The 50,061-nt window shown below is 62.5% G+C and carries 56 protein-coding genes and 1 tRNA gene (1 of these 57 running past the window's edge); 27 read left to right on the top strand and 30 right to left on the bottom strand.

Features of this window, described 5'->3' with window-relative positions:
- Nucleotides 1-116 precede the first annotated feature (116 nt).
- Complete coding sequence (locus NGM28_RS16960) at nt 117-965, bottom strand: LysR substrate-binding domain-containing protein (protein WP_252090838.1); 849 nt, start codon at nt 963-965, stop codon at nt 117-119.
- Between the two features lie 134 nt (nt 966-1,099).
- On the opposite strand from NGM28_RS16960, the gene NGM28_RS16955 reads away from it, so the two are divergent.
- Genes NGM28_RS16955 through NGM28_RS16940 form a run of 4 tightly spaced genes read left to right on the top strand, consistent with a single transcriptional unit; the run spans nt 1,100 to nt 5,269 of the window.
- Nucleotides 1,100-2,149, top strand: a complete 1,050-nt coding sequence (locus NGM28_RS16955; protein ID WP_252090837.1) for an agmatine deiminase family protein — start codon at nt 1,100-1,102, stop codon at nt 2,147-2,149.
- A complete protein-coding gene (aguB, locus tag NGM28_RS16950) occupies nt 2,146-3,042 on the top strand; it encodes an N-carbamoylputrescine amidase (protein ID WP_240064546.1) in 897 nt (298 codons plus the stop codon). The genes NGM28_RS16955 and aguB overlap by 4 nt, the downstream gene beginning before the upstream one ends.
- Before the next feature lie 3 nt (nt 3,043-3,045).
- Nucleotides 3,046-4,140: an extracellular solute-binding protein gene (locus NGM28_RS16945; protein WP_252090836.1), complete on the top strand. Its 1,095-nt coding sequence runs from the start codon at nt 3,046-3,048 to the stop codon at nt 4,138-4,140.
- Nucleotides 4,141-4,144: 4 nt separating this feature from the next.
- Nucleotides 4,145-5,269, top strand: a complete 1,125-nt coding sequence (locus tag NGM28_RS16940) for an agmatine deiminase family protein (protein ID WP_252090835.1) — start codon at nt 4,145-4,147, stop codon at nt 5,267-5,269.
- Nucleotides 5,270-5,353: 84 nt separating this feature from the next.
- Here the strand turns inward: NGM28_RS16940 and NGM28_RS16935 are convergent, their stop codons facing one another.
- Both NGM28_RS16935 and NGM28_RS16930 read right to left on the bottom strand, forming a co-directional pair.
- Nucleotides 5,354-5,887 carry a cytochrome b/b6 domain-containing protein gene (locus NGM28_RS16935; RefSeq protein ID WP_252090834.1) on the bottom strand — a complete coding sequence of 178 codons (534 nt, stop codon included), beginning with the start codon at nt 5,885-5,887 and terminating at the stop codon, nt 5,354-5,356.
- Entirely contained in the window at nt 5,884-6,156 is a 273-nt protein-coding gene (locus NGM28_RS16930) for a PepSY domain-containing protein (RefSeq protein ID WP_240064550.1), read from the bottom strand. Before NGM28_RS16930 ends, NGM28_RS16935 begins: the two co-directional genes overlap by 4 nt.
- A 244-nt stretch (nt 6,157-6,400) precedes the next feature.
- Between NGM28_RS16930 and NGM28_RS16925 the strand changes: the two genes are divergently transcribed.
- Nucleotides 6,401-7,582: an acetyl-CoA C-acetyltransferase gene (locus NGM28_RS16925; RefSeq protein WP_252090833.1), complete on the top strand. Its 1,182-nt coding sequence runs from the start codon at nt 6,401-6,403 to the stop codon at nt 7,580-7,582.
- A gap of 96 nt (nt 7,583-7,678) precedes the next feature.
- Here the strand turns inward: NGM28_RS16925 and NGM28_RS16920 are convergent, their stop codons facing one another.
- Complete coding sequence (locus NGM28_RS16920; RefSeq protein ID WP_252090832.1) at nt 7,679-8,386, bottom strand: SDR family oxidoreductase; 708 nt, start codon at nt 8,384-8,386, stop codon at nt 7,679-7,681.
- Nucleotides 8,387-8,462: 76 nt separating this feature from the next.
- Here NGM28_RS16920 and NGM28_RS16915 point away from each other — a divergent pair, with 76 nt between their 5' ends.
- Nucleotides 8,463-9,431, top strand: coding sequence for an arsenic resistance protein (locus tag NGM28_RS16915; RefSeq protein ID WP_252090831.1), 969 nt, complete (start codon nt 8,463-8,465; stop codon nt 9,429-9,431).
- 70 nt (nt 9,432-9,501) lie between these two features.
- On the opposite strand, the gene NGM28_RS16910 is transcribed toward NGM28_RS16915, so the two are convergent.
- A complete protein-coding gene (locus NGM28_RS16910) occupies nt 9,502-10,038 on the bottom strand; it encodes a histidine phosphatase family protein (RefSeq protein ID WP_252090830.1) in 537 nt (178 codons plus the stop codon).
- A 162-nt stretch (nt 10,039-10,200) separates the two neighbouring features.
- Nucleotides 10,201-12,489 (bottom strand): 5-methyltetrahydropteroyltriglutamate--homocysteine S-methyltransferase, encoded by a 2,289-nt coding sequence (metE, locus tag NGM28_RS16905; protein ID WP_252090829.1) that lies wholly within the window; start codon nt 12,487-12,489, stop codon nt 10,201-10,203.
- A gap of 361 nt (nt 12,490-12,850) precedes the next feature.
- On the opposite strand from metE, the gene NGM28_RS16900 reads away from it, so the two are divergent.
- From NGM28_RS16900 to NGM28_RS16890, 3 genes are all read left to right on the top strand, one after another.
- Nucleotides 12,851-14,338: a methylenetetrahydrofolate reductase C-terminal domain-containing protein gene (locus NGM28_RS16900; RefSeq protein WP_252090828.1), complete on the top strand. Its 1,488-nt coding sequence runs from the start codon at nt 12,851-12,853 to the stop codon at nt 14,336-14,338.
- 91 nt (nt 14,339-14,429) lie between these two features.
- Nucleotides 14,430-14,669, top strand: coding sequence for a type II toxin-antitoxin system RelB/DinJ family antitoxin (locus NGM28_RS16895; RefSeq protein WP_203648016.1), 240 nt, complete (start codon nt 14,430-14,432; stop codon nt 14,667-14,669).
- Entirely contained in the window at nt 14,659-14,949 is a 291-nt protein-coding gene (locus NGM28_RS16890; protein ID WP_252090827.1) for a type II toxin-antitoxin system RelE family toxin, read from the top strand. Before NGM28_RS16895 ends, NGM28_RS16890 begins: the two co-directional genes overlap by 11 nt.
- 2 nt (nt 14,950-14,951) lie before the next feature.
- Here the strand turns inward: NGM28_RS16890 and NGM28_RS16885 are convergent, their stop codons facing one another.
- The gene (locus tag NGM28_RS16885; protein WP_252090826.1) at nt 14,952-15,725 is read right to left on the bottom strand and encodes a carbon-nitrogen hydrolase family protein; all 774 of its coding nucleotides are present in this window, start codon (nt 15,723-15,725) and stop codon (nt 14,952-14,954) included.
- A gap of 198 nt (nt 15,726-15,923) precedes the next feature.
- On the opposite strand from NGM28_RS16885, the gene NGM28_RS16880 reads away from it, so the two are divergent.
- The 5 genes from NGM28_RS16880 to NGM28_RS16860 all read left to right on the top strand — a co-directional run bounded on the left by NGM28_RS16880 (nt 15,924) and on the right by NGM28_RS16860 (nt 20,315).
- Entirely contained in the window at nt 15,924-16,964 is a 1,041-nt protein-coding gene (locus NGM28_RS16880; protein ID WP_252090825.1) for a DMT family transporter, read from the top strand.
- A 161-nt stretch (nt 16,965-17,125) separates the two neighbouring features.
- A complete protein-coding gene (locus NGM28_RS16875) occupies nt 17,126-18,145 on the top strand; it encodes a hypothetical protein (RefSeq protein WP_240064560.1) in 1,020 nt (339 codons plus the stop codon).
- Nucleotides 18,124-18,903 (top strand): hypothetical protein, encoded by a 780-nt coding sequence (locus NGM28_RS16870; protein ID WP_252090824.1) that lies wholly within the window; start codon nt 18,124-18,126, stop codon nt 18,901-18,903. Before NGM28_RS16875 ends, NGM28_RS16870 begins: the two co-directional genes overlap by 22 nt.
- A 13-nt stretch (nt 18,904-18,916) precedes the next feature.
- Nucleotides 18,917-19,204 (top strand): type II toxin-antitoxin system Phd/YefM family antitoxin, encoded by a 288-nt coding sequence (locus tag NGM28_RS16865; RefSeq protein WP_252090823.1) that lies wholly within the window; start codon nt 18,917-18,919, stop codon nt 19,202-19,204.
- Nucleotides 19,205-19,718: 514 nt separating this feature from the next.
- Nucleotides 19,719-20,315, top strand: a complete 597-nt coding sequence (locus NGM28_RS16860; protein ID WP_236179642.1) for a transglycosylase SLT domain-containing protein — start codon at nt 19,719-19,721, stop codon at nt 20,313-20,315.
- A gap of 268 nt (nt 20,316-20,583) precedes the next feature.
- Here the strand turns inward: NGM28_RS16860 and NGM28_RS16855 are convergent, their stop codons facing one another.
- The 4 genes from NGM28_RS16855 to NGM28_RS16840 all read right to left on the bottom strand — a co-directional run bounded on the left by NGM28_RS16855 (nt 20,584) and on the right by NGM28_RS16840 (nt 23,438).
- Nucleotides 20,584-21,597: an alpha/beta hydrolase gene (locus NGM28_RS16855; protein WP_252090822.1), complete on the bottom strand. Its 1,014-nt coding sequence runs from the start codon at nt 21,595-21,597 to the stop codon at nt 20,584-20,586.
- Between the two features lie 32 nt (nt 21,598-21,629).
- Nucleotides 21,630-22,049 (bottom strand): organic hydroperoxide resistance protein, encoded by a 420-nt coding sequence (locus NGM28_RS16850; protein WP_186714190.1) that lies wholly within the window; start codon nt 22,047-22,049, stop codon nt 21,630-21,632.
- Between the two features lie 158 nt (nt 22,050-22,207).
- Nucleotides 22,208-22,591, bottom strand: coding sequence for a helix-turn-helix domain-containing protein (locus tag NGM28_RS16845; protein ID WP_252090821.1), 384 nt, complete (start codon nt 22,589-22,591; stop codon nt 22,208-22,210).
- 163 nt (nt 22,592-22,754) lie between these two features.
- Nucleotides 22,755-23,438 (bottom strand): hydrolase, encoded by a 684-nt coding sequence (locus NGM28_RS16840; RefSeq protein ID WP_186714192.1) that lies wholly within the window; start codon nt 23,436-23,438, stop codon nt 22,755-22,757.
- Nucleotides 23,439-23,697: 259 nt separating this feature from the next.
- Here NGM28_RS16840 and NGM28_RS16835 point away from each other — a divergent pair, with 259 nt between their 5' ends.
- Complete coding sequence (locus NGM28_RS16835) at nt 23,698-24,159, top strand: Rid family hydrolase (protein ID WP_252090820.1); 462 nt, start codon at nt 23,698-23,700, stop codon at nt 24,157-24,159.
- Nucleotides 24,160-24,178: 19 nt separating this feature from the next.
- Here the strand turns inward: NGM28_RS16835 and NGM28_RS16830 are convergent, their stop codons facing one another.
- From NGM28_RS16830 to NGM28_RS16820, 3 genes are all read right to left on the bottom strand, one after another.
- Nucleotides 24,179-25,147, bottom strand: a complete 969-nt coding sequence (locus tag NGM28_RS16830; RefSeq protein ID WP_252090819.1) for a LysR family transcriptional regulator — start codon at nt 25,145-25,147, stop codon at nt 24,179-24,181.
- Nucleotides 25,148-25,307: 160 nt separating this feature from the next.
- Nucleotides 25,308-25,538: a hypothetical protein gene (locus NGM28_RS16825; RefSeq protein WP_247284022.1), complete on the bottom strand. Its 231-nt coding sequence runs from the start codon at nt 25,536-25,538 to the stop codon at nt 25,308-25,310.
- A 737-nt stretch (nt 25,539-26,275) separates the two neighbouring features.
- On the bottom strand, nt 26,276-26,506 hold the full coding sequence (locus NGM28_RS16820; protein WP_247284021.1) for a hypothetical protein: 231 nt from the start codon (nt 26,504-26,506) through the stop codon (nt 26,276-26,278).
- A gap of 765 nt (nt 26,507-27,271) precedes the next feature.
- Here NGM28_RS16820 and NGM28_RS16815 point away from each other — a divergent pair.
- The gene (locus NGM28_RS16815) at nt 27,272-27,898 is read left to right on the top strand and encodes a hypothetical protein (RefSeq protein WP_252090818.1); all 627 of its coding nucleotides are present in this window, start codon (nt 27,272-27,274) and stop codon (nt 27,896-27,898) included.
- Between the two features lie 513 nt (nt 27,899-28,411).
- On the opposite strand, the gene NGM28_RS16810 is transcribed toward NGM28_RS16815, so the two are convergent.
- The 3 genes from NGM28_RS16810 to NGM28_RS16800 all read right to left on the bottom strand — a co-directional run bounded on the left by NGM28_RS16810 (nt 28,412) and on the right by NGM28_RS16800 (nt 30,322).
- The gene (locus NGM28_RS16810) at nt 28,412-28,972 is read right to left on the bottom strand and encodes a fasciclin domain-containing protein (protein ID WP_502943866.1); all 561 of its coding nucleotides are present in this window, start codon (nt 28,970-28,972) and stop codon (nt 28,412-28,414) included.
- Nucleotides 28,973-29,045: 73 nt separating this feature from the next.
- Nucleotides 29,046-29,750 (bottom strand): anti-sigma factor, encoded by a 705-nt coding sequence (locus NGM28_RS16805; RefSeq protein ID WP_252090817.1) that lies wholly within the window; start codon nt 29,748-29,750, stop codon nt 29,046-29,048.
- Nucleotides 29,747-30,322: a sigma-70 family RNA polymerase sigma factor gene (locus tag NGM28_RS16800; RefSeq protein ID WP_252090816.1), complete on the bottom strand. Its 576-nt coding sequence runs from the start codon at nt 30,320-30,322 to the stop codon at nt 29,747-29,749. Before NGM28_RS16800 ends, NGM28_RS16805 begins: the two co-directional genes overlap by 4 nt.
- A 173-nt stretch (nt 30,323-30,495) precedes the next feature.
- Between NGM28_RS16800 and NGM28_RS16795 the strand changes: the two genes are divergently transcribed.
- The 3 genes from NGM28_RS16795 to NGM28_RS16785 all read left to right on the top strand — a co-directional run bounded on the left by NGM28_RS16795 (nt 30,496) and on the right by NGM28_RS16785 (nt 32,370).
- Nucleotides 30,496-31,023, top strand: a complete 528-nt coding sequence (locus tag NGM28_RS16795; RefSeq protein WP_027917244.1) for a DUF3455 domain-containing protein — start codon at nt 30,496-30,498, stop codon at nt 31,021-31,023.
- 103 nt (nt 31,024-31,126) lie between these two features.
- Nucleotides 31,127-31,675: a sigma-70 family RNA polymerase sigma factor gene (locus tag NGM28_RS16790; protein ID WP_252090815.1), complete on the top strand. Its 549-nt coding sequence runs from the start codon at nt 31,127-31,129 to the stop codon at nt 31,673-31,675.
- Entirely contained in the window at nt 31,672-32,370 is a 699-nt protein-coding gene (locus NGM28_RS16785; protein ID WP_252090814.1) for an anti-sigma factor, read from the top strand. Before NGM28_RS16790 ends, NGM28_RS16785 begins: the two co-directional genes overlap by 4 nt.
- Before the next feature lie 131 nt (nt 32,371-32,501).
- Here NGM28_RS16785 and NGM28_RS16780 read toward each other — a convergent pair whose 3' ends face one another.
- From NGM28_RS16780 to NGM28_RS16725, 12 genes are all read right to left on the bottom strand, one after another.
- Nucleotides 32,502-33,578 (bottom strand): RES family NAD+ phosphorylase, encoded by a 1,077-nt coding sequence (locus NGM28_RS16780; protein ID WP_252090813.1) that lies wholly within the window; start codon nt 33,576-33,578, stop codon nt 32,502-32,504.
- Between the two features lie 214 nt (nt 33,579-33,792).
- Complete coding sequence (locus NGM28_RS16775) at nt 33,793-34,002, bottom strand: hypothetical protein (RefSeq protein ID WP_252090812.1); 210 nt, start codon at nt 34,000-34,002, stop codon at nt 33,793-33,795.
- A gap of 577 nt (nt 34,003-34,579) precedes the next feature.
- On the bottom strand, nt 34,580-35,434 hold the full coding sequence (locus NGM28_RS16770; protein WP_252090811.1) for a coiled-coil domain-containing protein: 855 nt from the start codon (nt 35,432-35,434) through the stop codon (nt 34,580-34,582).
- Between the two features lie 89 nt (nt 35,435-35,523).
- Entirely contained in the window at nt 35,524-38,418 is a 2,895-nt protein-coding gene (locus NGM28_RS16765; RefSeq protein ID WP_252090810.1) for a DUF927 domain-containing protein, read from the bottom strand.
- Nucleotides 38,411-38,698, bottom strand: coding sequence for a DUF3077 domain-containing protein (locus tag NGM28_RS16760; RefSeq protein ID WP_252090809.1), 288 nt, complete (start codon nt 38,696-38,698; stop codon nt 38,411-38,413). Before NGM28_RS16760 ends, NGM28_RS16765 begins: the two co-directional genes overlap by 8 nt.
- Entirely contained in the window at nt 38,695-38,982 is a 288-nt protein-coding gene (locus NGM28_RS16755) for a hypothetical protein (RefSeq protein ID WP_252090808.1), read from the bottom strand. The genes NGM28_RS16760 and NGM28_RS16755 overlap by 4 nt, the downstream gene beginning before the upstream one ends.
- 540 nt (nt 38,983-39,522) lie before the next feature.
- The gene (locus tag NGM28_RS16750; RefSeq protein WP_252090807.1) at nt 39,523-39,855 is read right to left on the bottom strand and encodes a hypothetical protein; all 333 of its coding nucleotides are present in this window, start codon (nt 39,853-39,855) and stop codon (nt 39,523-39,525) included.
- On the bottom strand, nt 39,852-40,112 hold the full coding sequence (locus NGM28_RS16745; RefSeq protein ID WP_154211779.1) for a helix-turn-helix transcriptional regulator: 261 nt from the start codon (nt 40,110-40,112) through the stop codon (nt 39,852-39,854). The genes NGM28_RS16750 and NGM28_RS16745 overlap by 4 nt, the downstream gene beginning before the upstream one ends.
- 98 nt (nt 40,113-40,210) lie before the next feature.
- Nucleotides 40,211-40,960 (bottom strand): hypothetical protein, encoded by a 750-nt coding sequence (locus NGM28_RS16740; protein ID WP_252090806.1) that lies wholly within the window; start codon nt 40,958-40,960, stop codon nt 40,211-40,213.
- A gap of 277 nt (nt 40,961-41,237) precedes the next feature.
- The gene (locus NGM28_RS16735) at nt 41,238-42,527 is read right to left on the bottom strand and encodes a tyrosine-type recombinase/integrase (RefSeq protein ID WP_252090805.1); all 1,290 of its coding nucleotides are present in this window, start codon (nt 42,525-42,527) and stop codon (nt 41,238-41,240) included.
- A gap of 161 nt (nt 42,528-42,688) precedes the next feature.
- Nucleotides 42,689-42,764 (bottom strand) — tRNA-Thr (locus NGM28_RS16730).
- A gap of 58 nt (nt 42,765-42,822) precedes the next feature.
- Nucleotides 42,823-43,233 (bottom strand): pilin, encoded by a 411-nt coding sequence (locus tag NGM28_RS16725; RefSeq protein ID WP_062575174.1) that lies wholly within the window; start codon nt 43,231-43,233, stop codon nt 42,823-42,825.
- A gap of 227 nt (nt 43,234-43,460) precedes the next feature.
- Here NGM28_RS16725 and NGM28_RS16720 point away from each other — a divergent pair, with 227 nt between their 5' ends.
- The 4 genes from NGM28_RS16720 to yacG are packed head-to-tail and all read left to right on the top strand — an operon-like array spanning nt 43,461 to nt 46,358.
- On the top strand, nt 43,461-44,669 hold the full coding sequence (locus NGM28_RS16720; RefSeq protein ID WP_252090804.1) for a type II secretion system F family protein: 1,209 nt from the start codon (nt 43,461-43,463) through the stop codon (nt 44,667-44,669).
- Nucleotides 44,670-44,671: 2 nt separating this feature from the next.
- Nucleotides 44,672-45,538, top strand: a complete 867-nt coding sequence (locus tag NGM28_RS16715) for a prepilin peptidase (protein WP_252090803.1) — start codon at nt 44,672-44,674, stop codon at nt 45,536-45,538.
- Complete coding sequence (coaE, locus tag NGM28_RS16710) at nt 45,538-46,161, top strand: dephospho-CoA kinase (RefSeq protein ID WP_011535704.1); 624 nt, start codon at nt 45,538-45,540, stop codon at nt 46,159-46,161. Before NGM28_RS16715 ends, coaE begins: the two co-directional genes overlap by 1 nt.
- A complete protein-coding gene (gene yacG / locus NGM28_RS16705; RefSeq protein ID WP_011535705.1) occupies nt 46,158-46,358 on the top strand; it encodes a DNA gyrase inhibitor YacG in 201 nt (66 codons plus the stop codon). The genes coaE and yacG overlap by 4 nt, the downstream gene beginning before the upstream one ends.
- Before the next feature lie 151 nt (nt 46,359-46,509).
- On the opposite strand, the gene NGM28_RS16700 is transcribed toward yacG, so the two are convergent.
- Entirely contained in the window at nt 46,510-47,217 is a 708-nt protein-coding gene (locus NGM28_RS16700) for an energy-coupling factor ABC transporter permease (RefSeq protein ID WP_252090802.1), read from the bottom strand.
- An 86-nt stretch (nt 47,218-47,303) separates the two neighbouring features.
- Between NGM28_RS16700 and NGM28_RS16695 the strand changes: the two genes are divergently transcribed.
- From NGM28_RS16695 to NGM28_RS16680, 4 genes are all read left to right on the top strand, one after another.
- Nucleotides 47,304-47,735 carry a hypothetical protein gene (locus NGM28_RS16695; protein WP_252090801.1) on the top strand — a complete coding sequence of 144 codons (432 nt, stop codon included), beginning with the start codon at nt 47,304-47,306 and terminating at the stop codon, nt 47,733-47,735.
- A gap of 55 nt (nt 47,736-47,790) precedes the next feature.
- Complete coding sequence (locus tag NGM28_RS16690; RefSeq protein WP_028689889.1) at nt 47,791-48,420, top strand: DUF1780 domain-containing protein; 630 nt, start codon at nt 47,791-47,793, stop codon at nt 48,418-48,420.
- Nucleotides 48,421-48,552: 132 nt separating this feature from the next.
- Entirely contained in the window at nt 48,553-48,726 is a 174-nt protein-coding gene (locus NGM28_RS16685) for a DUF3094 family protein (protein WP_110991747.1), read from the top strand.
- Nucleotides 48,727-48,810: 84 nt separating this feature from the next.
- Nucleotides 48,811-50,061: the 5' portion of an NAD(P)/FAD-dependent oxidoreductase gene (locus tag NGM28_RS16680; protein ID WP_050703671.1), read on the top strand. The gene runs 45 nt beyond the window's last position; only the first 1,251 of its 1,296 coding nucleotides appear in the window; the start codon lies at nt 48,811-48,813; its stop codon lies beyond the right edge, outside the window.

The following is a 50,061-nucleotide window of genomic DNA, read 5'->3' as shown; positions in this document are numbered from 1 at the left end:
GGCCGGCTCCTACAGGTACGGCATCGATCTTGAGGCTGGCGCGGTCATTGTAGGAGCCGGCTTTGCCGGCGAACACGGGCTCAGCCCGTGCCATGCTCCCACAGGGAATCGCACCCTCAGCGCAGCAGGGCTTCACGCAACCACGCCAGGAACTGCCGCGCCAGCGGATCTTCCTGGCTTTCCCAATGCACCAGGCAACTCCACACCGGCCCGCGCACACGCTGTTCAGACAAGGGCCGCAAGCGCCCCTCATCGACCATCCGCCGCGCCAGCAGCTGGCTGACCAAAGCAATTCCCAGCCCCTCGCCCGCCGCCTCCAGCAGCAGCCCCGGGTCGGAGAAGTTCAGCCCTTTGCCCTGCTGCCCCACCTCCTCGCCGCCCTCCAGTTGCCAATGGCTCCAGTCCATCTCCCGCTCACCGTGCAAGGTGGTGCGCCCTGTCTCGGGCAACGCGGGGTGACCAGCCGGATACAGCTGGTCCTGATGCAGCACGGTGAAGCTGCATTCGGCCTGCGGGCCGATATCGTCGCGAATGGCCAGGTCGATGGTCTCGGTGGCCATGTCCGGCACCTCGAAGCTGGTGAACAGCCACAAATCGACGTCCGGGTGACGCTGGTGGAAATCCGCCAGGCGCGGCAACAGCCAATGGCGGGCAAAGGCCGGGGTGGTGTTGACCACCAGTTGGTTGGGCTTGCGGTATTGATCGAGGCGACGGATCCCCACCGCCAGTTGCTGCAACAGGGCTTGAGTGGTGCTGAGCAAGTCATGCCCGGCATCGGTCAGGCTGACGCTGCGCCCGCTACGGTGGAACAACGGCTGTTCCAGGTAGCTCTCCAGGCTGCGGATCTGCTGGCTGATCGCCGACTGGGTGAGGTTCAGGGCCTCGGCGGCCTTGTGGAAGCTGCCCAGGCGGGCGGCGGCTTCGAAGCCACGCAGGGCGTTTAGCGGGGGCCAGTGTTTGAGCATGCTGATAAGCCTGACTGATCAGTAATCCGCTAAATCTATCGTTTGTCGGCCCAGCTTCCTAGCCATAACATTGACACCAACACCCGCGACGGCGGGCTTCGTTGATAAAAATCCCTAATAGATCGGAGTTCACTATGACCCTGTCCCTCGACAGCGGCTGGCGCATGCCCGCCGAATGGGCCCGCCACGCCGCCACCTGGATGATCTGGCCACACAACCAAGCGCTGTGGGAATCGGGCTGGGGCGTGACCCTGGCCGACGTGCAGCGCGACTACGCCCGTGTCGCGGCCACCATCGCCCGCTTCGAGCCGGTGAAGATGGTGGTCGATCCCTCGGCCATCGCCATCGCTCGCGAACTGTGCGGCCCCGGTATCGAGCTGATCGAACTGGCCGTGGACGACAGCTGGTGCCGTGACAGCGGCCCGACCTTCCTGACCCACCCGCAACATGGCGTGGCCGGCCTGAGCTGGCGCTTCAACGCCTGGGGCGGCAAGTCCGAGCACGGCAAGGACCGCAGCCTGGCCCGGCGCATCCTCGACCAACTCGGTTTCGAAGGCCTGAGCACCCCGCTGTGCAACGAAGGCGGCGCCATCCATGTGGACGGCGAAGGCACGCTGATCACCACCGAATCGGTGCTGCTCAACCCCAACCGCAACCCGGGCCTGAGCAAGGCCGAGTTCGAGGACTGTTTCGCCCGCCTGCTGGGCATCCGCAAGACCATCTGGCTGCCGGGCGACCCGCAGTACGTCACCGGTGACATGACCGACGGCCATGTCGATGGCGTGTGCGCCTTCGCTCGCCCCGGCGTGCTGCTGGTGGACGCCACCCACGACCAGGGTTCGGTGTACGCCGAAGTGGCCCGTGAGAACCGCCGCGCCCTGGAACTGGCCACCGATGCCCAGGGCCGCGCGTTCGAGCTGCTCGACCTGTATGAAGCCAGCGCCGCCGTCGACCCGGACGCGGAAGTGTTCTGCGCCTCCTACACCAACTTCTACCTGGCCAACGGTGCGGTGATCATGCCGGCCTACGGCATCGACGCCGACCAGGCCGCCGCGCAGCAACTGGCCCTGGCTTTCCCCGGCCGCGAGGTCGTGCCGGTGCGCATCGACCACATCGCCCACGGTGGCGGCGGTATCCACTGCATCACCCAGCAGCAGCCGGCCTGGCAGGGAGCGCGCCCATGAGCACCCTGCGCATCGCCACCACGCAGATGGCCTGCAGCTGGGACCTGGCCGCCAACCTCGAGCGCGCCGAGCAACTGGTGCGCCGTGCCGCCGCCCAGGGCGCCCAGGTGATCCTGCTGCAGGAGCTGTTCGCCACCCCGTACTTCTGCATCGAGCAGTGCCACAGCCACCAGGCCCTGGCCCAGGACTATAACGACAGCCCGCTGCTCAAGCGCTTCGCCGCCCTGGCCAAGGAGCTGGGCGTGGTGCTGCCGCTGAGCTGGTACGAGCGCGCCGGCAACGCCTTCTTCAACTCGCTGACCGTGGCCGACGCCGACGGCCGCCTGCTGGGGGTGTACCGCAAGACCCACATCCCCAATGCCATCGGCTACCAGGAGAAGGAATACTTCAGCCCCGGCGACACCGGCTTCAAGGTCTGGGACACCGCCTTCGGCCGCCTGGGCATCGGCATCTGCTGGGACCAGTGGTTCCCCGAGACCGCCCGCTGCCTGGCCCTGATGGGCGCCGAGGTGCTGCTGTTCCCCACCGCCATCGGCTCCGAGCCGGGTGCCGCCGAACTGGATTCGCGCGACCATTGGCAGATGGCCATGCGCGGCCACGCCGCCGCCAACCTGCTGCCGGTGGTCGCGGCCAACCGCGTTGGTCATGAAGTGGCCCGCACTGACGGCAACCTGTCGATGCGCTTCTACGGCTCGTCGTTCATCTGCGACCACAAGGGCGCGATGCTGCAAGAGGCCGACCGCGACAGCAGCGGCGTCTGGCTGCACGACCTGGACCTGGAATGCATGCGCGAGGACCGCCTGACCTGGGGCATCTACCGCGACCGCCGCCCCAGCATGTACGCGCCGTTGCTCAGCCTGGACGGCCGCACCCCACAGACCGCGAGGGCCTGAACCATGCCAAGCCGACCATCGAAACTGCTGGCCATCGCCGCCCTGGTGGCCTGCGCCGGCGTTGCCCAGGCCGACCAGGAAGCCCTGCGCCTGTACAACTGGGCCGACTACTTTGCCGAGGACACCCTCAAGCGCTTCACCGCCGAAACCGGCATCCCGGTGATCTACGACGTCATGGACGGCAGCGAGGTGCTCGAGGCCAAGCTGATGTCCGGGCGCAGCGGCTACGACCTGGTGTTCCCTGGCGACACCGTGGCCGAACGGCTGATGCGCGCCGGCAGCCTGCAGGCCCTGGACCGCAAGCAGCTGACCGCGCTCGACGACATCGAGCCCGGCCTGCGCCAACTGCACGACCGCTACCCCAAGGCCAGCCAGGCCACCGTGCCCTACACCTGGGGCACCATCGGCCTGACCATGAACGCCGCGAAGATTCGCGAACGCATGCCCGACGCGCCGCTGGACAGCCTCGACCTGCTGTTCAAGCCGGAGCTGGCGGCCAAGTTCGCCGATTGCGGCATTTCGATCATCGACTCGCCCGACGAAGTGCTGGCCGTGGTGCTCCACTACCTGGGCCGCGAGCCGCGCAGCGCCAAGCGCGAGGACCTGGCCGCCGCCAGCGAGCTGCTCAAGGGCATCCGCCCCTATGTGCGCAAGCTGCAATCGCAGCCGGTCACCGAGCTGGTCAACGAGAATACCTGCCTGTCGCTGGGCTACAGCGGCGACGTGATCCAGGCCCAGCGCACCGCCGAAGCCGCGGGCAAAGCCATCGACTTCCAGTACCGCGTGCCCCGCGAAGGCACCACGGTGTGGATGGACACCATGGCCATCCCCGCCGACGCCAAGCACCCGGAGTACGCCTATCGTTTCATCAACTTCGTCATGCGCCCGGAGAACATGGCCGCCATCAGCAACTTCACCGGCTACCCCACCGCCAGCGCCAAGGCCCGCCCCCTGGTGGACGCGCGCCTGCGTGACAACCCGGACATCTACCTCAGCGATGCCACCTACACCCGGCTGATCCCGGGCAAGGACATCCCCCAGGCCGACATGCGTGCGCGCATGCGCGTCTGGACCCGCTTCAAGACCGCACAGGACTGACCCCATGCCTACTCGCCGCACCTTCCTCCAACAACTGAGCGTCGTCGCCGGCCTCGGCGCCGCCGTCAGCTTCGGCCTGCCCTTGGGCAGCAACAGCGCCCGCGCCGCCGAGCCGGGCCGCTGGTTCATGCCCGACGAAGGCGAGAAGCACGCGCGCGCCTACATCGCCTTCGGCGCCCAGGACGCGATCTGGGAAGACTTCACCGAAGACGTCCAGGCCGCGCTCGGGCGCATCGCCCGCGCCATCGCCGCCTACCAGCCGGTGACGGTGTTCTGCCGCGCCAGCGAGCGCGATATCGCCGAAGAAGAGTGCGGCAGCCACAACATCACCTACGTCGAAACCGAACTGGACGACATCTGGATGCGCGACATCGGCGCCAACTTCGTGGTCGACGACGATGGCGAGCTGGCGGCGGTGGACTTCAACTTCAACGGCTGGGGCGGCAAGCAGCAGCACCGCCAGGACGCCAAGCTCGCCGCCCGCGGCGCCAAGCTGGCCGGTGGTGGCTACCAGCGCAGCGAGCTGGTCGGCGAAGGCGGCGGCATCGAGGTGGATGGCCATGGCACCGGGATCATGACCGAGAGCAGCTGGATCAACAGCAACCGCAACCCCGGCTGGAGCAAGGCCCAGGTCGAGGAGGAGCTGAAGGCGCGGCTGGGGCTGCGCAAGATCATCTGGCTGCCGGGCATCAAGGGCAAGGACATCACCGACGCCCACGTGGACTTCTACGCGCGCTTCGCGGCGCCTGGCGTGGTGGTGGCGAACCTGGACAACGACCCGGACTCCTACGACCACGACGTGACCCGCGAGCACCTGGAGATCCTGCAGAACGCTACCGATGCCGATGGGCGCAAGCTGGAGATCCACACCCTGTCGCCGCCGCTGAAGCCGCGCAACAGCAAGTTCAGCAAGGGCAACCCGGACTTTGCCGCGGGGTACATCAACTACTTCGTGATCAACGGCGCGGTGATCGCGCCGCAGTTCGGCGATCGCAGTGCCGACGAGAAGGCCCGGGCGTTGCTGGAGCAGCTGTATCCGGGGCGGGACGTGGTGCAACTGGACATCGATGCGATCGCGGCGGGAGGGGGCGGGATTCACTGCGTGACCAACCAGTGCCCGGCGGTGTGACCCCTTCGCCGGCAAGCCGGCTCCTACGAGTCACACGCAACCCCGTAGGAGCCGGCTTGCCGGCGAACCTTGCAGCCCCACACATCACGGCTTTTCAGACGACCGCCGCCGCCCCGTCACCATCGACAACGGCAGGTTCTCGCGCAACCGCACACTCTCCACCAGCGCCGCCAGCAGGTGCACGCAGACCAGCGCCAGCACGCCATCGGCCAGCCAGCTGTGTAGCGTATCCAGCCACTCGGCGCCCCAGAACGCATCCACCTCCAGCATCATCCAGCCCGTCACGCCCAGGCCGGCAATACCCAGCATCATCAGCACCATCACCAGCGCGCCGATCGGGGTATGCCCCAGGCGGTGATAGCGCTCGCCACGCCACAGCGCCCGGCCATGAATCACCAGCCGCGCCGGCGTCGGCCAGAAATCCGCCCAGCGTGCGCTGCGCGGCCCGACGAAGCCCCACACCACGCGCAACAGCAGACACGCGCAGGCGTAGTAGCCCAGCCACTGGTGCCAGTCGTCACCCACCTCGTTGAAAAAGTAATCGGCGAAGAACACCCCAGCGAGCGACCAGTGGCACACCCGCAGCAACGGGTCCCACAGCCGCACGCTGGCGGTCATTTATGGACCTCGGTCTTGACCGCCTTGCCGCTCACCGGGTCGTGGTAGATCTCGACCTTGCGGCCGTCCTTGTCGAAGCCGTAGATCTCGTAGCAGTTGCCTTTGGTGACCTTGAACTTGCTGATCTTGTAGCCCTCGTCCTTGAGCTTGGCCTGGAACTGGTCGGCGTCCTGCCAGGTGGCCTTGTCGGCGGTGGTGCACTTCGGCTCGGCGGCAAAGGCAGCGGTACTGGCGAGCAGCAGGATTGGGAGGATCAGGGATTGGCGCATGATCGGGATTCCTTGCGGGTTGGGGACCCATTCGCCGGCAAGCCGGCTCCTACAGGGATAGCGCCAGGCGTTGATCATGTAGGAGCCGGCTTGCCGGCGAACAGCTGCCAGCAAGCTTAGTTGCCCCCCACCCAACTTACCCATTCATTTGAAATTCGGATCAATGGCAAAGAAAAACAAACTTCCCAAATAAGCGGCGCCCATGGATGCTGTGGCGATCACGCTCGTATCCCGGAGAACAACAATGAACGAAGTCGTCATCGTCGCCGCCACCCGCACTGCCATCGGCAGCTTCCAGGGGGCCCTGGCCAACGTGTCCGCCGTCGAGCTGGGCGCCGCCGTGATCCGCCAGCTGCTGGCCCAGACCCAGCTGGACCCGGCCCAGGTCGACGAAGTGATCCTCGGCCAGGTGCTCACCGCCGGCGCCGGCCAGAACCCCGCCCGCCAGGCCGCCGTGAAGGCCGGCCTGCCCTACGAAGTCCCGGCCCTGACCCTGAACAAGGTCTGCGGCTCGGGCCTCAAAGCCCTGCACCTGGCCGCCCAGGCCATCCGCTGCGGCGACGCCGAGGTGGTGATCGCCGGTGGCCAGGAGAGCATGAGCCTGGCGCCCTACGTGATGCCCTCGGCCCGTACCGGCCAGCGCATGGGCCACGGCCAGCTGGTCGACAGCATGATCACCGACGGCCTGTGGGATGCCTTCAACGACTACCACATGGGCATCACCGCCGAGAACCTGGTGGACACGTTCGGCCTCACCCGCGAGCAGCAGGATGCCTTCGCCGCCGAGTCGCAGCGCAAGGCCGTGGCCGCCATCGAGGCCGGGCGCTTCAAGGACGAGATCACCCCGATCCACATCCCGCAGAAGAAAGGCGAGCCGCTGGTGTTCGACACCGACGAGCAACCCCGCCCCGGCACCAGCGCCGAATCCCTCGGCAAGCTGCGCGCCGCCTTCAAGAAGGACGGCAGCGTCACCGCCGGCAACGCCTCCAGCCTCAACGACGGCGCCGCCGCCGTGCTGCTGATGAGCGCCGATAAAGCCAAGGCCCTGGGCCTGCCGGCGCTGGCCAAGGTCGCCGCCTACGCCAGCGCGGGTGTCGACCCGGCGATCATGGGCATCGGCCCGGTGTCGGCCACCCAGCGCTGCCTGGCCAAGGCCGGCTGGCAGTTGGGCGATCTGGACCTGATCGAAGCCAACGAAGCCTTCGCCGCCCAGGCACTGGCCGTGGGCAAGCAATTGGAGTGGGACGCCGCGAAGGTCAACGTCAACGGCGGCGCGATCGCCCTGGGCCACCCCATCGGCGCCTCGGGGTGCCGAGTGCTGGTGACCTTGCTGCACGAGATGATCAAGCGTGATGCGAAGAAGGGGCTGGCGACCCTGTGCATCGGCGGCGGCCAGGGCGTGGCGCTGGCGATCGAGCGCGGCTGATCCGGTTCGCCGGCAAGCCGGCTCCTACGCGATACCTGTAGGAGCCGGCCTTGCCGGCGAATGGGCCACCCGCAGCGCCACCACCGTCAGGGCATGTCAGAAGCGCTCATCCCGCAGCGCCGGCAAGGTGATGTCGCGCACGTAGCTGGCCGACGACAGGCTCAACATCATCCGGCACACCTGCACCACGTCGTGCAGCGGAATCAGCGCCCCCTCGCCCCGCTGTTCGGCCTGCGCCAGCGGCACGTCCAGCCCGTCGTCGGTATTCAGATAGCCAAGGTTCAGGCAACTCACGCCAAGGCCCTGGTCGCGGAAGCCTTCGCGCAGTGTCTCGGCGATGCCGCGCAGGCCGAACTTGCTGGCGCCGAAGGTGACTTCCGGCCGACCACTGCCTGGCAGGCCCGACGTGGAACCGGTGAGGATGATCCGTGGCCGCTCGCTCTTGAGCAGCACCGGCAGCAAACGCTTGATCAACAGCAGCGGCGCGGTGATGTTGGTGCCCACCATGCGCTCGATCTGCCCCTCATCATCGTCGAGGAAGCTGTAGCCCTCCTCGAAAGCCCGCTCTTCCCAAATCCCGACGTTGTACACCAGCACATCCAGCCCGCCTTCAGCCACTGCCTCTTGGATGACTGTCGCGGCCTGGCGCGGCTGGCTGAGGTCAGCCTCGATCCAGTGCACCGCGCCCGGCAACTGCGCCGGCCGGGTACGCGACACGCCGATCAGCGTATCGCCTGCGTCACCCAGGCCCTCGACCAGTGCCTTGCCCAATCCCTTGCTCGCACCTACCACTAGAATTCGCATCGAATTGCTCCCTATGGACTGCGCCAGATAGTACCCTGCCCCGCCTAGCAATTCAGTCGGAAAAACCGGGCCATCCGTGGACAGAGATCAACTCGAACGCAATCAGATCCCCCTTTACTTCGTCGCCGTGGCGCTCGCCGCCGCCATCGGCCTGCTCGCACCCAGCGTTGCCCAACCGCTGGAGGCGCTGGTGACACCGGCCATCGCCGTGCTGATGTACGCGATGTTCCTGCAGATCCCCTTCCTCGACCTGCGCGCGGGCCTGGGCAACCGGCGTTTCATGGGCGCGCTGCTGCTGGCGAATTTCGTGCTGGTGCCGCTGCTGGTGTGGGCCGGGACTCGCGGGCTGGTCGAGCACCCCGCCGTGCTGGTCGGCGCGTTGCTGGTGCTGCTGACGCCGTGCATCGACTACGTGGTGGTGTTCACCCACATCGGTCAAGGCGACTCGCGCCTGACCCTCGCCGCCACGCCGGTGCTGCTGCTGGTGCAACTGGCGTTGCTGCCGTTGTACCTGGCGCTGATGTTCGGGGGCGCGAGCAGCGTGGAAATCTCGGTGGCGCCCTTCGTCGAAGCCTTCGTGCTGCTGATCGTGCTGCCGCTGCTGCTGGCCGTCGCCACCAGTGCCGGCGCCCGGCGCTCGGCGCTGGTCGCGAAGTGGAACGACGCCTGGGCCTGGCTGCCGGTGCCGGCCATGGCGCTGGTGCTGATTGCGGTGATCGGCTCGCAGATTGGCGTGGTGGCCAGCCGGCTGGACGACCTGCTACCGGTGGTGCCGGTGTATGTCGGCTTCGCCCTGCTGGCGCCGGTGCTCGGTTTGCTGGCGGCGCGGCTGTTCAAGTTGTCCACAGGCGAGGCCCGGGCGGTAACCTTCAGCGCCGCCACGCGCAATTCGCTGGTGGTGCTGCCACTGGCGTTGGCGCTGCCCGAGTCGGTCCGCGCATTGGCGGCGGCGGCGGTGATTACCCAGACGCTGGTGGAGTTGGTGAGCGAGTTGATCTATGTCCGCGCCGTGCCGGCGTTGGTGCGTGCCCCCAAGCACCTGTAGGAGCCAGCCTTGCTGGCGAACCGACCCACGCTGAAATCGGCGTCTAACCCTTCGCCAGCAAGGCTGGCTCCTACAGGTCGGCGGTGGCCAACTGAAGCCGCCATTGGCCGTAATGGCTCAAGCGCACACGCGCCAGCGGCGGCACGTCGATGCGATGGAACGACGCGAAAGGCGCGGCCAGCGCATGCAGCATCGCGGCGCGGATGACGAAGGGGTGGGTGATGGCAACCCATTCACCTTCGCCCAAGGTGCCGTCCATCCAATGGGCGACACGCTGGCACAGGGCGGCAATCGATTCACCGCCATGGGGCGTGGCATGCGGGTCGGCCAGCCAAGCCTGGAGCTCGCGCTCGTCCAGTTGCTTGAGCGGCTTGCCTTTCCAGGTACCCAGGTCGCAGTCGCGCAGGCCTTGAACGATGGTCGCATTCAGGCTCTCGGCCGTCTGCCGAGCGCGTAGCTCCGGCGCAGTGAGGCAACGGGTGGTTGTGGACAGTTCGATGAGAGGGGACGGCGGATCGCGCAGTGGATCGTCGTCGAGGGCAAAGCGCCCCACCCGTTGCGCCTCGGTGCGGGCATGGCAGATGAGGGTGAGGTGGATGGGTTTCATGGCCGAGCGCTCTGGTCACAGTCGAAAGCACGATGGTGCCTGAACGATCCCGGGGCTGCCATGCAGCCCTTTCGCGGCACAAGGCCGCTCCTACAGGCGACCGCGATCCCCTGTAGGAGCGGCCTTGAGCCGCGAAAGGGGCGCAAAGCACCCCCGACGGTTTCAAGCCGTTGCACGCAACTCTCGGGCCGCCGCCACCATGTTCACCAACGCCGCCTCGGTCTCCGGCCAGGCGCGGGTCTTCAAGCCGCAATCCGGGTTGACCCACAACCGCTCGGCCGGAATACGCTGGGCCGCCTTGCGCAGCAGCTTGACCATTTCTTCCTTGGTCGGCACCCGCGGCGAGTGGATGTCGTACACGCCCGGGCCAATCTCGTTCGGGTAGGCGAACTGCTCGAACGCCTCCAACAGCTCCATGTCCGAACGCGAGGTCTCGATGGTGATCACATCGGCATCCATCGCCGCGATCGACTCGATCACGTCGTTGAATTCGCTGTAGCACATATGGGTGTGGATCTGCGTTTCGTCACGCACACCCGAGGCGCACAGGCGGAACGCCTCGGTGGCCCACTCCAGGTAATGCGGCCAGGCACTGCGGCGCAGCGGCAGGCCTTCGCGGAAGGCGGCCTCATCGATCTGCACGATCTTGATGCCCGCCGCTTCCAGGTCCACCACCTCGTCGCGGATCGCCAGCGCCAGCTGACGGGCCTGCACTTCGCGGGTCACGTCCTCGCGCGGGAAGGACCACATCAGCATGGTCACCGGCCCCGTCAGCATGCCCTTCATCACCTTGCGGGTCAGGCCCTGGGCGTACTTGATCCACGCCACGGTCATGGCCTTCGGGCGGCTCAGGTCACCGAAGATCACCGCAGGTTTGACGCAGCGCGAACCGTAGCTCTGCACCCAGCCGAAACGGGTGAACACATAGCCGTCCAGTTGCTCGGCAAAGTACTCGACCATGTCGTTGCGCTCGGCCTCGCCGTGCACCAGCACGTCCAGGCCCAGGTTTTCCTGGATCTCCACCGCATGGCGGATCTCGCTGTGCATCGCCTCGACGTAGTCCGCTTCGGTCAACTTGCCCTGCTTGAACGACTGGCGCGCCAGGCGAATCGCCGAGGTTTGCGGGAACGAACCGATGGTGGTGGTCGGAAACGCCGGCAGGTCCAGGCCGGCACGCTGCTTGGCGATGCGTTGCTCGAAAGCGGTGGCGCGCTGGCTGTCGGCTGGTTTGATGGCCGCGACACGGGCCTGCACCGCCGGTTTGTGAATGCGTGGCGAGGTGGCGCGGCTGTGTTGCACGGCGCGGCTCTGCGCCAGTGCGGCGAGCACATCGTCGGCCTCAGGCTGGTTGACCGCCTTGGCCAGCAGCGCCACTTCCTGGCATTTCTGCACGGCGAAGGCCAGCCAGCTCTTGAGCTCGTCATCGAGTTTATCTTCACGCTCCAGGTCCACCGGGCTGTGCAGCAGCGAGCACGACGGCGCCACCCACAGGCGATCGCCCAGGCGCTCGTGGGCATGGCGCAGCACCTCCAGCGCCTTCTCCAGGTCGCAACGCCAGACGTTGCGGCCGTTGACCACGCCCAACGACAGCACCTTGTAGGCCGGCAGGCGGTCGAGGATGGTCGGGTACTGGTCCGGGGCACGCACCAGGTCGATATGCAGGCCATCGACCGGCAGGTTGGCGGCCAGCCCGAGGTTGTCTTCCAGGCCGCCGAAGTAGGTGGCAATCAGCTTTTTCAGCGGTGCGCGCTGAAGGATGTTGTAGACGCGCTCGTAGGCGTTCTTCCAGTCCTGCGGCAGGTCGAGGGCGAGGATCGGCTCGTCGATCTGCACCCACTCCACGCCCTGGGCGGCCAAGCGGTTGAGGATCTGGTCATACAGCGGCAGCAGGCGGTCGAGCAGCTCCAGCTTGTCGAAGTCGGCGCCCTTGGTCTTGCCCAGCCACAGGTAGGTCAGCGGGCCGATCACCACCGGCTTGACCGCGTGGCCCAGGGCCTTGGCCTCTTCGACTTCTTCGAACAGCTGCTCCCAGCTCAGGGCGAACTGTTGGTCGGCGGTGAATTCGGGGACCAGGTAGTGGTAGTTGGTGTCGAACCACTTGGTCATTTCCTGGGCATGGGCGCCGCCGCAGCAGCTGTCACTGACGCCTCGGGCCATGGCAAACAGGGTCTGCAGGGTCGGCTTGGCACCGTCCTTGGCACGGAAGCGCTCGGGGATCACCCCGAAGGTCAGCGAGTGGGTGAGCACCTGGTCGTACCAGGCGAAGTCGCCCACCGGCAGCAGCTCGATGCCGGCGGCCTTTTGCGCCTGCCAGTGCGCGGCGCGCAGGCCACGGCCCACGGCACGCAGGCCGGCTTCGTCCAGCTCGCCCTTCCAGAAGGCTTCCTGGGCTTTCTTCAGCTCACGGTCGCGGCCGATGCGCGGAAACCCCAGGTTGTGTGCCAGTGCCATGTTGTCGTCCCTCGATCCTTAAAAGTGAATGGAGGGAATTCTGGGCGCAGGGGCAAGGTGAGACAAACTCATTAAATTTGAGATGAACTCAAGATCTGTTCATGATGCCTGCCGAAACAATGCTCCCTGTAGGAGCGGCCTTGTGCCGCGAAAGGGCTGCGTAGCAGCCCCAGGATTTCAATCCTGACGCAAAGATCGCCGGGGCCGCTTTGCGGCCCTTTCGCGGCACAAGGCCGCTCCTACAGGGATCTGGGTCACCGTGAATGTCTCAATCAACACATTCTCCCGCGCAATCAGACATGCCCAACCCACCGATCTGCCGCACACTGCCACCCTGCCCCAACCCGGTAGCCCATACCCCATGAGCCTGCTGAAAACGACCCTGGACGCCAACGCTTTCGCCTGCATCCTGGAATTCGTCCCCAAGCCCAGCGTCGAGCGTTTCGCCACCCTCGAAACCCTCATGGCCCGCACCCGGCTGTGCGGCTGGCCGCTGACCGTGGCCATCGGCGACCGCGTCGGCAGCGCCCTGGACATGTCGCCGCTGGAGGCCTTCGGCAGCCTCGCGAACCCCGTCCCGGCCCTGTTGCACTTCTCCGGCAAGGACCGCGAGCGCCGTGACCTGCTGGCCCAGTTGCAACGCATGGACGCCGCCGGCCTCGACCAGCTCCTGCTGCTCACCGGCGACCGCCTGCCCGGCCACAACCCGGGCGAACGGCCAGTGCGCTACCTGGAATCCGTCGCCGCCCTGCAGATCGTCCGCCAGGCCCGCCCCCACTGGCTGCTGGCCGCCGCGCTCAACCCGTTCAAGTACCAGGAAGCCGAAGGCGGCGCGCAGTACTGCAAAGCCGAAAAGAAGCTCACGACCGGGGCCGACCTGTTCATCCTGCAACTCGGTTTCGACTTCGCCAAACACCAGGAAGCCTTCGACTGGATGCAGCGCCAGCCCCGCCCCAAGCCACTGATGGCCTGCATCATGGCGCTGACCGAAGGCCGTGCCGGGATGCTCGATCATGTCGCCGGGGTGACTGTCACACCTTCGATGCGCGCGCTGCTCGCCGCTGAAACGGCAGTGTCCAAGGCCTACGCCAAGGCGCGCGCCAACCAACGCCTGGCTTTGCAGGTAATCGGCCTGAAGTTGATGGGTTATGCCGGCGTGCACCTGTCCGGCATCCACGAGGTGGCGCAGTTCGAAGCGCTGGAGCAGGCCATCGACGCGCTGCAGCCGCAGTTCACCTCGCTGGAAGACTGGACCCCAGCCTGGCAAGCGGCCTGGCAGGAACCTGGCCTGGCGCCGGTCATTTTCCACCCACCCGGGCACGCCTGGCGCCTCGGGCAACGGCAGATCACCGCATCGAACAAGGAAAAGGCCCGCTACCACCTCCTGTCCACGATGCACCATCAACTGTTCAGCCGTACCACAGCCTTGAGCAAGGCTTTCGGCTGGGCCGTGACCCGGCCGCTGTGGGCCAACCCCACGGCCGCGCACTGGCTGCATCAGCTGGAACGGCGCATCAAACGCCCGATGGTGGGCTGCGATACCTGCGGCAGTTGCCGGCTGGAGGACACGCTCTACACCTGCCCCGAGACCTGCCCCAAAGGCCTGGCGAACGGGCCCTGCGGCGGCACCCACCTGGACCGTTGCGAGTTTGGTGATCGGGAGTGCGTACACAGTGCCAAGTACCGGCTGGCGGTGAGCGTGGGCCGGACCGAGGTGTTGCGCGAGCGGTTGATTCCCTGTGTGCAGGTAGAGAACCGGCATCGCAGTTCATGGCCGGTGTGGTTCGAAGAGGCCGGCTCGAAATCCCCCTCCCGGCAGCCTGACATCGCTTCGGAGTTCAACGAGTAATACGCTTGTCGGTAACCTCTTTGGCCCCCTTGCCCATCAGATTGCTTTGGCTCATTGTACAGACCACTGTCATTACAAAGAGGTTGCAAGCATGGCGTCCATCAATGTGCGTATCGACGACGACCTCAAGGTGCGTGCCTACCGTGAGCTGGAAAAGCTGGGCGTGACCCCTTCCGAGCTGATGCGCCAAGCACTGCAATACGTTGCTGAGCGCGGACAGTTGCCATTCAAACCCGTGTTGCTGACCGAAGAGGACGAAGCACTGCTCGCCACGGTACGCGAACGCCTTGCCGCGCCGCAGAGGGTAAGGGTAACGCTGGATGACCTATAACCTCGATTTCGATGCGCGCGCACTCAAGGAATGGCAGAAGCTCGGCGACACCATTCGCCAACAGCTCAAGAAGAAGCTGGCAACCGTGTTGCTCAACCCGAGAGTCGAAGCTAACCGTCTGCATGGCTTCCCGGACTGCTACAAGATCAAGCTGCGCAGCAGTGGATATCGATTGATCTATCAGGTCATCGACCAGGAAGTCGTGGTGTTCGTGATCGCCGTGTATAAACCTGAGCGGGACCAGGTTTACCGCAAAGCGGCCGAGCGATTAGCCAAGTGATTTCAGGCTGACCCCGCGAGATCGAGAGACACGAACAACTCGCGCCCTTGCCATTTGCCCGACCGCCCAGTGACGACCAACAGCCGATTCCCGGTACCTGAAGCGGCCACGACACACCGCCCCTGCTCGTCCCAGAACGCGCTGCGCCCAGCCGCCACCCAGCCTCCCGTGGTGCCGCCATGATTGGCCATGAGTACCGCCATCACATGCCGCTGCGCATAACCCTGCAGCAATGCACTATCCGCCGGATACCCTCCCTCCCCGATCAGCACCCCCGTCGCATACACCTGCCCGCCACGCTGCGCCGCCAGGGCGGCATGCTCCGGATGGCTGAAATCGGCACACACCGACAAGGCCACGGACAACCCGGCGACGGACAACAACTCGCCGCCGCTCCCCGCACTGAAGAACACGTCCTCACCGGTATGCAGATGCTGCTTGGTATAGGCCGCAATCGAGCCATCCGGCTGGAGGATGCAGGCCGCAATCCGCGGCTTGTCCTGGCCCGGCACCTTGAGCGGCATGCCGATCACCGTGGTCATGCCCGCTGCCTGGGCAAACTGGCGCAGTGGCGCCAGCAGCGGCGTGTCCAGGCCCTGCGCCAGGCCGCTGGCCATGGCGGGGGCGTAGCCCGTGAGGGACAGTTCGGGGAAGAGCAACAGGTCCACACCCTGCTCATGGGCTTGGCGCATGAACGCCAGGTGCAAGGCCAGGTTGGCGGGGAGGTCGCCATCACCAATGGCGCATTGGGCGGCGGCGAAAACGGCTGGTGGCATGGGCGTCTCCTGACAAGGTAGGCAGACTCTGCTCGGCTACCGTCCGGAAGACAACCTTTGCATCAACGATGGGTCGGCGTGGGAGCGGGCTTGCCCCGCGATGGCTCTCCCACTAGCCCCACAGCTTGGCTCCAGCCCTTGTGCAGAAAGGCTATGATGCTCTCCTGCATGCAATCAGCCTGACAGGGCGGCCCCATCATGAATCCGAGTGTTCTCTACGCGTTGGTTGCAGCCGCGCTGTTTGGCGCAAGCACACCGCTCGCCAAACTGTTGGGTGTCGATACCCCGCCCATCCTGCTGGCCGGGCTGCTCTACCTGGGCAGTGGCATCGGCCTGACCCTCGTCCGTCTGGTGCGCGATCATGGCTGGCAGCGGCCCGGGCTGCCTGCCGGAGAATGGCCCTGGTTGCTGGGTGCCATCCTCTTCGGCGGCGTACTTGCACCTGTGGCGCTGATGTTCGGCCTCACTCGCACAGCGGGGGCCACTGCATCGTTGATGCTCAACCTCGAATCCGTCCTCACGGCAGTGCTGGCGTGGGTGGTGTTCAAGGAAAACGCCGACCGTCGGATCGTGATCGGCATGGTCGCCATCGTCCTGGGCGGTATCGTGCTGTCATGGCCGCAGGAGACCACGACCGCCCATGACTGGAACGGGCCGCTGGCGGTGGCATTCGCCTGCCTGTGCTGGGCGATCGACAACAACCTGACCCGTAAGGTCTCCGCCTCGGATGCGCTGTTCATCGCCGGCAGCAAAGGCCTGGCGGCGGGCGTGGTCAATGGCGGCCTGGCCTTGGCCATCGGCTCGCAACTGCCGGCCCTGGGCACGCTGGGGTCGATCCTGCTGGTTGGGTTTCTCGGCTACGGCGTCAGCCTGGTGCTGTTCGTCCTGGCCCTTCGCGGGTTGGGGAGCGCGCGAACCGGGGCTTACTTTTCCACAGCGCCGTTCCTGGGCGCGGCGGTCGCGATCCTGATGCTGGGTGAGACGGTGTCCGTGATGTTCCTGCTCGCTGCGGCGTTGATGGCCTTGGGTGTGTGGATTCACCTGATGGAGAACCATGTTCACGAGCATCAGCATGAGGCCCTTGATCACAGCCACCGGCATACGCACGATGAGCACCATCAGCATGAGCATGACTTCGAGTGGGATGGTGCCGAGCCGCACAGCCACCCGCATGTGCATGCGCCGATTCGACATAGCCATGCGCATTTTCCGGATGTTCATCATCGGCATAGGCACTGAGCCAGTCAGGGTAAGGGGACTGGTTTTCCTCATCCGTCAGCGGTAGAGAATTTCGTCCCCTTTTTCCGTTCGACGAATCACCACCTGTTAACCATTTTTTTGATTAGTTAATCACTCAGGTTTACAGTGCAAAAAATGACTTAACACGGCACACCCTCGACATGGCTAACCCACACAAGGAAACCCAGCGCTACCTTGAGTCCGTCCTCGGTGTACCCACTCACCTGAAACCGGTATCCCCCAGGCTCCCCTACCATCTTCTGGACGCCTACACCTGCTTCGAACTCACCCTCCAGTTCAAGCCGTCTCCGCTGGTGGTGTTGCTGCTCTTCCCCAGCAATCCAACCTACCCAGGCGCAGTTACCCTTACCAAACACATCGCTCAGATAAGCCAAGCTACTCACGCCACGCCCGTTTACGTCTGCTCTGCTTTGTCCGCTGCCGACCGCCGCAGCCTGATCAGTCACCAGCTCAATTTCATCCAGCCTGGTTATCAGTTGTTCATCCCCGAACTGGCCATGGACCTGCGCGAACGTGTTCGCCAGCGCCGCGAGCAGGCCGCCATCACCGCGCTGCTCCCCGCTACCCAGGCTATGTTGCTGGCCCGCCTCTATCGAGGAGAGATCAACGACACGCCATTCCCGGCCAGTGCACTCCTGGGTGATCTGAGCTACAGCCGAGTGACCCTCTCGAAGGTCGTGGAGCAACTGTTGCAGACCGGCCTGCTGATCGCCAGCCAACCCAAAGGCGCGGTGCAGGCCTATGCCTTCAGCGCCAGCGCACCCGAGCTGTTCAAACAGGCTCGGCCTTACCTACGCTCCCCGGTGAAACGCAAAGTCGCAATTTCCGCTGAACCAGCTCTCGGCCATGGTGTTTTCCTGGCCGGTGAAACAGCCCTGGCCAGCCAAACGCTTCTGGCCGCACCCGCGCAGCCCGTCTACGGCATGACCAAGCGGCGTCTTGATGCGCTGCTTGCCGATGGCTCGCTGCACCTCAGCCAATCGGTGGACGACACCCGGGCGTGGGTGGAAATCTGGGGCTACGACACCCTCGATACATCCGGCAACCGTGCCGATGCAGCTTCCCTGTTCCTGAGCCTGGACAATGGCCAGGACGAGCGCGTCCAGATGGCGCTCGATGAACTGAGGGAGCGGGTGGAATGGTTGGGGTCAGGGGACTAACGCGTTTCGGGCAACACTTCAGCCGCTATCGCGATCAGTACGTGCTGATTGGCGGGGTGGCTTCATCACTTGTGATGGATGAGGCCGGTGTCTCATTCAGGACCACCAAGGACCTCGATATCGTTCTGGTCATCGAAGCGCTGGACAGCCAGTTCGTCGCCGCGTTCTGGGCATTCGTCCACAGCGGTGGCTACCAGATCCGCCAAGCCAGCACCGCACGCCCAGTGTTCTATCGGTTCCAGAACCCCACGGACGAAACCTACCCCGCGCAGCTCGAACTGTTCTCGCGAACGCCCGATGAGCTCGACCACCCCGAGCACGCCACACTGACTCCAATCCCCACCGACGAATCCGTCTCAAGCCTCTCGGCAATCCTGCTCGATGAAGGTTATTACGCCTTTCTGCTCGAAGGTCGCCGGCAGAGCGACACGCTTTCGTACATTGGCGCAGACCGCCTGATTCCTTTCAAGGCCAAGGCTTGGCTGGACCTCTCGGCGCGCAAGTCTGCGGGGGAGCAGGTCGACTCCCGAAACATTCGTAAGCACCGCAATGACATTGTGATGCTGACAGGGCTATTGACGGGTGAGGTGGTGAGTTTGCCAACAGGGATTGCCAACGACATGGCCCGGTTTCTGAGGTGCTTGACTGAGGAAGAGTTGAACTTGAAAGCCATGGGCTTGGGGGGCACTCGGGAATCGATCATTGAACGCCTGGCAATAACGTTCGGTATTCATCCACAAATGCTGACGCCACGATGAAGGTAGCGAAACCATGAACAAACAGCTGAGGGTACTACCGGCCAGTGTGATGAAGAGAGCCTTCAAGGCACGGTTGGGCGAAGTGATCGATAACGAAGGCCGCCGCATGCTCATTCTGAGAAACACCGAACCTGCGGCAGTGCTTATGAATGCTCGGGCGTTCCAGGCCATGACCGCGGAAATCGAAGATCTGCGCGCCGATCAGCTTGCCGCCGAACGCCTACCCGGCCAGGGTGAAGTTGAAACCATAAGCCTTGAGACGATGGAAGCCCGGTTCATCTGCCCACCCCAGGCTTACTGATGTCATCGTGGGAGCGGGCTTGCCCCGCGAAGGGTCCGCAGCAGTACTCGCTGACCAAACGCCGCACCGACCAACCGACTGCTGGTCCTGATTGTCGCCATGGACGCTCTCCAGATTGCAAAACGCCCAAGGGCTCGGCACGTCCTGGATAAGGTGGACGGCTTACTGCCTTGGGCGGGATGCGCGAAAAATAGGCCGAGAGGAGGAACGCGTCAACGCGCGCTCGCCTCATCAATTGTATCCACATGCGTCTCTTCAAGGTCGGCCAGGATGTCGCCACTACTGGCCCAGTAACCCCAGTTTTGCACGCCTGATAGGGCTGCAGACCTTCATCCTCAGCAGCTCCGCCACTTTGGTCTCACCGGCAGCCCCCTCCCCTAGCGCGGTAGATCAGTTGCTGGAGCAGCCACATGGTTTTCAGCACACGACTGGCCGCTGATTCATATGCATCACCAAAGAATGTATAAAGCGCCAGCAACCTGCGCCCCCGACGTCTGCCAAAGGAAACCCCGTCATGCTTCGGCCCTTGATGCCAGCCCTGCTCCTGCTGCTTGCCGGCTGCGCCACCAAGCCCCCGGCCAACCCCGACAACCTCTGCGAGATCTTCCGCGAGAAGCCGAAATGGCATGAGGCGGCGCTGAAGATGCAGGCGCGCTGGGGTGCGCCGGTGCAGGTGCCGATGGCGATGATGTACCAGGAGTCCTCGTTCAAGCACGACGCCCTGCCGCCGCGCTACTACTTCCTCGGTTTCATCCCCTGGGGCCGGGTCAGCAGCGCCTACGGCTATGCCCAGGCCAAGGACGAGACCTGGGCCGACTACAAGCGCGATGCCGGCGGCTGGGGCGCCGCCCGCGACGACTTCGCCGACGCGATCGACTTCATGGGCTGGTACATGCAGAAGAGCCAGCAGGTCAACGGCGTGTCCAAGTGGGACGCCTATGGCCAGTACCTGAACTACCACGAAGGCTGGGGTGGCTACCGCAACCGCAGCTACGACGCCAAGCCGTGGCTGAAGAACGTGTCGCAGAAGGTCCAGGCCCGCGCCTCGGTGTTCGGGGCGCAGTACCGGAGTTGCGAGCAGGAACTCGCGCGGGGTGGGTGGTTCTGGTAGGGCCGTCTGGCGATACGTTGCCGACCCAAAAGCCCGCTGCCAGTCAGTTAAGCCCATTGGGGTCGCTCCGCGACCCTTCGCGGGTAAACCCGCTCCTACAACAGCGTTTGCGCGATCCTGTAGGAGCGGGTTTACCCGCGATGGGCTGCAAAGCAGCCCCAATAAATGCGATGAAGCGCTAACTGACTGGCATTACGCTGCCTGGCGGTTTTTTCGTTTCCCACGGTGATTGCCCGTTCACGGCCTACACCTGCGGTGTTGGGTGAGGTCACTTCAAATGCACTTTCAGCGCCTCGCCAGCCTGCAGCATTGCCGCGCGTACCGCCGGCACCTGGCTGACCACGTTCAGCAAGCCATAGTCATGGATCATGCCGTTGTAGCGCACCGCCGTGACCGGCACCCCCGCTTGGTCCAGCTTGCGAGCATAGGCTTCCCCTTCATCACGCAGCACATCGGCACTCGCGGTCTGCACCAGCGCTGGCGGCAGGCCTTGCAACTGCTCGGTGGTCGCGCGCAGCGGCGAGGCGTAGATCTCGGCACGTTGCTTGGGGTCGGTGGTGTAGTTGTCCCAGAACCACTTCATCATGTTGCGGGTGAGAAAGTGCCCCTCGGCGTACTGGTTGTACGACGCCGTCTCGAAGTTGGCGTCGGTCACCGGCCACAGCAGCACCTGGTACTTGATGGCCGGGGTGCCTTTGTCCTTGGCCATCAGGCTGACCACCGCCGCCATGTTGCCGCCGACGCTGTTGCCCACGACCGCCAGGCGCTTGCCGTCGACATTGATTGCCTGGCCGTGCTCGGCCACCCATCGGGTTGCCCCGTAGGCCTGGTTGATCGCCGTCGGGTAGTGCGCTTCAGGGGACGGGGTGTAGTTGACGAACACCGCCACCGCCCCGGACCCGACAACCAGGTCGCGCACCAGGCGCTCATGGGTCGGGAAGTCGCCGAGCACCCAGCCGCCGCCGTGGAAGTACATGAACACTGGCAAGGTCCCCTTCACACCCGCCGGGCGCACGATGGTCAAGCGAATGGCCTGGCCATCGACGGTGATGGTCTTCTCGCTGACATCCGACTTGGGCAGCGTCAGTTTCACCCCGGCCTGGGCGCCGCTCAGCACCGCACGGGCATCCTTCGGCGAAAGCTGCTCGATGGGTTTGCCACCGCCCGCGTTCAAGGCATCGAGGAATGCCTGGGTGTTGTGCTCGACGCCAGCGTCGGCGAATGCGTTACCGATCGACAAGGCAAGGAGCGAGCCCGCGAGTGCTTTGGTCAAAACGTTCATTTCAAATCCCCTGTTTCTGCTGAGGCGGTAGGTCAGACGGTGACGTGCAGACGGACATCGACGTTGCCACGGGTGGCGTTGGAGTACGGGCACACCTGGTGGGCCGCCTCCACCAACGCTTGTGCATCGGCGTGTTCCAGGCCTGGCAGGTTGATGTGCAGGTCGATATCCAGGCCAAAGCCGCCTGGGATCTGGCCAATGCCGACCTGCGCAGTGATCGAGGCGTCGGCTGGAATGCTGCGTTTGCGCTGGCCGGCGACGAACTTCAGCGCACCGATGAAGCAGGCCGAGTAACCCGCAGCGAACAGTTGCTCAGGGTTGGTGGCATCACCACCGGCTCCGCCCAATTCCTTCGGCGTGGCCAGTTTCACGTCGAGATGCTTGTCGCTGGAGATGGCTCGGCCATCACGACCACCGGTTGCGGTGGCGACTGCGGTGTAGAGAACGTTCATGGCTTTCCTCACATTTAATGTATTCGGGGCATGCTGTTGGCGACTTCACTGTTTGTACGCCAACAACTCGCAATCAGTTATTGCGCAATAATTTAGTGCGCAATGCTTTTAGAAATAATCTGCCGCTGTAACAAATTGGTTTTCAAGGGGGTTACACCTCAGGCAATGGCTTGTTGCTGCCAGGCCTTTGGTGTCATGCCTTCAGCCTTCACGAAGGTGCGGCAGAAGTGAGATTGATCGCAGAAGCCGCATGCCAGTGCGATCTCTGTGAGCAACATCGTGGAAGTCTTCAATAGCTCCCTGCTCTTCAACACCCGCTGTTCACGCAACCATTGTTGCGGCGACATCCGGGTACTTTGCTTGAACATGCGTGAGAAGTGACTGCGCGACAATGCGCACGCTTCGGCGATTTCAGTCACTGATAGGCAGGTATCCAGCCTCTCCAGCATCAGCTGTTTGGCCGTTCTCAACTGCCAGGATTTGAGCTGCCCTGTCGAAGCCAGTGTCAGCGTCGCCAGCACGGTAGAGTTGTCCTTGTTCATACACACCCATCAATCCAGGTAGCAGGATGCGAGCGCCTGACGCGAACAGCACTGGGCGCTGGAAACCCCAGAGGTTCCAGGCCAGGCTCGTTGATTCGGATCAGCCCACTGCGCACCCTTCGCACGTCAGAGAACAGCCCCCAGGACAGGGGCTGGCAATGGCTCAGACAGCAGCGACAGGCGCCAGGGTGGGGCCATGCTGAACGCGCTCAGGCGCCTTGTGCACCATGGTGTAGGCGTAGTCGACGCCCATGCCATAGGCACCGGAATGTTCCTTGACCAGCGCCATCACGGCGTCGTAGGTGTCGCGGTTCTTCCAGTCCCGCTGCCATTCCAGCAGCACCTGCTGCCAGGTCACCGGCACCACGCCGGCCTGGATCATGCGCTGCATGGCGTAATCGTGGGCTTCCTTGGTGGTGCCGCCGGAGGCGTCGGCGACCATGTAGATTTCATAGCCGGCATCGTTCATTGCCGACAGGGCGAAGGTGGCGTTGCAGACCTCGGTCCACAAGCCGGAGACGATGATCTTGTTGCGGCCATTGCGCTTGAGGGCGTCGCGCACCTTCTGGTCATCCCAGGAGTTCATCGAGGTGCGCTCCAGCAGCGGGGCGTCGGGGAACACCGCGAGCAGCTCGGGGTAGGTGTGGCCCGAGAAGCTTTGTGTCTCGACCGTGGTGAAGGTGGTGGGGATATTGAAAATCTTCGCGGCCTTGGCCAGGCCAACGGTGTTGTTCTTCAGCGTTTGCCGGTCGATGCTCTGAACGCCGAAGGCCATCTGCGGCTGCTGGTCGATGAAGATCAGTTGGCTGTTGAACGGGGTCAGGACTTCAGTCTTAGGATTGCTCATTGTTGTTTCCTTTCAATTTGATGAAGTTCGATCGCACCCGTTTCGGGGCCCGCACGTTGCAGGCATCACCGTAGCCACGAGTGCTCGCCTCAGCGTCGTTGCTTGAGGACGAGCAAAAGATAACGAAACAAAGCGCCTCTCGGTGGCGCACTTTTGCGCCTCTATCGGCTCATTTTTGCGCCACTGAATACGCGATCGCGCTGCTAGCATTCGCCGTTCCATTCGGATCAAGCCGGTCCGTCATGTGCAGGAGAATGCAATGGCAGCTTCACAACCGATCAACAAACAGACCGCCTACTGGGGCGTTTCCTGGGAGGAGGCGTATGGCTATCCGCAGGCACGGCGGGTAGGCAACGAGATCTACGTCTCAGGCCAGTTCAATCATGACGAGGCCGGTAATCTGCTGGCCCCGGCGCCGCTGAACGCCGACGGCAAGCCCAGTGATTTCTCGTCGATGGGCGAGCAGATGCAGGTCGCCTACGACAACATTGCGAATCTGCTCGCCTTGTATGGCGCGACGCTGCAAGACGTTGTCGAGGAAACGCTTTATGTGCTGGACATGGACGCCGCGTTCGCGGTGGTCGGCAAAGTGCGCAAGGCGGCCTATGGCACTGAGCGGCCTCAGTGCGCGAGCAACATCATTGGGGTGTCGAGGCTTGCCCAGCGCCCGCAATTGATCGAGATCGCCTGCAAGGCCGTGATTGGCGCCCGGGAAATCTAAGCTGCACTCCCGGTTGCGATCAGCTGACCGGGAGTACCAACTGCCCCTCGACCAAGGGCTTTTGACTGGCCACGGCAGCGGCGCAGAAGGTCATGAATGCTTTGACGCGCCACGACTTGCGAATGTCCTGGTGCGTCAGCAGCCACAACTCGTCCTGAAGCTCTGGCACCACTGGGCCTGCGCGTACCAACCCCGGGGTGATGTCGCCCAGCATGCAGGGCAGGAATCCATACCCCAGGCCCGCCGCGATGGCGACGCTTGCGGCTGCAACAGAATCGGTGCGGTAGGCAATGCGCTCAGCGGCGACCCTGCTTTCGACATAGCTTGTCGCCCTCAAACCGCAGAGCGCCGCCGAGTAGGACACCCATGCCTGCCCCTCTGCGAAAAGGGCCTCGCCAGTCACCTGCTTGGCGCTGCAGTACGGTGCCCAGGCAATGTTCGCCAGTTTACGGCCCACCAGGCTTTCCGCAGGTTTTCTTGTCGCCCGAATGGCGATATCCGATTCATCCCGGGCGAGGCTGAGGGTTTCATTGCCCACCAGCACCTCGAGGCTGATCCCCTCGTTCAGGGCCTTGAAGTCCGCGATGATGGGGGTGAAGAAGTACAGCAGCAGCGAGTCGCTGGTGGTAATGCGAAGCTTCCCCAGCGGGCCTTGGCCAGAACGTGAAACACGCCGCGTGACGCTGACGATATCCAGCTCCACGCGCTCGGCGAGTGCTCGCAATTCGGCACCCTCGGCGGTGAGCAGGTAGCCTGATTTGCGGTGGTCGAACAGCGCGATGCCGAGCGTTCGCTCGACCTGGGCAACCCGGCGCGAAACGGTGGAGACATTGATGCCAAGCTTCTTGGCCGTCGCCGCACGATTGCCGCAATCACTGAGCGTCTTGATGATGCGCAAGTCGTCCCACGAGAGCTGATTGACAGCCTCGGCGACGTCCCACTTCGGCCCATCAGCGGCAGTTGGCGCTTTTCCAGTTGGCGATTTCACACAGTTCGTTCCGGATGCGAAGGCGCTGATGATACGAGAAGGGGGTGGGTGAAGCAGCCATATTGTTCTGGGGATGGTTGAAAACCGGGCGGTGCAAGTGGCGCCCGATCAGGGTACGTCACGCAGTAGGGCCGCGACGCGGCCCCGATGATGCGCGGCATCAGTCTCTGGAAACACCTTCGTCTTTCATCGCCTCCAGCTTGCCGAACTGCTCGCTGGCCAACCGGCTGATGATCCGGATCGCCTGGTGAATCCCCGCTGTGTTGCGGAAGCTCAGTTGTGGGTTGTGCTCGCACTCCAGCACCTCGTCATGCTGGACCAGCGCCTCGCCGAGCAGTTCGAGGGTCCAGACGTAGCTCTGGAGGGTAGACAGGCGTTCATGGTCAGGCATGGGGCACCTCCCGGTTGGCGCGGGTGGCGAGGGAGTGGCTGTCGATTGGGTAGAAGGTTGGGGATGGGGTGGCCGCGGGGGTTGGGCGGCGGAGAGCGGATGCGAGGATCCTGTACAGACGTGTGATGGTCATGCATGAGACTCCAAGTTAGGTTGGAACCACCACGCACTGTCGCCAAACAATGGGTGGCAGCTGTACGCAGGTTGGCGAACCGGGAACTTGGAACCCGGCAGACCCGAAGGTCTCCCGCGCACAGCCGCCATGGCACGAGGCTGCGGACGCAAAAAAAGCGCCTGCAATCGTGTGGGGCGCTGCTGCGCCAAGTTTATCCGGGTCGCCAAACCCGGTCGCGGAATTTGCCGCGACTCGGAGGAATTTATCGCCGTGAGGCGGCAGGCGCAACCTCATGGGATGAGGTTGGGAAATTTCACGCAGGGCGTCTTCGGCTGCCGGCTGCGGAACGTCAACAATAGCGATGTGACTGACGTTCGCACATGGCGCCATGAGGTGGAGTTGGAAGCTGGCGGGCATGCTGACAATGTTCGCCAGTCAGAAACGATCTCCAACCAGCCAAACCATTATCTTTAAATTTTCTGCCTGATGGCCCATAAACACTGGGCTAGCAGCGAGAGTCGGCTAGGCATTTTCTCGAAAGCAGCGGCGGCTTAAATGGAAAACGCCCGATCAGGATGCCGGATGCGATAGGGCCGCAGAGCGGCCCCAGTGACGCGAAGTATCAGTTCCCAGGATCACCCTCCTCCTTTATCGCCTCCAGCTTGCCGAACTGCTCACTGGCCAACCGGCTAATGATCCGGATTGCCTGGTGAATCCCCGCCGTGTTGCGGAAGCTCAGTTGCGGGTTGTGCTCGCACTCCAGCACTTCGTCATGCTGCACCAGCGCCTCGCCGAGCAGTTCGAGGGTCCAGACGTAGCTCTGGAGGGTGGACAGGCGTTCATGGTCAGGCATGGGGCACCTCCCGGTTGGCGCGGGTGGCGAGGGAGTGGCTGTTGATCGGGTAGAAGGTTGGGGATGGGGTGGCCGCGGGGGTTGGGCGGCGGAGAGCGGATGCGAGGATCCTCAATATCTTGGTGGTCATGCATGAGTTCCTTTCGTTGTGGAACTGCCACCGCTCGCGGCCAAGCAAGTTTAGGTGGCAGCAGTACGCGGGTTGGCCGACCGGGACGAAAGGGGCCCGGCACACCCGAAGGTGTCCCGCGCACCACCGCCATGACGCGACATCGCGGGCACAAAAAAAGCGCCTGCGATGAAGACTGGGCGCTGTTGCGCCTTTCGATTCCGACCGGCCAAGGTCGCGTCGCCGATGCTTCGGCGACGGAGGGAATTTATTCCTTGGGGCCTGCTTATGCAAGCTTGGGATGCTCAGGAAAAGGCGATGGATGCTGCGGGAAACTGCCTACAACACAAGGGCGCTTAGATTAGCCTCCTCAGCAGGCCGGTTCGGCGCAGATGAACGAGGTTTGATCGAGGTCTACAAAGAACGGTGCGGAGACAGGAACCGAATAACTCTAGATAGACCCAATGAATACTGGGACTCCAAGAAAACCAACCCTACACGTATCCCTATTTGTATCCCTAAACCAAAATCCACCCCAGTTGCTCGCCCGCGCTAGGCCCGGACCGCACAATCGTGCCAGCCAAGATAGCAAAGTGCTACTAACCCTCAGCCACCTTTGGTATTTTTTGCTCTCTCCCAAGGATGAGCGCCAAAACATGAATGCCAACCAAGCGATAAGCAGAGCCTTACAATCTCGTTTCAAAGCCTTCAAGAACCGGAAGGACGACGATTATGAAAGTGAAGGGATTGCTAAAGGGGCAGCTGTCCTCGCCATGGACGTTGGAATTTTGACGAACGACGCGGTACTCATCTCGGAAGCACAAGAGGTGATCACCTACATCGCTGAATGGCTTAACCTGCTGGATGAACAGCATGATCAGCAGATGACGGAGTGGCATGATGAGCTGGAAAAATCCCAAGAGGCCCGTCGTCAAGCCTACCAACTGATCAAAAAACTGGTAGGTAGAGAGCTCCATGACCCGCGCTGGGGGCTCCTCGTGCAAGCCTATCAGGAGGCCTTCCCCACATTCTTGGTGAGAGACTCGGTCTATGTACGTATATCGCCAAAGGAATCAGCCAGCCGCCTCCGCCAGGCTCTGGCCGATTTAGTCAAAGAACAGCGCTTGGAGCGAGCCCCTACTATTGAGGAAATTCAGGCACTGCTGCCGACTGCCAAAGAAAATTTGGTTGAGAGCACCCTCCGCTACCTGGAGCGCGCGCTACCCGGCTATGAGTTTCGAGCCCACGGTTCGATGAGGGAAGGCGGTAGCCTGGAGCCTTAGCCTGAAGAACCTTTCTTCAACGGGGTCAATGCTCCCTCCCCTTGATCTTAAGGCTGGTCACAAGCTCATGATCTCTTCGGATCTGTTCCAGTCCATCCTGAGCGTTTAAAAAACTGCACGATTCACCACTGTTCACCAGGTTCACCGGTTCACTAAGCTGAGCAGCCAGCCGCTAACAAGATTTCGCGGGTTTCCTGCCCCGTATCTAGTCGCATCTCTCAGGGTCCCCGGCGGCGCCCAGGGTCGGGAAGTGAGGCCTTGCTTCAGCCGCTGAAGGCACGAGCAAATAGGGGGCTTGGGGTCGCTAGATAACCGCCATTCTAGGAGTCGTGTAACAGGTGTACTGGGTGTAACGACGGCACACAACCCATTGATCTTAAAGGCTTAAAAGGTGATACACCGCCATGTACTCGCTCTGCTCTGATTAGTGTAACAACAGACCTGGTGTAACCATGGCTGTCCGCTATCGACCCATAGCGGACATCACCAGAATGCCCGCCATGGCCGACAAAGTTACTTCGGCATCAATACCGTATCGACCACATGAATCACGCCATTGGCCTGCATCACATCGGCGATGGTGACTGCAGCCTTGCCGCCCTTGGCGTCCACCACCCAGAGCTGATTGCCATTGAGCATCACGGTCAGCGGTTCACCCTGGACGGTTTTCAGCATGATCTTGCCGCCGTGCGCTTTGGCCTCGGTCATCAATTGCTTGGCGGTGAGGGTGCCGGATACCACGTGGTAGGTCAGGATTTTCGTCAGGTCGGCTTTGTGCTCGGGTTGCACCAGGGAATCGACTGTGCCGGCAGGCAGCTTGGCGAAGGCTTCGTTGGTCGGTGCAAAGACGGTGAACGGCCCTTTGCTGTTGAGGGTGTCGACCAGCCCCGCCGCTTTGACCGCCGCCACCAGCGTGGTGTGGTCTTTGGAGTTCACCGCGTTCTCGACAATGGTCTTGTTGGGGTACATCGGGGCGCCGCCGACCATGGGAGGGCTGGCGGCGAAACCGGGGGATGCGGCCAGGCAGAGGGCGGCCAGGCAGGTCGCGGCAATGCGTTGAACAAAGGTAAGCATGATGCGTCTCCTCGATTCTTCGGCCTTCGGATGAAGGTGTGGAATATACGGAGCAGCAGCCCGAATGGATGCATCACAACGACGTTATTTTCCCCTGGGCGATGACGGGACCGGTCGGCAGCCCGGTCGGCGAGCCGTTCGGCGGTTCCAGTGACACCGCCAGCACCGCGCCGTCGGTCAACGCATCAGCCAGGTCCGAGGGCACGGCCAAGGCTGTGGCGGCGTTGTCCGGCAGCAGGCCAAGCGAATGCGCTGTGCCATCGCCACCGATCAGCCAGGCCTGGGCACTACGATTCTGCCAGGTGGCGGTTTGGGTGGGGACGAACAGCACGCTGGCTCCACCGGCTTGAACCGTCGCGGCAAACAGCGTGATCCCGTCGCTCTGCTCCAGGCGGGCAAGCATTGCGGGCGGCGCTGGAGGGGGCGGCTGCAGCAGCGTGATCACGCTTGCCAGCAAGCCGGCCGCCAGAGCCGCCGAGGTCCAACGCCAGAACCCGAGGCCGCCCCACCAGGCCGCTCGTTCTCTCGGCTGCTGGTTGCCAACAGGGAACAACTGCGCCTCGATCGCCTGCCAGACATGCGCTGGCGGGCTGGCCTCGGGCAGCTCATCGAGCCAGCAGGCAAAGTGAGACTGCCACGCGGCAATTGCCGCTTGAGCACTCGGGTCCTGCGCAGCCATGGCCTCGACCTGAGCGCGGTCCTCGGCGCTGAGCACGCCCAGCACGTATTCGGCAATCAACTGATCGCGTTCGTCGGATGGCACGCCTTGCTCGTTCATAGGCCCAGGCACCCACGCAAGACCAGCAGCCCGCGACGGATCCAGCTTTTCATGGTACCCAGCGGGACGCTGTGGCGTTCGGCCAGCTCGGCATACGAGCAGCCCTCGAAGAATGCCACGCGGATATAGCGTTGCTGATCCTCCGCCAGCGTTGCCAGGCAGCGATCGATCGCATTGCCCTGGCGTTCGCGCTCGACGCTGTCGATGACCGTGTCCTTGGCAACCCATTGCTTGGCGGCTTCGAGTGGCTCGTGTACACGCCGGGCGCGGCGTCGGTCGATGGCCTTGTGCCGAGTGATGGTCGCAAGCCATGTGTAGGCACTGGCGAGCCCGGGGTCGAAACTGGAAGCCTTGAGCCAGATACTGGTGTAGGCCTCCTGCAGCACTTCTTCTGCCTCGGCGCGATTGCCCAGGTAGTACAGGCAGATCCCGAACAGCCGGGCCGAAGTGGCGCGGTACAGGGTTTCGAAGGCCAGCCGGTTACCGCTGCCGCAGGCCTGCAGCAGCACATCTTGTGCCTGGGCCTCGGTTTCCCCTGCGGTGGGATCCTCGGTGTTCGGTCTGATAGGCAAAGGGGGCGGTCTCCTGCGGCGCATTCATCCACTCTAGCCTGCTTTGCAAGTGCTGCCCGGGTGGCCCTGGCGCAGTTTTTTTCAATTCGGTGCATCCAGTCCACCCGTTGGCGGGTATTGCTTATGGGCGGCCTCTGTCTGCCCAGCCAAATGACCTGTCAGGAGCACTACCCATGAGCCTCAAACCCTACGCCTGCCTGTTCGCCTGCAGCATCGCCCTGGCGCTGCAACCCGTTCACGCCCAATCCGCACTGCCAGATGCGGTCAAGGTCCCCGATGGCCATCGCGTCCTGCTCGAGACCGTAGGCGTCGGCGAGATCACCTACGAGTGCCGCGACAAGGCCAACACCCCCGGCCAGACCGAATGGACCTTCGTCGGCCCCAAGGCCGTGCTCAATGACCGTGCCGGCAAACAGGTAGGCGATTACTACGGCCCACCCGCCACCTGGCAGGCCAAGGACGGATCGAAAGTCACCGGCACCCAGCTGGCGGTGGCTCCCGCAGACAAAGGCGCCATACCCTATCAACTGGTCAAGGCCAACCCGGCCGAAGGCAATGGCGCCATGCAAGGGGTCAGCTACATCCAGCGCCTGGCCACCCGCGGCGGCGTGGCGCCGGCCAGCGACTGCACGGCGCAGAACAAAGGTGCCAAGCAGGTCGTCCAGTACCAGGCCGACTATGTGTTCTGGACAGCCAAGTAAGACGCACTTGAGCAGACACCTTGCAATCGTTCATCTACGCTCGTTGGCAAGCCCCCGGCTGGATGGCCGGGGTACCTTGCATGACACAAGGAAGCTGCACACGTTGAACTCGCCTGTCGCCCCCTTCGACTTCCACCGCTGCCTGCTGGCCTGCGCACAGGGCGACCGGCGCGCCCTGCAGGCGCTTTACGACCACGAAGGCACGCGTCTGCTGGGCGTTGCCCGGCGCATCGCGCGTGACGACGCCAGCGCAGAAGACATCGTCCACGATGCATTCATCCGTATCTGGACCCGCGCCGCCAGTTTCGACCCGACACGTGGCTCGGCGCGCGGCTGGATCTACAGCATCACCCGCCACCTGGCACTGAATTCGATCCGTGATACCCGCCGTGAAACCGTGCTGGACGAAGCCGATATGGATACTACTCCGACACTGCACGGGGGACTCGATGACATTGACCTCTGGTCAGGGTCGGCGAAGATCTACCGTTGCCTCGAAAAACTGCAGCCTGCCCCGCAGCGTTGCATCCTGCACGCCTATGTGGACGGCTGCAGCCACGCCGAAATCGCCGGGTTGCTGGGGGCGCCATTGGGCACCGTCAAAGCCTGGATCAAGCGCAGCCTCAAAGCATTGCGGGAGTGCCTGGAATGAAGCCGGATACTGCCGAGGAACTAGACGAACTCGCCGGCGAGTTCGTGCTGGGAACCCTGTCGCCACAGCAACACGCCACAGTGACCGATCGCCTGGGCAGCGATCCGGCTTTGCGAGCCGCCGTGGATGCCTGGGAGGCACGTTTGCTGGAGCTGACCGCGCTGGCTGCACCGCAGCCACCGAGCGCCCGCCTGTGGGGCCGTATCCAGCGCAGTCTGAATGAGCTGGCTGCGCCCGCCGTACAACAGCGAGTCAAATGGTGGCGACGCCTCGGCCTGTGGCAAGGGCTGAGTGCTGCGGGGCTGGCTGCAAGCGCGGTCCTGGCGTTTACCTTGCTTACTGCGCCCCCGCCCACCACTCGATTCGTGGTGGTATTGGTGGCGCCGAGCAACCAGACCGCCGGCTGGGTGGTGCAGGCCAGCGACAGCCGCATGATCGAGCTGATCCCGCTTGGCCAGGATGCGGTCCCCGAAGGCATGGCCCTTCAGTTCTGGACCAAGGGCGAACAGTGGCAAGCACCGGTTTCGCTGGGCCTGGTGAAGCCCGGAGAGCCCTATCGTGTTCCGTTACAGAGCCTGCCACCGCTAGAGGCCAACCAGTTGTTCGAACTGACATTGGAGAAATCCGGCGGTTCGCCTACCGGGCTGCCGACGGGGCCGGTGAAGTTCATTGGTCGCGCGGTAAAAGTGATTTGACCAAAAAGGTCTACAACCACTGACCGCTATGAGTCGATAGAGCTCGTCCACGACGGTCAGCTTTCGACCCAAAGCTGCCCTTCAAGGAAGGGCAGGAGCCGCCGTTGATCTGATAACATCTAACATTTCGGTCAATACTGCACGGGGCCGAAGTGTCCTCTATATCCGACCTGAGTGAGTACCAAACGATTAATGCATTGGATGCTTACCAGTTCGTTCTCAAGCGGACGTCCAAACAAGGCAAAATTTTTGATTGTGTATGCCTCTGCGTATTTTACCCGATCAGGATGACAGCGCCTTAGTGACAAACCATATGCGGTTTCAAAAGGATGGCCGCCAGTGCGAATCAAACTAAAGAACGACGGGTAAATTATGCCGTCGAAGCCCGCTTCTTTGGCCGCCAATGCAATTGCTCTGGAAATCTCATAGGAGTGAGAACGTGCCAGAAAGAGCATATGGATAGCCATATCCAAGCTTTCGAACTCCGTCACATCTTCTTCGAGTAGATGAGTAAGATCCAAAAGCCTTAAATTCCGCTTGGGCTCTAGGGTAGCAACGTAGATGTCGTCATCTGTCGATGCTCGACATTCATGAATGCAAACGTCGATGTCCTGCGATCCGTACATGATGGGAAAGCCTGGCGAGTCGAGTCGCCCCTTTCCAGCGAGTGCAATAGGTGGGCTGTCATACTCTGCCGGATCAGCTGGACGTTGTGGGCAGATTCGTAGGCGATAAAATTTCTGCCCCATTTCAAGTGTCTTCTCTGGGTATTCCTTCAATACGCGCTTGATGATTTTCGACCGCTTCAATTCGTCTTGAAGATCCTTAAGTGGCTCGACTTCGCCAACCATCCAGAGGCGTGGACCGTAGTGGAAGAAGCCAAGCTGAGCAGCCTCCTCAAGAAGCCTGATGTCATCTTTGAGCCAGATCGAGGGCGATATATCGCTCCTCCCAAAGTGATGCTCGTTGCACTGAATAACAGGCGCTGCACCGTAGTCACAACGGACGGTAGTACCACCCACAAAAAAACGCCATGCAAGAGCTTCAATAAGCTCCTTCGTCAGCTTTCGGCCTTCTTGGCTGTGGCAGTTCGGACATTCCACATGCTCCTCAATGCCGAGTTTGAATGCATCTATCCGCAGTCCTTCATCCGTGAAACATTCAGAACAAAGGAGAGTTTGATTCATCTTCGCAGTTTCTTCTGCCATAGTCATACCGAGGATATTTTGATGGTGTGGAACTCAAAATTTAGACCAAGCAGATCGCTCCGGTTTTGGCTCAATTGGGCCGGTTGCTATGGTCCGCTTCTGGCCGACTTCTGCCCTGCACAAAGGACCGCTTTGGGTCGAAGGCAGCTAAGCAGCCGCTCTTCCAAGTAACTGAAGCGCATTCGGGTATTTTCGATACAGCTCACAAAGCCCGCTAGTGACGAATAAGTGGTTGATGTCCTAGCGCATAGAGCTGATAGTCGGTTACGACTTGAAACGCTGACTCGGCAATAACACGCAGCCGCTCCACCTGTTCGGGAGTTTCGCCAGAAGCTTCGGCCTCGTGGTAGTTGCGAAGCGCGACAAGCGCCTCCTGCATCAGCGGCTCGCCGGCCTCAATCATCCCTGAGAAGGTTCTTTTCATACGTTTCTCCCTTTGTAACCTTGAAGTGTAGCCTTTTGCATGTCCGAAAAAAGCCTCAAGGCTACGTAGGAGCCAGCCTCTAAGATTAGAACCCCTTCACCACGGGCTGCTAGTGGTTGGAGGCAGGTGGTCGCGACTGACCGCAATCGACCCATAGCTGCCCTTTGTGGAGGGCAGCGAACGGCCGAGAGTGGACGGTCATCAGAGCCGATCAGTCAGCCCTATTCGCATAGGCTTCGCGAACCTTGGAGTGGCCTGAGACCACCGCTCTTAGGATCAGCAGCCCTCGATAAAGTAACTCCTCGCTCCTCTGTGGCTCAAACCAGTGGCCGTTGAATTTCCCCCCATGGAACAAGTTGTACCTAACTCTGCACACGAGGCGCAGAACGAGGTCTGCTTGGCTCTGATGGTCGGGAAGCTGCGTCGACCAACTGAGGACTCTGTCTACAAGCACTTGTTTTTTAGGGGGATGAGTAAGGTAGTACTGGATCGCGCCTGCAGTTTCCGCATTTTGATTAGATAACACGTAGGAGCACCTCAACCATAAAACAGCCCGCATCTGCGGGCTGTGTCGGGGTTACGCTTCCAGCAGGTCTGCTAGGGTGACGCCTTTAGAGCGGTCTAGCACATCATCTCGCTGGAGCTCTCTAGCTGAAGGACCGAAACCAGGAATCGATAACCTTGATAACGCCATGGCAGCACCACCGCGATGACGATTGGCGGCCAGGATCCGAGCCCCCACGACCGCGAGCTGCTCAGCCAAGTGATTCCACTCATCACCGAGAGCTATCTCGGTAGCAGCCAAAGCTGCACTCTGCGCCTCCTGCCCTTGTTTCTGAGCATGTGCGATCTGTGCGTCGAGCGAGTCAATCTCTGCCTGCAAAGCAGTCGTCAGTAGTTCTTGCCGCCTTGCGTGTTCATCCGCCTCAACGAGCTGGTTACTTGCTTTCTGCATCTCGGTGTTAGCCGCCTTTTCACCTTTGCTGTCACCAGAAGCGATACTTCGTGCATACAGGTTTGCTGCGTCCAGCTCGGCCTGTCGAGCCGCTTCAAGCGCCAACTCCATATCTTTCTGAATTGCTTGGAGGCGTCCAAAGAGGAGCCTGCGCTTCCCCTCCAAGATTGAGATCGCGCTAGTTGAATCAGACATGATCTGGCGGGCTTGTGTCTTGCTTTCCTCGGCATTTTCGAGGCGCTCACGATACTCTATCTCGTTGTCGAGCTTCTCCAGCTCCGCAGAAATGCTACGAACGCGACACTCATCAGCGGAAATCTTTTCCGCGGCTGCGGTAGCTTCAGGGCTACCTACACAATTGCCGTTGCGCCAAGCATTCGGCATGTCTCGCCAAGCTGAGAGTTGACCTGGAATACTGGCCTCAAGCGCATCACGTTCAGCAATCAGTTCATCTCGCTGTTTTTTGAGTTCATTCATAATCGATACCTAAAAATGGGATTGTGTTGTGACCGGGGCTGGCAAGACCGCTCGCTGCCATCGCTACCTCATGGATTAGAGGTGGTGGTTCAAGCGGCCTGCGCTTCGTTCTCAGCCGGTTCAGGGATCGTCACGACAACGTAGCAGCGCTGCAGTCCAAGGCCGGGCAGGCGCACGGATACGGAGGCCTTGCCATCCTTGCCAGGCTCCAGTACTCGACGCCGCAAAAGCTCTTTGTTCACTGCATTGAGGTTCATGCCGCGGAAGATCTCAGAGCGCCAAGCTTCCGGGAGTACGTAATAGGTCGTCGTCGTGTGCGCCGTGTCACCCATGCCATGCTCCATAGACTTGCGAAAGCCAAGTCGATCAAGGGTGCGTGGACCATGTTCATCGAGCTTGGCAGCAGCAGATTCCCATCGCGTAAAGCGGCTTTCTCCGAACCTCTCGATCACTTGGCGAAGGCGAGCAAGAACTGCATCACCTTCCATGTTCCCGGCGCCGCCTCGCTCAGCCAACCAGGCCCCCAGGCATACGCGAGCGGAGTCGAGAGCCAATCCATCCGGCCATCCAGTAACGCCCAGGGCGGTGGCCAGCTCTCCAGCCGCCGCTGCCAATCCGAAGCGAGTAGCAGCACGCTGAGCCTGTCCGCTCGCACTGATTGGTAGCGCCTCTGCGGTGAAACGCTCCACGGTGCTGCGGACCATAGCTACGTAGGCGCGCAGTTTGACCGGGTCGCACAGGGCCGACAGGAATGCTAAGGCAGGTGATCCGTAGGACTTGGCCACACGGGCTTTCAGAGCATCCGAAAGCGCAGCCGCATCTTCAAAACCATGCAGCTCCTCGAACAACCCCAGACCTTTTCCGGCATCAGCCGGCACGGCTAATAGCCGTACTTCCATACCTGCTTTCAAATCCTTGTTTGCTTCGGCCATGTGCTGCGCAAGAGTCTTTTCTCCCGTGGAAAGGAACAGCAATCGCCATTCTTGTATCTGGCGGCCGCTCATCCCACGGTCGTTTGCCCGGGCTTTGCCTGTGCCGTTGCCAAGCATGTAGACCGTTTCCCCGATGATCCTCGGATCGCACATCCCGATTTCATCAAGCACCAAAAGGCCGTCGGAGTGTGCCGCCGCGATACTCTCTAGCGCGTTATCTGTAGAACGCCAGGAACGCACAAGGCGTGGCCCTCCCCAAACCGAAGCGGCCACCTGTAAATGGGTGGTCTTCCCGCCCGAGCTATCGCCATAGAGGTGGAAACCGCCTGATTCATGTCCAAGCAAATGCAGCACCGCACCAGCAAAAGCTACGCACACGACGAATGTCAGGCGGTTGTTCCCCACGCACAACGTGCCGATTTGCTGTTGCCACTGCTCTAGTGTTCCAACTTGGGTAATGGGCGGGAGCTGGGCGCCGGCTTCGTAGAAGTGCAGGTATTCAGTGCTGGCACCGATCTGCCGATCCGGCACCAGGTAAGCATTCCCATGCCAGCCCAGACGAGTGACCAAGCGAGCGCGCTCGGAGCCGTCATAGCCTTGCAGGTAACTCTGCAGGTCGTTGCGCGAATTGCGAGCAGTACGTACGGGCGCCAGGCGCAGCCCCATATCGACCAGTGGCGCGAGCACCTCCTTGCCAAAGTCACCCGCCATCGCCCTGGCCGGAATGTTGAGGCGCTTGTTGGCACCATCTGGATCATCGAACTCCACCAGTAGGCCCCATCCGTGGCCTTTTTCGTCACGGGTGCGAGCCAAGATCTCTAGCCGCGAACAGACCGGTCGTGCTTCGCCATCCTCACCGGCATAGAACACCCCATCCTTTGTGACACGAAAGCCGCTCGGGGCCGGGGCGGTTTTCTTCTCGAATTGGGGCTTGGCCTGGCCAGTGGCTTTGCTCTGCTTGGTGGGATTGGGCGTGGCGGCAGGTGCGAGGGCAAACAGCTCCCCGGTGCGTTGCAACTCCGACAAGTGTTGGGCTGTCCAGCCTTTGGATTGGGCATCCGCCGCATCGTCACCTTCGCGCCACTCACCGCCTGGCGCGAAAATGGGGCGCTCACCGTCCATACCAGGGAGTTGCCTGAATACAGTCAAAGCTACCGTCTGAACCGAGGCAGCTCCAAGCTTCCGAAGGTGATCGGCCAAGGCATCCATGCACTTCAAGCCTGGAGCATCGTTATCTGGCCACAGCAATACTTCACGCCCGACTAGCGCCGCGAAATCAGCCTTCTGCCAAGAGTTCGTCCCGTTAGGCCAGCAGGTGGCAACATGCTCGGGCAACAGCTCGGCAGCGGCATCGGCGGCCTTTTCACCCTCGCACAATACGACTGGTGCCGAAGGACGTTTAGCCAGGTCATCAAGGCGCAGGAGCGGGCGTGGCTCCGACAAGCCCTGCCAGCGCCAGGCAAGCGAACCGTTAGCAGAGTGTTTACACCAGGTGAGAGGCGCGAAGACTTTGCGCGCCGTGCCGCTCTCATCCGGCCCGAGGTCAAAGCGGTACAGCACCATAAGTGGCTGACCGTTGGCGTCACGGTAAATCCAAACCTTGGAAGGTTTACCGTGCTGCCGGTGCACTTGCAGCACCTTCTGCATTGCCTGCTCAGGAATGGGCAACACGGGCACCCACTCTGGATTTTTGGCATGGCCAGTGGGTGGTGTGACATTGGTGCTATTCGTTGCCTCGACACCGAGGAAAGCCGCCAGCTTGTTGCAAGCTTCCACATCGGTGCCGCGATCAAGGTAGCGCACCAGGTCGATCAAATCGCCGCCTTTGTCACCGGTGGCGAAGTCGCACCAGGTAGCTTTGGCCAGGTTCACCTTGAGCGATCCTGAATGCTTGTCAGCTCGGGTTGGGTTGGGGGCGGTGTACTCCTTGCCGCCGTCTACACGCTTGCCATTGGGAAGCCAGTGGGCTAACACGCGATGAATCGCCGCCAGGGAGGCCGCTTTGACCTGGGCAAAGGTCGGATGCTGGGAGTTGGGGGTGGTCCTACTCATGCTGGGCCCCCTCGGCAATCTGAATCCCAGTGTTTACATCATCGACAAGTGCCTTTGCCTGCTCGCCCAGATAATGTGCCGCCCACACCAGTGCATTGTTGTCTTCGCTCACGCCAGCCAGCTGGGTCAGTTTGTTTACGCAGTTCATGAGCACCGATGCCTGCTCCAATGCTTCCTCACCGGAAACACCCGGGCACACCTTGAAGAGCGGTTGATTCAACGAGTTGTGCTTAGAGAAGGTGACCCCACCTACGGTATTGACCTGAAAGTGCCCGTTCATTTCCGGCCCCCTTCCGCGACATAGGAGGTCGAGTCATCGGCATGCACGACCAGGGTACGAATCTGTTCCAGCGTTCCGAGCACATCCCACAGGGCGCCGAGAATCACACTATTAGCCAGGCGTTGCCCGTTCTCACTCTCAAACTGATCCTCTACCAAGCACAGCACTGCTTGGGCTCGCTCAATGGCGCAGGTGAGCGCATCAATCGGGACGCCTACCGGCGCATTTGCTGTGATACATAGCAGGTCTTCTGGCTGAGAAAAGTGCTGTGTTGGATTGGTCATTGGGCACCCCCGTTTGCTTCCAGGGCGCGAGCACGGGCCATAGCAGCGTTGTAACGCGCCAAGCGGACGGAGAGGGACGAGTCGGCGTGCAGTGCCGCAATGGCACGGGCCTTCAGGGCAGCAATGTGGTTCTGGAGGGCAGACGGATTGAGGGCGTGCATGGGCGGAGCTCCTTGATTTGAGGAGCTGCCACTAATCGTCGCCAAACGATTTAGGGTGGCAGCTGTGCGCAGGTTGGCGAACCGGGAATCAAGGAACCCGGCAGACCCGAAGGTCTCCCACGCACAGCCGCCATAACACAGGAATGCGGGCACAAAAAAAGCGCCAGCATTCGTGATAGGGGCGCTTGTGCGCCTTGATTTCGTCGGGTCGCCAAACCCGGCCGCTGAATTTGCAGCGACCTGCGAAGAGTAACGTGTGAACCGACTAGGCGCAAGCTGATAGGTGCGGGCGGGTTGCATGGCTCTGGGCCATGGCATAGAGTAGGCGGGCAAAGTGAATATCCTCAGACGCCCTCGGTTGCAGCCGGGGGCGTTCTCGTTAGTGAGCAGCGCCCGGGCGGCGCTCAAGCTTGAGCCAGGTGAGATTGCAGCCATGCCGCGCCTTCTCGTACATCTGCCCTAGTGCATCGGGATTGGCGAGCACGTTGGGAACCAACTGCGCCGCATCTCGAATCGTCACGTCGCCAGGCGTCTCGATAGCCAGTAGCCCCCAATCGAGAGTCGGCCAAATCAGCAGCAGAACGTGCGCCCCTTTGGCCAGCGCTTCGTCCCGCAGTTTTTGCAAGCGCGCTAACCGCCCATGTGTTGGAGCCTTTTGGCCCAGTTCGTCGATTGCATCGAGCGCTGCGTGAGGGAGGAAAATTGGCGTCATGCGGCCACCTTGTCACGCGCAGCGATACGAGCGCGGGTCCAGGCCTGAACTTCAGAAAGAACCCAAGCCACGGGAGCGCCGCGGGCGGTGCTGTCAGTGAGTTTCACAGGCTGAGGGAAGGTGCTTTCAGGTTGACTCATCAGCTTGTAGATCGTTGGGCGTGCAAGCCCCACGAGCTCTACAACTTCTTTCATGCGAATGAGCCTGGACGACTGGTCGATTGCCGAGCCGCTCAGCAATGCGGGTTGGAGTGTCATAGCTGTATCCCTGTATTGGTTTTACAGGGCCCAGACTATGGACAAGCTACTTAGTCGCGAACGTTCACTTTACTTTTTTGGTGGTGAACTGGATTGGTTTACATGAGCCAGGGAATGCGTTTGAGGACTTCACCCATCTGAACTTTCGATAGCGACGCCCCTGTTTCGCGCTCCTGCCAGGCACGCAGCTTGCTGTTCAGATTGTGCCTAGCTGTACCTGCACGGACGAGCTCCAGAGCCTTTCCCTCTATAGCCCGATCACGGCTGGCGAGCTCCGTACGGCGAGCAATACCACTCAACACACCGTCGATTTTTCTGTCTGCATGCCTCGACGCTGCGCTGGCCAAGTCACCTATCTCGCAGAATGCTGCGCTTGCTTCAGGATCTAGCCAAGCACTAGCACCAGGCACGTAGTCCTCAATGCAGCAAAGGTGCATCTGGTAGTACTCAAGGGCAGGTATTTCTTGACCTTGAGCAATCAGGTGCTCGGCCAGGCCGCATAAGGCATGGACAGCATTTGCCAGTGCGAAAGCAGCAATAACTTGTACGTCTGCCGCTGTTTCTAGGCCGGTGTAGCTGCGGAACTGAGCCACAAGCTGCCTAGCCCCATAGTGAGAAATCACCTGATAGATAGCATCATTGTATTGCAAAGCAGCGTTGCTCAGCTCTGCGCCGACTTCCTCCGGGAGCCACTGGCGACAGTGATCCATGATGTTCAGTACGGCATCTACCTCTGAAGCGTAATCGCTGAAAACTGGAAGGTTCTTCAGATGCTCCCTTATCGTGCTGGATTCAGTCCGGGTCGGGTGGATGGCCAGCCCATCAATGGACAACGAGTCAGGCTGCATCAACATTCCCCCACGCCCCGGCAGTTTGCGCCGGGCCCGCGATTTGCTTTGACCTGAGAGAGCATGCACATAAACCGGCAGGTGGGCGAGGGGCTTTTCGCGTTACACGGGATGGCGAGGTTACACCGAGTGTACGAAAATATTTTGGTCGGTGTTACGTGCCTAATCCCCAATGATTTCAGCGTCTTGGCCTGATCCGTTACACGGGTTACACCTGGTACACCGGCTTTTGATGGGACAAGCATCGTCATGCCCTCCACCATCATCTCAGTCTGCTTCATGGATGGAGGGACCTCCCATGGGCAAAATCATAGGGAGTAATTGCATCCCTGCGATTAGCATCCAGATAGTCGGCCCACCACTGCACCATAAGTCTCCGCTCTTGTAAGTGCTCAGCCTTATGGATGTAGGCGGCACGCACCGTGTTTCTCTCTTGGTGGCTCATTTGCCGCTCGACCGCGTCTTTACTCCAAAGTCCAGACTCAACCAGTGCAGAACAGGCCATTGTCCGAAAACCATGGCCGCATACCTCTGCTTTGGTGTCATACCCCATTCGCCGTAGCGCTTTGTTCACGGTGTTCTCGCTCATGGGCTTCCAGTGATTGTGGTCTCCCGCAAACACCAGATCGAAACGACCAGTGAGGTTACGAACTTTCTCCAGCACCTCTACAGCCTGTCGGCTGAGCGGCACCAAGTGTGGCGTGCTCATCTTGGAACCTCGATGGGAGTTCTTCACACCCTCAATAGCCACCCTTTCGCCAGGGATTTCCCACATCAGCCTCCCCATGTCTATCTCTCCCCAGCGAGCGAAGCGGAGCTCGCTGGAGCGGATGAACACCAACATGGTCAGCTGCACTGCGAGCTTGGTCAGGCCGCGCCCGCTATCAGCATCTATCCGCTGGAGAAGCTCAGGTAAGCGCTCGAATGGCAAAGCAGGCCGGTGCGCTGTTTTGCGGGTAGCCGTGGCACCTTGCAGATCGATCGCAGGGTTGAAATCCAGGTGGCCATGCTGAACCGCCATGCGGAGTATGCCCGTCATGTACTGGCGTAGGCGTGCAGCCGTATCCAGGGTATCCCGCTTTTCTGCCGCTTTCAGCGGAACAAGTAAATCCCGTGTTTTCAGCTCCGCGACCGGACGATCACCGAGAGTGGGCAACAGGTGGGACTCAATACGTCGCCAAACGGTGGAGGCATGACCAGGTGTCCATTTACGAGCGCAGGCCGCATGCCATTCCTGAGCCAGTAGACGGAATGTATTCGCCCGGGCGTTCGCCGCTTCCTGTTTGTCCAAGCGCGCCTGCTCGATAGGGTCTTTCCCAGTAGCAAGAAGCTCAAGCGCCTGAGCGCGTCGCTCCCTGGCCGCTTTCAAGCCGAGCGCCGGATAGTTGCCGAACGTAGCTAAACCATCACGGCCATCAGGTTTGGTGTACTTCATACGCCAGGTCTTGACCCCTGACGGCTTCACCAGCAGGTAGAGGCCTTTGCCATCAAACAGCTTGTAATCCCTCTCCCGAGGCTTGGCCGCATCACATTTGGGATCGGTGAGAGGCACCACTGTGCGCGCCATAGGGATACGCTTCCTTGTCGAACCGAGATATCCCTAACCATATCCCTAAATCGTGTAGATGCCCAGAGACAAAACGAGACGGATAGAAACAACAAAGCCCGCACTAGGCGGGCTTTGCGGGGCGTTTCGTAGACAGTCATAGACTTCTGGAAACTGGTCTCTGGTGCCGGAGACAGGAATCGAACCTGCGACCTTCGCGTTACGAGTGCGCTGCTCTACCGACTGAGCTACACCGGCGTGTTGCGCAACGTACCACTGCCGTGCTCGTTACGCAAACCCCTGTTTCACCTCACTTTCACGGCGCCTTGCAGCCATTCGGCGCGAGGTCTTCCTCCACCGTGGTCACGCAGCTCCACCCGGCCTGGGTGCGGGCCAGGGTCACGGTCTTGCCCAGCACATTGGCCGGTGCATCGGCCAGGGTGCAGGCGATGCTGGCAGTGCCGTCGGCCGCCGTGCCGCTGGCGGTGATCGCGCAATGGGCGGTGGCGGGCTGGCCGCCGAGGCTGGCGACGTCGGGCACGTCCTTGCCTTCGTTCAGGCGGATGTCCATCGGCGTTTTCAGCGCGGAGATTTCCAGCAGCGCCGCCGCGGCTTTGGCCCGGGCCTGGTGGTTGGTGTACATGGGGATGGCGATGGTCGCCAGGATGCCGATGATCGCGACGACGATCATCAGTTCGATCAGGGTGATACCTCGTTGCCCTTTCATGAACGGTCTTCCTTCGTAATACATGGAGGCGCGGTCGGCGCATTTCATCTTGGGTTGCGCCCCGGCCGGCAGGCGCGCAGTAGGCCTGAACCGACACCTTTTGTCACCCCTGCACGGCAGGGCGTCATCTTCGCTGAACTACTCTAGTGAGCGTCATGGAAACGCGCCCGCCCTCGGGCCCGGCAAGCTGTTACGGGGCTTGTCGCCGCACTGCAAAGGACCTTCGCATGCCACCGTCTACCCGCCTCTACGCCTGGGAGGGCATCGATGCCTCCGGCGCTCGTCAACACGGCCAGCAACCGGGGCGCAGCCCGGCGTTCGTGCAGGCCTGGCTGCAACGCCAGGGTATCCGGGCCACGCGGGTGAGGTTGGCGGGTGGGTTGCAGTGGCGGTGGCCGCAGCGGGCGGGCAAGGCGGATGCGCCGGGGTTCAGCCGGCAACTGGCGACCTTGCTGACGGCGGGGGTGCCGTTGTTGCAGGCGTTCGAGGTGATGGCGCGCAGCACGGTGGACAGCGGCATGGCGGCGTTGCTGGCGCGGTTGAAGCAAGATGTGGCGGCGGGGCTTGGGCTGGCGGAGGCATTGCAGCGGCATCCGGCGTGGTTCGATGCGCTGTACTGCAACCTGGTGCGGGTGGGTGAGCAGTCGGGCACGCTGGACCGGCAACTGGAGCAGATGGCGGGGATGCTGGAGAAGCGCCAGGCGCTGCGGCAGAAGGTGCGCAAGGCGATGCTGTATCCGGCGCTGTTGCTGCTGACTGGGCTCGGGGTGGCGGCGTTGTTGTTGCTGGAGGTGGTGCCGCGGTTCCAGGGGCTGTTCGCCAGTTTCGACAAGGCGCTGCCGGCGTTTACGCAGTGGGTAATCGATTTATCCACAGGGCTGGGCAATCACGTGGGGTGGCTGGTGCTGTTGATAACTGTGTTGGGGGTTGGCGGGCGGGAGGTGTATCGGCGGCATCTGCCGGCACGGCTGTGGATAGTGCGCTGGGGGCTGCGGGTGCCGGTGGTTGGCACCTTGCTCGGGCAGGCGGCGTTGGCGCGGTTTGCGCGCAGCCTGGCGACCTCTTATACAGCTGGCGTGGCGTTGCTGGATGCGCTGGCAACGGTGGCGCCGGTCAGTGGCAACTGCCTGCATGAGCGGGCGATCCTGGCGTTGCGCCAGGGCGTGGCCAATGGGGCAAGCCTGCAACAGGCGATGGAGGCGGACGGGCTGTTCCCGCCGCTGCTGCGCCAGCTGGTGGCGGTCGGCGAGGCCAGCGGCACCCTCGACACCATGCTGGACAAGGCCGCGCTACATTACGAAGAGCAGGTGAGCCAGGCGCTGGAGCAGTTGACCACGCTGCTGGAGCCGGCCATCGTGCTGATCCTCGGGCTGCTGGTGGGGGGCCTTGTCGTGGCGATGTACTTGCCGATCTTCCAGTTGGGTAGCCTGATCTGAACATGAATGCCTGGGCCGTAATCGTCGATCATCCGCCGTTCTTTTACGCCCTGGCCGCGGTGCTGGGGTTGCTGGTGGGCAGTTTTCTCAATGTGCTGGCGTACCGGTTGCCGCTGATGCTCGAGCGCCAGTGGCAGCGCGAGGCGCAGGAGGTGCTGGGGCTGCCGCAGGCCGAGCACGAGCGCTTCGACCTGTGCCTGCCGGCGTCGCGTTGCCCTCACTGCCAGCGCCCGATCCGGGCGTGGGAAAACATTCCGGTGTTGAGTTACCTGGCCTTGCGCGGGCGTTGCTCGGGGTGCAAGGCGCGGATCAGTGCGCGTTATCCACTGGTGGAGATGGCCACCGCCCTGCTGTCGCTGCTGGTGGCCTGGCATTTCGGGCCGGGGGTGGAAGCGCTGGTGGTGATGCTGCTGACCTGGGGGCTGATCGGCTTGAGCCTGATCGATGCCGAGCACCAGTTGCTGCCGGATGTGCTGGTGCTGCCGCTGTTGTGGCTGGGGCTGGTGGTCAATGCCTTCGGGCTGCTGGTGCCGCTGGCCGACGCGGTGTGGGGCGCGGTGGCGGGTTACCTGAGCCTGTGGGCGGTGTACTGGGTGTTCAAGCTGGTGACCGGCAAGGAGGGCATGGGCTTTGGCGACTTCAAGCTGCTGGCCATGCTCGGGGCCTGGGGCGGTTGGCAGATCTTGCCGCTGACTTTGATGCTGGCCTCCCTGGTAGGGGCGCTGGTCGGGCTGACGCTGGTGCGTTTGAAGCGCACACAAATGGGCGCTGCGCTGCCTTTCGGGCCTTATCTGGCCACTGCGGGGTGGATCGCCGTGCTCTGGGGTGATGAAATAGTCGCTTCTTACCTGCAACTGCTTGGAACCTGATGAGCACAGCGCCTTTCACCCCCTGGATTCTCGGCCTGACCGGCGGCATCGGCAGCGGCAAGAGCGCCGCCGCCGAGCGTTTCGTCGAGCTGGGCGTGCACCTGGTCGATGCCGACCAGGCCGCGCGCTGGGTTGTCGAGCCGGGGCGCCCTGCCCTGGCCCGCATCGTCGAGCGCTTCGGCCCTGGCGTGCTGCTGGAGGATGGCCAGCTCGACCGTGGCGCTTTGCGCCAGCAGATCTTCGCGGATCCTGCGCAACGGCAATGGCTGGAGCAACTGCTGCACCCGTTGATCGGCCAGGAGATCTTCAGCTACCTGGCCAAGGCCGAGACGCCCTATGCGGTGTATGTGTCGCCGCTGTTGATCGAGTCGGGGCAGTTCAGCAAGACCCAGCGCATATTGGTGATCGATGCGCCGACCGAGTTGCAGGTGCAGCGCACCCTGCAGCGGGACAACACCAGCCCCGAGCAGGTGCAGGCGATTCTCAAGGCCCAGCTGGCCCGGGAAGAGCGCCTGCGCCATGCCGATGACGTGGTGGTCAACGATCGTGACCTGCAATCGCTGCACGACGAGATCGACCGCCTGCACCACTTTTACCTGACTTTGCGAGGAGGCCAGCCATGAGCCAGCCGATGACCGTTGATTGCCCGACCTGTGGGGCGCCCGTGGAATGGGGGGAGAAGAGCCCGTTCCGGCCGTTTTGCTCGGATCGGTGCAAGTTGATCGACCTGGGGGCCTGGGCGGCCGAGGAGCATAAGATTGCGGGGGCGGAAGAGTCCGAGGATGAGTTGTATTCGGGGGATCTGGAGCCGCGGCATTGAGGCAGGTGCTTTCGGAGCGCTGATTGGTTCGACGTTGTTGGGGCCGCTTTGCGGCCCTTTCGCGGCACAAGGCCGCTCCTACAGGGGAATGCGATCGCCTGTAGGAGCGGCCTTGTGCCGCGAAAGGGCTGCAAAGCAGCCCCAGAAAGCATCACCGTTCTTCATCCTTCCACGGCGCCTGCAAATAACGAGTGCGGTTGAACGTTTCCAGCCACTCCGGGCAAAACACCACCAGGGCACTGATCACCGTGCCGTTGATGAACGCCTCGGGGAACATCATCAGCCATAGATAACCAACGAAGTCGCTGAGCCACTCGGGCATGGCGAAACGCTCGTCCATCCACAGCAACCCCAGCCCAGCCGCCAGGCACACCAGCACGGTCAGCGCGGCGGGGAAGAACCCGGAACAGAAGATATACACGAACAGGTTACGCGGCTGGGCACGCTCGACCAGGATCGCGCACACCTCGGTGACCAGCACCGGCAAGCCGACGATCAGCAGGCCGTTGACGCCAATGGCGGCGAGGTCCTGGCGGCCCAGCAGCAACAGGCCGAGCTGGGCCAGGAAGCCACCGAGCACTGCCAGCGGCCAGTCCAGCAGCAGGGTCACGGCAGTCATGCCGATGAAGTGGTACGACACGCCGGTATCGAAATCGCGCCGCACCAGCCACAGCACGAACAGACAGAACACCGTGCCAAACAGCAGGTGCTGGCGGCGGGAGTCGGTGAACAGCTCCACCCAGCGCGTGCGGCTGGCAGCCCAGACCAGCAGGGGCACGTAACCGAGCCAGCCAAGGGTGAGGCTGGTGCTGGACAAGACCTGTGCGCTGATCACCTGAACACTATCCCTGTCGGCCATGTGGACAAGCCTGAGTCTACACCCATTCTCCCTTTCGTCCGGTTGCTATAGGCTGGCACCTCCTTTCGCTGCAGGACGCATCCCCGATGACCGAAGGCATCAACCTGCCCTTGCTGCTGGGCGCGCTGTTCAGCGCCACCGCGGGGGTACTGCACCTGCTGGTCATCGCCGTGGGCCCGCGCTGGTACCGTCTGTTTGGCGCAGGCGAGCGCATGGCCCGGGCCGCCGAACAAGGGCGCGCCTACCCTGCCCTGGTCACCCTGGTGATCGCATCGGTACTGCTGGTCTGGGCCGCCTACGCGCTGTCGGCGGCCGGCATGATCGCGCCCTTGCCGTTGCTGATGCCGATCATCTGCCTGATCACCCTGGTGTACCTGGCCCGTGGCCTGCTGGGGCCGCTGCTGCTGGCCGGCACCGGGCACAGCCGGCGTTTTATCGCGGTCAGTTCGGCGATTTGTGTGGGTGGCGGGCTGCTGCACCTGTTCGGGGTCGTGCAGCAATGGCTGGTGCTGGGCTGATTCCCACGCACAAACAGCATCTTACCGTCATCAATTAGCGACTAAGCTTGTCCCCATGGATGACTCAGACTACCTGCGCCTGCTTACCATCCAGGCCGAACAAGCCAATGCGTTCCTGTCCAATGCCCGCAAATGGGAACGCGAGCGTTGGGTCTGCCAGCGCCTGCTGCAAGGGCTGAACATTCCCTACCGCAGCGAGGACTTCACCCCGGCCGGGCAGGAGCCGCCGGACGTGCTGTTCCGCGACGCGGCGTTCGAGGTGTTCTTCGTGCTCGACGAGGGCCGGCGGCTCAACGATGAATGGCGCGAGGAGCTGCAACGGCGGCGCAGCGCGTTTTCCCTGGCCCAGCTGGTGCGCCGCGAGCAGCGGCCCCGAAGGATCAGCGCCCAGGAGCTGCTGGCGCGCCTGGCACCGACGCTGCGCAAGAAATCGCACAACTACCGCGAACGCGGGCTCGACCTGGGCGAGCTGGACATCATCGCCTTCGCCAGCCTCAAGCGCGAGGTGCTCGACCTCAACAGCCATTTCCCGCCGCCCACCGAATACCTGCGCCAGGGTTGGCGGTCGCTGTCGCTGGTAGGGCCGACCTTCGCCCGGGTGTTGTTCGCCCACCCGGACGCACCGGATTTCCTGCGCGGCAACCTGGGGCGCAGCATCGTGTTCGACGTCGGGATCAGTCTTTGATCCAGTGCCGGGTGTCTTTGCGATCACGTACACTCGGCGCCAGGGATAGAAAGCATTATCATTCGATTCATGCGTTTGCGTGAGCGCTGTAGCGTTTGCGCATCCACAAACGTCTATCTGACGAGGCCCACCATGACCAGCCGCCTGAACCCTGAAGATCAGCGTCGCGTCGATGAGTACCTGAGTGCCCCGCAGCATCGTGTCGAGCGCAGGCCTTTCCGGCCGTTGCTGCTCCTGTTGCTGGTGGTGGCCGTGACCATCGGTCTGGGCCTGTTGAGCCGCCTGCTGAGTGGACTGGTGCTATGAGCTGCCTTGCGCTCGCCCTCCCCTCCTGCCAGGCGCGGCCGGGCCTTGTGCCCACGAATTCCGTAAAACTTGTGAGATATCCCCATGACTCATCGCATCGTGATTGTCGGCGGCGGCGCCGGCGGCCTGGAACTGGCGACCCGCCTGGGTAAAACCCTGGGCAAGCGCAAACAGGCCGAGATCACCCTGGTTGATGCCAACCTGACGCACATCTGGAAGCCACTGCTGCACGAAGTGGCGGCCGGCTCGCTGAACTCCTCGGAAGACGAACTGAACTACGTGGCCCAGGCCAAGTGGAACCACTTCAACTTCCAGATGGGGCGCATGAGCGGCCTGGACCGTGAAAGCAAACTGATCCAGCTAGCCGCGACCCTCGACGACGAGGGCCGCGAGCTGTTGCCTGCGCGCACCATCGGCTACGACAGCCTGGTGATCGCCGTGGGCAGCAACACCAACGACTTCGGCACCCTGGGCGCGGCGCAGCACTGCCTGTTCCTCGACAGCCGCAAGCAGGCCGAGCGCTTCCACCAGCAGCTGCTCAACCACTACCTGCGCGCCCACGCGGGCGATGTGGCCAGCGAGAAGATCAGCGTGGCCATCGTCGGCGCCGGCGCCACGGGTGTCGAGCTGGCGGCCGAGCTGCACAACGCTGCCCACGAGCTGGCGGCCTATGGCCTGGACAAGATCCAGCCGAAGGACATGCACATCACCCTTATCGAGGCCGGCCCACGGGTACTGCCGGCGCTGCCGGAGCGCATCAGCGTGCCGGTGCACAAGACCCTGGAAAAACTCGGGGTGACGGTGATGACCAACGCCGCGGTCAGCGAAGTGACCGAGGATGGCCTGAAGACGGCGGCCGGCGAAGTGATCCAGGCCAGCCTGAAAGTGTGGGCGGCGGGCATTCGCGCGCCGGGCTTCCTCAAGGACATCGACGGCCTGGAAACCAACCGCATCAACCAGTTGGTGGTGCGCCCGACCCTGCAGACCACCCGCGACGACAATATCTTCGCCTTCGGCGACTGCGCCGCCTGCCCGCAACCGGGCAGCGACCGCAACGTGCCGCCACGGGCCCAGGCCGCGCACCAGCAGGCTTCGCTGCTGGCCAAGAGCCTGAAGGCGCGCCTGGAGAACAAGGCGCTGCCAACCTACGAGTACAAGGACTACGGCTCGCTGGTGTCGCTGTCGCGGTTCTCGGCGGTGGGCAACCTGATGGGTAACCTGATGGGCAGCGTGAAGCTGGAGGGCTGGCTGGCGCGGATGTTCTATGTGTCACTGTACCGGATGCACCAGATGGCGCTGTATGGGTTCTTCCGCACGGCGATGATGATGCTGGGC

The sequence above is a fragment of the Pseudomonas sp. MWU13-3659 genome (assembly GCF_023757525.1).
Lineage (GTDB): Bacteria > Pseudomonadota > Gammaproteobacteria > Pseudomonadales > Pseudomonadaceae > Aquipseudomonas > Aquipseudomonas entomophila_E.
Note: the sequence above shows the minus strand (reverse complement) of the source record. Positions and strands in the feature narration are given on the sequence as shown.

Bases quoted from the DNA above. Each gene is read 5' to 3' on its own strand.
- NGM28_RS16895 (WP_203648016.1), top strand. From the start codon at position 14,430: ATGGCGTCCATCAATGTGCGTATCGACGACGACCTCAAGGTGCGTGCC.
- NGM28_RS16760 (WP_252090809.1), bottom strand. From the start codon at position 38,698: ATGAACGGGCACTTTCAGGTCAATACCGTAGGTGGGGTCACCTTCTCT.
- NGM28_RS16900 (WP_252090828.1), top strand. From the start codon at position 12,851: ATGAGCCTGCTGAAAACGACCCTGGACGCCAACGCTTTCGCCTGCATC.
- NGM28_RS16865 (WP_252090823.1), top strand. From the start codon at position 18,917: ATGAACAAACAGCTGAGGGTACTACCGGCCAGTGTGATGAAGAGAGCC.
- NGM28_RS16860 (WP_236179642.1), top strand. From the start codon at position 19,719: ATGCTTCGGCCCTTGATGCCAGCCCTGCTCCTGCTGCTTGCCGGCTGC.
- NGM28_RS16765 (WP_252090810.1), bottom strand. From the start codon at position 38,418: ATGAGTAGGACCACCCCCAACTCCCAGCATCCGACCTTTGCCCAGGTC.
- NGM28_RS16835 (WP_252090820.1), top strand. From the start codon at position 23,698: ATGGCAGCTTCACAACCGATCAACAAACAGACCGCCTACTGGGGCGTT.
- NGM28_RS16875 (WP_240064560.1), top strand. From the start codon at position 17,126: ATGGCTAACCCACACAAGGAAACCCAGCGCTACCTTGAGTCCGTCCTC.
- NGM28_RS16815 (WP_252090818.1), top strand. From the start codon at position 27,272: ATGAATGCCAACCAAGCGATAAGCAGAGCCTTACAATCTCGTTTCAAA.
- NGM28_RS16825 (WP_247284022.1), bottom strand. From the start codon at position 25,538: ATGCCTGACCATGAACGCCTGTCTACCCTCCAGAGCTACGTCTGGACC.
- yacG (WP_011535705.1), top strand. From the start codon at position 46,158: ATGAGCCAGCCGATGACCGTTGATTGCCCGACCTGTGGGGCGCCCGTG.
- NGM28_RS16940 (WP_252090835.1), top strand. From the start codon at position 4,145: ATGCCTACTCGCCGCACCTTCCTCCAACAACTGAGCGTCGTCGCCGGC.
- NGM28_RS16805 (WP_252090817.1), bottom strand. From the start codon at position 29,750: ATGAACGAGCAAGGCGTGCCATCCGACGAACGCGATCAGTTGATTGCC.
- NGM28_RS16935 (WP_252090834.1), bottom strand. From the start codon at position 5,887: ATGACCGCCAGCGTGCGGCTGTGGGACCCGTTGCTGCGGGTGTGCCAC.
- NGM28_RS16720 (WP_252090804.1), top strand. From the start codon at position 43,461: ATGCCACCGTCTACCCGCCTCTACGCCTGGGAGGGCATCGATGCCTCC.
- NGM28_RS16755 (WP_252090808.1), bottom strand. From the start codon at position 38,982: ATGACCAATCCAACACAGCACTTTTCTCAGCCAGAAGACCTGCTATGT.
- NGM28_RS16795 (WP_027917244.1), top strand. From the start codon at position 30,496: ATGAGCCTCAAACCCTACGCCTGCCTGTTCGCCTGCAGCATCGCCCTG.
- NGM28_RS16770 (WP_252090811.1), bottom strand. From the start codon at position 35,434: ATGAATGAACTCAAAAAACAGCGAGATGAACTGATTGCTGAACGTGAT.
- NGM28_RS16955 (WP_252090837.1), top strand. From the start codon at position 1,100: ATGACCCTGTCCCTCGACAGCGGCTGGCGCATGCCCGCCGAATGGGCC.
- NGM28_RS16725 (WP_062575174.1), bottom strand. From the start codon at position 43,233: ATGAAAGGGCAACGAGGTATCACCCTGATCGAACTGATGATCGTCGTC.
- NGM28_RS16740 (WP_252090806.1), bottom strand. From the start codon at position 40,960: ATGCAGCCTGACTCGTTGTCCATTGATGGGCTGGCCATCCACCCGACC.
- NGM28_RS16775 (WP_252090812.1), bottom strand. From the start codon at position 34,002: ATGAAAAGAACCTTCTCAGGGATGATTGAGGCCGGCGAGCCGCTGATG.
- NGM28_RS16685 (WP_110991747.1), top strand. From the start codon at position 48,553: ATGACCAGCCGCCTGAACCCTGAAGATCAGCGTCGCGTCGATGAGTAC.
- NGM28_RS16890 (WP_252090827.1), top strand. From the start codon at position 14,659: ATGACCTATAACCTCGATTTCGATGCGCGCGCACTCAAGGAATGGCAG.
- NGM28_RS16910 (WP_252090830.1), bottom strand. From the start codon at position 10,038: ATGAAACCCATCCACCTCACCCTCATCTGCCATGCCCGCACCGAGGCG.
- NGM28_RS16745 (WP_154211779.1), bottom strand. From the start codon at position 40,112: ATGACACTCCAACCCGCATTGCTGAGCGGCTCGGCAATCGACCAGTCG.
- NGM28_RS16850 (WP_186714190.1), bottom strand. From the start codon at position 22,049: ATGAACGTTCTCTACACCGCAGTCGCCACCGCAACCGGTGGTCGTGAT.
- NGM28_RS16715 (WP_252090803.1), top strand. From the start codon at position 44,672: ATGAATGCCTGGGCCGTAATCGTCGATCATCCGCCGTTCTTTTACGCC.
- NGM28_RS16945 (WP_252090836.1), top strand. From the start codon at position 3,046: ATGCCAAGCCGACCATCGAAACTGCTGGCCATCGCCGCCCTGGTGGCC.
- NGM28_RS16930 (WP_240064550.1), bottom strand. From the start codon at position 6,156: ATGCGCCAATCCCTGATCCTCCCAATCCTGCTGCTCGCCAGTACCGCT.
- NGM28_RS16785 (WP_252090814.1), top strand. From the start codon at position 31,672: ATGAAGCCGGATACTGCCGAGGAACTAGACGAACTCGCCGGCGAGTTC.
- NGM28_RS16735 (WP_252090805.1), bottom strand. From the start codon at position 42,527: ATGGCGCGCACAGTGGTGCCTCTCACCGATCCCAAATGTGATGCGGCC.
- NGM28_RS16700 (WP_252090802.1), bottom strand. From the start codon at position 47,217: ATGGCCGACAGGGATAGTGTTCAGGTGATCAGCGCACAGGTCTTGTCC.
- NGM28_RS16695 (WP_252090801.1), top strand. From the start codon at position 47,304: ATGACCGAAGGCATCAACCTGCCCTTGCTGCTGGGCGCGCTGTTCAGC.
- NGM28_RS16780 (WP_252090813.1), bottom strand. From the start codon at position 33,578: ATGGCAGAAGAAACTGCGAAGATGAATCAAACTCTCCTTTGTTCTGAA.
- aguB (WP_240064546.1), top strand. From the start codon at position 2,146: ATGAGCACCCTGCGCATCGCCACCACGCAGATGGCCTGCAGCTGGGAC.
- NGM28_RS16870 (WP_252090824.1), top strand. From the start codon at position 18,124: ATGGTTGGGGTCAGGGGACTAACGCGTTTCGGGCAACACTTCAGCCGC.
- metE (WP_252090829.1), bottom strand. From the start codon at position 12,489: ATGGCACTGGCACACAACCTGGGGTTTCCGCGCATCGGCCGCGACCGT.
- NGM28_RS16960 (WP_252090838.1), bottom strand. From the start codon at position 965: ATGCTCAAACACTGGCCCCCGCTAAACGCCCTGCGTGGCTTCGAAGCC.
- coaE (WP_011535704.1), top strand. From the start codon at position 45,538: ATGAGCACAGCGCCTTTCACCCCCTGGATTCTCGGCCTGACCGGCGGC.
- NGM28_RS16820 (WP_247284021.1), bottom strand. From the start codon at position 26,506: ATGCCTGACCATGAACGCCTGTCCACCCTCCAGAGCTACGTCTGGACC.
- NGM28_RS16925 (WP_252090833.1), top strand. From the start codon at position 6,401: ATGAACGAAGTCGTCATCGTCGCCGCCACCCGCACTGCCATCGGCAGC.
- NGM28_RS16920 (WP_252090832.1), bottom strand. From the start codon at position 8,386: ATGCGAATTCTAGTGGTAGGTGCGAGCAAGGGATTGGGCAAGGCACTG.
- NGM28_RS16690 (WP_028689889.1), top strand. From the start codon at position 47,791: ATGGATGACTCAGACTACCTGCGCCTGCTTACCATCCAGGCCGAACAA.
- NGM28_RS16840 (WP_186714192.1), bottom strand. From the start codon at position 23,438: ATGAGCAATCCTAAGACTGAAGTCCTGACCCCGTTCAACAGCCAACTG.
- NGM28_RS16810 (WP_502943866.1), bottom strand. From the start codon at position 28,972: ATGCTTACCTTTGTTCAACGCATTGCCGCGACCTGCCTGGCCGCCCTC.
- NGM28_RS16880 (WP_252090825.1), top strand. From the start codon at position 15,924: ATGAATCCGAGTGTTCTCTACGCGTTGGTTGCAGCCGCGCTGTTTGGC.
- NGM28_RS16845 (WP_252090821.1), bottom strand. From the start codon at position 22,591: ATGAACAAGGACAACTCTACCGTGCTGGCGACGCTGACACTGGCTTCG.
- NGM28_RS16885 (WP_252090826.1), bottom strand. From the start codon at position 15,725: ATGCCACCAGCCGTTTTCGCCGCCGCCCAATGCGCCATTGGTGATGGC.
- NGM28_RS16855 (WP_252090822.1), bottom strand. From the start codon at position 21,597: ATGAACGTTTTGACCAAAGCACTCGCGGGCTCGCTCCTTGCCTTGTCG.
- NGM28_RS16750 (WP_252090807.1), bottom strand. From the start codon at position 39,855: ATGACGCCAATTTTCCTCCCTCACGCAGCGCTCGATGCAATCGACGAA.